The organism is uncultured Brachyspira sp. (assembly GCF_949287625.1).
GTDB lineage: Bacteria > Spirochaetota > Brachyspiria > Brachyspirales > Brachyspiraceae > Brachyspira.
Genome location: NZ_CASEGO010000001.1, coordinates 115,343 through 173,013, shown reverse-complemented (window position 1 = coordinate 173,013; position 57,671 = coordinate 115,343). Strand labels below are relative to the sequence as shown.

Genomic DNA, 57,671 nt, shown 5'->3' with positions numbered 1-57,671 from the left:
TGTATATACCTAAACAAATATGATTTGTCAAAAAATAAATTTTTAAATTTTAGTTATTTGCGGGGACTAGTTCAGTCGTGCCCGCTCTGCGTGCCTTCGGCAACCCCCACTTCTTTTGTGACGCTGTCCGTGCCGTAGGTAGGTGTGCCACATATGAAGTACGCCTGTGGTGGCTATATATCATACTAAATTTAGAAATTTATAATAGGATATAAGGTTCTTTTTGCGGCGGGAAAAAGAACAATAAAAAATTGACAAACTTAAAAATTTTCAGTATATACCTAAATAAATACAGTTTGTCAAAAATTAATTTTTTTAATTTAAAATATTTGCAGGGCTTTGCCCACCACGCTGTGTGCTACGCAACACCTCAGTTCTTTTGTTGGCACAAAGAACCATACGCTGTACGCCTCGCTCTGCGTGCCGTAGGCGGGCGAAAAGACTGCATTTGACGAATTCCGCAGAGCGTGTGCGGCAAAAAAGTTGATAATTCTGTATAAAGTGCATCAGTTGACAAAATGAAATCGTTCCAGTATATATTAGAATAAAATTATTATGTAAAGTTCAAAATGTAAAATAAAAAATTAATTATTAAAAAAGTTTAAAATAAAAATTTTTTAAAACTTTCTCTTTAAAAATATAGCTTTATGAGGACATAGTTCCTGACAGCAGTAGCATGATATGCAGTGTTTATAATAATATTCTGGCGGAGAGTTTTTTCCCTTTTTGTCAAAATTAAGTGCTAATGGTGTTACAGGGCATACTTTAACACATACTCCGCATTTTACGCATTTACTTTTATCTATTACAGGTTTTGGTATAATCGTAGCAAACAGTCTTTTTATTATAGGGAATTTGCTTAATTTCATCAAACTTCTTCCTATGCCTACACCTTTATGAGGTTTTTTAAAATCTGTAACTTTTACGCTTTCTATTCCGTCTCCTAATACTTCTATATCATCTTTATTGCAGAAACCATGTTTAAATCCCATTTTTAAAGTAGGTATGGTATTATAATCGAATGATATTATCTGTGAAGCCGTATAATCTAATGCCACTGCATCATCTGATACTAATATAGCATTTATTTTTCTAGGGCTTCCATTTCTAGGACCGTTTCCTTCCATAGCTAAAATGCCGTCCATTATATAAAGTTTAGGATTTACAAGTTTATTCAAGTCAAGGAGCATAGTTGAAAAATCTTCAAAATCAGGCAGCTTTAAATGATATTCAGCCTTTCTAAAACCTGGGACACATCCAAACTGATTTTTTACAGCTCCAGTCATAGTTGTAAGTGCATGTGATTTTAATTTAGGCAGACTTATTATAACATCAGCTTCCTGAATAGGTTTTGCTATTGTAAAACTTTTCTCCTGTACTCCGTTTTCATATGTAACTCCAACAGGTTCTTCAAAATCAGCATACTGAACATTTAATCTATTAGCAGCTTCATCTATACCAGCTTTCGATGCAACGCTGCTTCCTTTTCCAACACCTGGGGAATCTCCATAAGAAATGTTTTTGGTTTTCTCCTGAAGTATAGATACTACAGCTTCAAACACAATAGGGTGGGTAGTAACGGATCTTTCTGCCGTTTCTGCTGCGAGCAAATTTGGTTTTAATAATACTTTATCATTTTCTTTAACAAATAAATCTATTCCTCCAATTAGGTCTAAAGCTCTTTTGATGGCGTTTTTTACTTCTTCTAAATTATAATTTTCGCATTTTATAACAGCAACTTTGCTCATAATAATTAATCCTAAATTAAAACTATTTTTATATATTATATAGGAATTAAATTAATTGTAAATAATGATAAATAAAAATTGTAAAATCTAACTATCCTTTTTTAATTCATAAAAAATAAAAAAGGAGGCTTTTATACCTCCTTATTATTTTTTTATTATTAAAATTATTAAAAAATTATTTGTTAGCTAATTCATGAGCATATGCCATTCTAAACATATCAGTTTCATTAAACTGTTTAGTTATAAACTGTATACCTATAGGCATATTGTTTTTATCATGACCGCAAGGTACACTCATAGCTGGAAGTCCTACTAAGTTAATATTAGAAGTGTAGCTGTCTGCCAAAAAACCCAAAGCACTGTCTGTTTGGTCTCTAGTACCTAAAAGTCCTGCAGTTACAGGAGAAGATGGTGATATTATAACATCTACATTTTTGAATGCATTATCAAAATCCATCTGCATTAATTTTCTCACTTTTAGAGCATGCTGATAATGGCTATAGAAAAATCTTTTACCAGTCATTAAAGTACCGAATAATATTCTAGCTCTAGTTTCAAAAGCAAGTCCTACACTTCTTGAAGTATAGTAATATTCATCTAAATTAAAATCGCCCTTAGGGTGATATCCGTATCTTATACCATCATATCTTCCCATATTGGAAGCAACTTCTACTGTCATAACAGCAGTATAAACTCTTGAACCATATTTAGCATTAGGCAGGCTTATATCAACAATTTCAGCACCTTGATCTTTTAATTTTCCTATAGCATTCATAATATTTTCTTTTACATCTGAAGCTATTAAATCAGTATCATAATATTCTTTAGCAAGTCCTATTTTCATTCCTTTAATATTTCCGTCTAAAGCAGAAAGATAATCTGGAACAGGAATATTTAGAGTAGTAGATTCTTTAGGGTCGAATCCAGCAATAATTTTAGTCATTAAAGCAGCATCTTTAACATCTTTAGTTAAAGGTCCTACTTGGTCTAAACTGCTTGCCATAGCAATACATCCAAGTCTAGGTACTCTTCCGTATGTAGGTTTAACTCCAACTATACCGCAGAAAGAAGCAGGCTGTCTTATAGATCCTCCAGTATCACTTCCTAAAGCACCGAATGCAAAATCAGCAGCAACAGCAGCAGCAGAACCGCCTGAAGACCCCCCAGGTACATAAGCTCTGTTTCTAGGATTTCTAGTTATGCCGTAATTGGAAGTTTCTGTAGTTCCTCCCATAGCAAATTCGTCCATATTAGTTCTTCCTATAATAATAGCACCATTATCTATTAATCTTTGAACTGTAGGAGCTGTATATGGAGCTTTATATCCTTCAAGCATTTTTGAAGAAGCTGTCATTAAATGATCTTTATAACATAAATTATCTTTAATAGCCAAAGGAACTCCAAGAAGAGGTAAGTCTTCACCATTATTTATTCTCTCTTGAGCTTTCTTTGCTTGTTCTATAGCTTCATCTTTAAAAACTTCAAGATAGGCATGTATTTTATCTTCTCTTTTATCATCTTCTTCTATTTTTTTTATAATAGATTCAACTAATGCAGGGGCATCTATTTCCTTATTTTTTAATTTCTCTCTAATTTGAATTATGCTTAATTGCTGTAACTCCATAATAAAAAACCTCTTAAACAAAAATATAAACAAAAGTTATTTAATTTAGACGATTATATCATATATGAATGTTTTTTGCAAAATAAATAATGAGTTTTAAATTTTAAAAAAGTGATTATAAAAAAATAGAGAGCCTATATATTATAGACTCTCTATTTATTAAACTAATTATTAATTACTGAGCGTTTTCAGTAGCTTGAGTGTTATTATTGTTATCCTCAGCATTTTCATCTTTTGGAGGTTTGATTTCTGGAGGTATTCCTACAGGAACATCAGCAAAATCAAAATAGTTTTCATAATATAAGTTTTGGAATCTGTTTGCTATAGGCTGCATTCTGAAATTATCTACATAAGAAGCAACAAAGTTAATATTTTTACCGCCATAAGTAGCATAATAAACAGCTAAAGAAGTATTAGCAGCTTTATTAGCATAGTTTCCGTATCTCATAGAAGTAAAATCATCAAAAGTAGTGTATCCGCTGTTGTGGAAACCGCCGTATTTCATATGGAAGCCGCCTAAAGTTCTGCTGAATAAACCTCTAGACATTACATAACCTGGGTGAGCATACTCATTGCCTTCATTTCTGTCTTTATACTGCTGTAAAGTATAATCGCCTTCATAAACAGCACTTACAGCAAATAATTTATCTTCATGAAAGAAGAATTTATAAGCCCATTTAGTTTCTTTTCCAGCTAAAGTAGCTTCTTCATTGATAGCATCAGCTCTAACTGTCATACATTTAAATTCATTTGTAACAATGAAATTAAAATATAAGATATTTTCATCTCTTGTGAAAAGTTCTGAAACATCATTAGTAGTAAATTTAACATTTATCCATTTCATAGTATGAGGATTATACCATACTAAATCAGGATCTGGATATCTGCTTACATAGAATGTACCACTTATAGGCTCAGCAGCAGCTGAAGAAAAATTAGAAGCCATTAATATCTCATTAACTTCATCAGGAGTGATTCCATAAGGTACTAAATCATTAAACATGAAAGGAACCGTTTGGTATGCATGAACTGATATTGATATAGCTACCAACAAAAACATAACTAGTAATTTTTTCATTTTGTTCTCCAAGATTTTTATTATTTATATTATACTATATTGAATAATAAAATCAAATGCATTATGTTTACTTATAGTCATTTTTTTCAACTTTTACCCGCTTTCAATTAACATAATAATATAAAATGTATAATATATAATATTTTCTAAAGATAAATATTCTTGACTTTTTGATAAAAATCATTTATCATAGCATAATTAATAATTATATACTTCGCTTCTTTAAAAATTCTTCTAAAGAAGCTTTGTCCAAGGAGTTAATAAATGAGAGAATACGAAATACTATTCGTAACAGAAATCAATGACGCTGTGCATCAAAATGCTAAAGATCATGTAAAAACTATTCTTCAAAACTATCACGCAGAAATTTTTAATGAAGCTGATTACGGTATTCATAATCTAAGCTACCCAATACGCAAAGTTAATCAAGGTAAATTCTATTACTATCATTTCAGATGCGATGGTAATAATTTGGCTCATATTGAAAAAGAACTTCGTTATGAACTTAGCATATTAAGATTTATAATTGTACGCTTAGATGAAATAATACAAAAAAATAAAAAAGAAGTTAATAAAGAAAATAATAATAATGAAGAAGCTTCTAAAGAGGCTTAAATAAAGGTTTATTTTTATGGCAACAGATTTTAATAGTGTAACTTTAATAGGAAGACTCACAGCCGATCCTGTATCAAAATATCTGCCTAGCGGAAGTGCTGTTGCAGAGTTTTCTATAGCAAATAATTATTATGTAAGTACTAAAAATGCTACAGAAGTTAATTACTTTGATGTAGTTGCTTTCGGAAAAATGGCCGAAACTGTAAGCAAGTACCTTACAAAAGGAAAACAGGTTGCTATAATGGGTACTTTAAGGCAGGAAAGATGGCAGGATAAGGATACTAATGCAGCAAGATCCAAAGTAAGAATTATTATGCAGAATATGCAGATGCTTGGCTCTGCAAATGCGGCAGCAGGAAATACTATGGATACTACATACTCTCCTTCATCTTCAGGTGTAGATTTGGGAAGTTTCTCAGATGATGATGATGAAGTGCCATTTTAATAATTAATTTAATTTTTAGGAGATAAAACAATGGATTTAGAAAATACTGAAAATCTTGAAAATAATAATAACGAAGAAGAAGTTAAAGCTAAAGGTGAGAGAAAACCTCATTTCAGCAAAGAGCCTAATGAAAAAGACGGAAGAAAAAAATTCTTTAAGAAAAAAGTTTGCTATTTCTGCAAAAACAATATCGATGTATTAGATTATAAAGACATTAAATTGTTAAAAAGATACGTTAAAGACAGCGGTAAAATTATACCTAAACGCTTAAACGGTACTTGTTCTAAACATCAAAGATTAGTTACTAAAGCTATAAAAAGAGCTAGAAATATAGCACTTTTGCCTTATGAAACTAGATATTAATCTTTACTAAAATATTAAAAATTATGAAAGCTGCTGTTATTTACAGCGGCTTTTTTATTTTAACTCTTTTCTTTTGTAATAAAAATATCAATAATTAATAAATATAATAATTTCACTTCCATACCTATTAAGCATAATTAAATATAACAATTAAATATTTGATATTATAAAAAAAATATTTATAATCCAAAATAATTTAATAACATATAAAGGAGTTCATTTTATGGAACTAAAAATGCCTAAAATAGCATTAGGAGCTTGGTCTTGGGGAGCAGGTTTTGCAGGCGGAGATCAAGTTTTTGGAAATAGTTTATTTGAAGAGGAATTAAAACCTGTATTTGATAGAGCAATGGCATTAGGGCTAAATTTATGGGATACCGCTGCAGTTTATGGAGAAGGTACATCAGAGCGTATATTGGGTAATTTTATTAAAACTTTATCAAATATAGATGATATCATAATCTCAACAAAATTTACTCCTCAAATAGCTGGAAAATCTGATAATCCTATTGAGAAAATGCTTGATGAAAGTAAAAAACGTCTTCATATTGACAAAATAGATATTTATTGGATTCATAACCCTTTAGACTTTAGAAAATGGATAAATTATATAATACCAATAGCTAAAGATAAACAAATTAAAAGTATTGGACTTTCAAATTTCAATATAGAACAAATCAAAGAGGCTGAAGATATACTTGAAAAAGAAGGATTAAAAATATCAGCTATTCAAAATCATTTTAGCCTATTAGATAGATTTTCTGAAAACTCTGGTATATTAAAATATTCTAAAGATAAAGGCATTACGTTTTTCTCTTATATGGTTTTAGAACAAGGAGCATTAACAGGAAAATATAATATTTCAAATCCATTCAAAAAAGATACTGCAAGAGATAAAGCTTACAATTCTCACTTAAAAGAATTAGAAGCATTAATTGAAGGCTTAAAAACTATTGGAAAAAAATATAATGCAAGCCCTGCACAAGTTAGCATTGCTTGGGCTATATCTAAAGGAACATTGCCAATTATCGGGGTTACAAAAGTACATCAAGTTGAAGAAGCAAAAGAGGCTCTAAATATTATCTTAAAAGAAGATGAAATTAAATATTTAGAAAAATTGGCAGATGATACTAATATACAAACGGTAAGAGATTGGGAAGAGAATATGAAATAGTTTTATAATAAATAAAAAATAATGTTTAAATATTAATTTTTATATATTAAAAGAGGTGTTAAAAAATGAAGGTATTAGCTATTAATGGAAGTGCGAGAAAAGATGGGAATACTGCTATTCTTGTAAACATAATATTTGAAGAGCTTAACAGAGAAGGAATTGAAACTGAAATGATACAATTAGCAAGACAAGTAATAGAGCCTTGTAAAGCATGCTGGGGTTGTGCTAAAAAAACTAATTGTGTGCATAAAAATGATAATTTTCAGGAATATTTTGAGAAGATGAAAAATGCTGATGGTATTATACTAGCATCTCCTGTTTACAGTGCAAATATTTCTTCTAATCTTCAGGCATTTTTAGAAAGGGCATCTGTTATTTCTGATATGCATAGAGATAAAAATTTATTTAAATATAAAGCTTGTGCTTCTGTTTGTGCTTCAAGGAGAGGCGGGGCTTTGAATGCTATTGATGCTATGAATCATTTTTTAATTATCCAAGATATGTTTTTAGCAGGATCAAGCTATTGGACTTTTGCTTTTGGTAAAGATATTGAAGATGTAAAAAATGATGAAGAAGGAATAAAAACTATAAAAAATCTTGGTAAAAATATGGCTTATTTAATGAAGGCTTTAGATAGAAGATAAAAAATATCATAGTATTATTCATATATTTTTATTTATTTTAAAATTTTATAATTAAAATAAATTTTTCATACAGGTATGCAGTACATAAAGTATATAAAAGAATCAGATATGCAAATATATAAATCAAAAAATTCATTTCTTCGCAAATTATAATTGTTTTATTATATTAATAATTTAAAAAAAATATATAAAATTCTAAAATATAGATTGACAGATAAAAAAATAAATATAGAATTTATAGCTAATTAATTAAAAAATAGGAGATTATTAAAAATGCCTTTTGCTATATTTATGCTTACTTTTTCGGCATTTGGTATTGGTACAAGTGAATATGTTATAATGGGGCTTCTTTCTGAAGTTGCCAGAGATTTAAATATAAGTATACCCAAAGCAGGAACTTTGGTTTCAATGTATGCTATGGGGGTTGTTGTTGGTGCTCCGCTGCTTGCAATATTAACGATGAAGCTTTCAAGAAAAATTACTTTAATTTTTTTGATGATTATGTTTATAGTTGGAAATATTTTATGTGCTGTAGCTCCAAATTATAATTTTTTAATGGCAGCCAGAGTGCTTGCAGCATTATGTCATGGTACTTTCTTTGGAATAGCCTCTGTTGTTGCTTCTGATATGGCTGGAGAAAATAAAAGATCTCAGGCTATTGCAATAGTATTTATGGGGGTAAGTTTAGCAAATATTTTGGGTGTTCCTATAGGCACTCATATAGGAGAACAGTTTGGCTGGAGGGCTACTTTTTATCTTGTTAGTGCAATAGGTGTACTTGCAATATTAGCATTAATTGTATCAATTCCTTCAAAATTACCTATGCCTAGCGGAGATGTTATCAGTGAGTTTAAGATATTAAGACATAGAAGAGTTTTTATACCTCTATTATTATCAGTATTAACATCAGCTAGTTTATTTACAATATTTACTTATATAGATCCTATACTTCAAAAAGTTACTATGGTTAATAAAGAAACTGTTATAAAAGTATTATTTTATATAGGAGCAGGACTTACTATAGGAACATTTTTAGGAGGAAAACTTGGAGATAAGAGTTTGATGAAATCTTTAATTTCAATAATGATTTTAATGATAATTATTCAAATTATAATGTTATATGTAAATACAAAACTTATACCTATGATAATAGATTTAATAGCTTGGAGTATAGGAGGATTTGCAATATGTCCTATGCTTCAGTCTTTAGTTGTAGAACAGGCTAAAGGGGCACCGAATTTGGCTTCTACATTTAATCAAAGTTCTTTTAATTTGGGAAATGCTATAGGGGCTAAATACGGAGGAATATTAATTTCATTTGGATTGCAGTATAAAGATTTGTCTATGTATGCTGCAATAATAATGATTATAGCGATAACTCTTACTCTATATTTTAGACATTATATTAAACATAAAATAAATAATAATTAGATATTCTGCTATTTTATAATTATAATGTTTTATATATTCTATAAATTATTATTATAGTTTTTAAATAATTTTTATTATGCAATATCATAATTATATTAATGATTTTTGATTTTGTTATACATTTGCTAAAGTTACAAAAAATACAAATAAAAAATTGTATATTGTATCAAATATATAAATGAAAATAATTTTTAAATAACTATAATATTTATTAATTTTTAATGAACTTTATCATAAAGATAGATATTAAAAAGTAATCATTTTTTTAACAAAATGCTAAAATAAATGTTATAATATACAAACAAAATATATGATAAAAAATGGGACAATAATAATGAATATAAATCAATTTAAAGTATTAAAGTACATCATAATTGTAATTTTTATTACTGCATATACTGCTTTGGCTCAGAATAATAATTTAATGAATTTGAATGCATTTGACATCTTGAATAAAAATGCAGAAATATCTTTTACATTAGTTACAAATAATAATAATCAATTAGCAGTAAAGGCAAATATACCAAATAATTATTATGCATATTTGGAATCAAGCATAGCAAATAAAATACTATTTTTTGCAGACAATAAACAAATTAATACGATATACCCTAAAGGTGAAAAATATTATGATGACATTATAATAAAAGGTGAGACTGAGTTTATTTTATGGAACTGAAAATGCCTAAAATACCATTAGGAGCTTGGTCTTGGGGAGCAGATTTTGCGGGGGGATATCAAATTTTTGGAAATAGATTATTTGAAGAGGAATTAAAATCTGTATTTGATAAAGCAATGGTATTAAGGCTAAATTTATGGTATACTGCTGCTGTTTATGGAGAGGGTATATCAGAGTGTATATAGAGTGTATATTAGGTAATTTTATTAAAACTTTATCAAATATAGATGATATCATAATATGAGCAAAATTTAATCATCAAATATATGGAAAATCTGATAACACTATTATGAAAAATGCTGTTATGACTTATGTTAAACTTACTTTTGACTATTCTTTTTATGTTCATGAAGATGTTGCACTTTTACTTGGAGCTTATGTTGGTACAGATTTCGGTATAGATTTACGAGGTGCTGAGTTAGTTATGGTAGACAGCAGAAATCTAGCTTCATTTGATTTTTGAGTTCAGTTGGGATTAAAATTCGGAGACGGATTATTTGATAATTGATAATAATATAATAAATTGATTATAAACTGAAATTAATATTTGCAAAAAAATATTAAATATGTTACAATTCTTAAACTAAAATATTTAAGTGCCTGTAGCTCAATTGGATAGAGCATCAGATTGCGGTTCTGAAGGTTGGAAGTTCAAATCTTCTCAGGCACGCTTAAATTAAATAATCAGGAGAGATGTCCGAGCTGGCTGAAGGAGCACGATTGGAAGTCGTGTGTACGTAACAGTACCGTGGGTTCGAATCCCACTCTCTCCGTATATATGTTTTTATTTATTTTATACATCTCTTATAACGGGGTTCTACGGCAGTTGATGATGAATCCGCCAGGTTCGGAAGGAAGCAACGGTAAGTCAACCCAACTGGGTGCTAGTCCTCCTGTTATAAGGGGCTTTTTTTATACACCAAAATATTTTTAATTTTTTCATTTTTTATCTGTAAATAACTTGACAAAAACAATGTATTTTTATACAATGTATTATTATATTGTTTTTTTAGGAGAATCTTTAAATATGGCTACTAAAAAGAAAGAAACTGCTGAAGTAAAAAAAGACGGTAAAAGCGAGGCTATTGAAGCTATTACCGATCAGATAAATAAAAAATACGGTCCGGGCTCTTTTATGAGACTTGGAAGTAATAAAACTGTCAATGTTGATGTTATATCTACTGGGGCATTAACTCTTGACCATGCTTTAGGTGTAGGAGGAGTTCCTCGAGGAAGAATTATAGAGATTTACGGTCATGAAGCATCAGGTAAAACAACACTCACTTTACACATCATAGCTGAAGCTCAGAAGGCTGGAGGATATGCTGCTTTTATAGATGCTGAACATGCTTTAGACCCTGTATATGCCAGTGCTTTGGGAGTAGATATTGATAATTTATATATATCTCAGCCAAACAGCGGAGAAGAGGCTTTAGAAATATTAGAAAAAGTTGTTTCTTCTACCGCTTTTGATATAGTTGTTGTGGACTCTGTTGCAGCACTTGTTTCTAAGGCAGAGCTTGCTGGTGATATAGGGGATGCACATATTGCTTTGCAGGCTAGACTTATGAGCCATGCTCTAAGAAAATTAACAGCTATAATAAGCAATACAAATACAGCAGTAATATTTATTAACCAATTAAGACAAAATATTGCTACTACAGGATACGGTGCAGGACCTACTGAAACTACTACAGGCGGTAAGGCTTTGAAATTCTATTCATCTGTAAGACTTGATATAAGAAGAACAGAATGGATTAAAAAAGGCGATGATACTATAGGTCATAAAGTAAAAATAAAAGTTGTTAAAAATAAATTATCATCTCCATTTAAAGTTGTTAATTTAGAGATAATATTCGGCAAAGGTATATCATCTGAAGGTCTTTTAATAGATTTAGCTATGGAAGCAAAAATTATCACTAGAAGCGGTGCTTGGTTCTACTATAACGGAGAACAGATTGCTCAGGGTAAAGAGAAGGTAAGAGAACTTTTAGCATCAGACCCTAAAATGCGTATGGAGCTTGAGATACAAATTAGAGAAACATTGAATATGGGCGGAGCTGATAAGGTAAAAGAAAAACTTGCTGAGTATTTAGAAGAACAGAAAAACGGAGGGGCTAAAGAAGTATCAAAAGAAAATAGTGATGATGAAGAAAGCAATGAAAGTTCTTCTTCAAAAAAGAAAAGTAAAAAATCAGAAGAGCAAGAAGAGGCTAATCTTTTGATGAGTGCTGAAGAGGCTTACTCTGATGATGAAACTTATAATGACAATGATTTTGAAGATACTATTGTAACGCCTTTGAAAAATCAATAATTTTTTGATGATATAAATTTATTAAGGGGACTTTTTAATAATGTCTCCTTTTTTTATGCTGTAATAATTATTGGTTATAATGTATGAATATATAAAAACCATATACATATTTTTATAAAATGTTATAATATAATGAATTATTATAATATTGATTATTTTTTTATTTAGATGAAGTTATTAAAATTTTTAATTATTTTTATATTATATGCATTAGTAATACTGAAGCCTCTTAATGCACAAACCAATATGCAGGCTGGTCTTTATATAGGTGCCGATTTAAATGCAAGGTTTAGTCCGTATTTAGACGGCGGCGGAAAGATTATGCTTTTTTATAGGTTTATATCCGATGTATTTCCTGGTTATATTTGGGAAGGTATAAAAACTGATGTTGGAATAAGCGATCATATCAGTGCTGAAATGAACAGACTTACATTATTTGTAAACAGTTCAATATCAGAATATTTTAATATAGATGTTAAAGTATCAATGCTTAATTATTATCTTTCATATGCCAAAAGAGGTTTTGTGAATTTTAATAGTCCAAGCGATGATTTCGGTACTAATTCAATAGCAAATGCCCAAAAAACTTCTAATATATCATTTGAAGCTGAGGCTACTCCTACATTTAAAGTGAGTTTTTTAAGATCCTTATTTGAAGGCAGAGGATTAACTCTTCAGGCAGGACTTACTTTTAAATATGCTTATAATAGATATGGAAAATATTATTTAGATTATGACTTGTTATTAATCAGAGATCAAAATGATATATCATATAAACTAGATGCTATGCTTCTTTTTGATTTAATGCCTCTTACTGTAGGTATTAATTATATGCTTGCTTATATGAATAATACTAAACAGTTATGGCATTCAATAGGAGCTTATGCTCATTTTCAGTATGAGTTCTTAAATAGAATATATACTGAAGTTAATGTGAAAATAGGGCAGTATATAGCACATCCTCAATTTCCAGCTACATTATACTTCGACATGAATGCCATGATTACATATAGGATAATTTAGATAAAAGAGTCGCTTAAAAAAAGCTGCACCCAATATTTGCTTCCATTATATTCATAAACACCAATACCTATTGTAGTATAATAATCAGCTAGAATATTATCTTTATGTCCTTGAGAGTTCATCCAAGCGTTCATAGCTGAAGATGCACTTTCACGCATAGCAACTATATTTTCGCCTCTGATATATGCTTTTGAATTAAATCCGTATTCATCAAGTACAGTATCAAAATCAGTTCCATCTGGTCTTACATGGTCATATTTCTCTACTATTTCTTGAGCTCTTTTGTTGGCAGCTTCACATAATTTTGTATCTAATTTATATGCTTCAAGTCCAGCCTTTGCTCTTTCTTGGTTTACCAAATCAAATACAGCTTGGGCATCTGAACTTACAGTATTGCTGCTAGGTGTGGTAGTATCATTTTTACATGAACTAAATAAGAATGCTGTTATAAGCATAATAAAAACATATTTTTTCATTTTTTATCCTTTGTTTTACTTTTATTAAAAATATAACAATCTTATTATGTTTTTGATAAAAAATATTTTTATGCTGCATAGGGGACAGATATATTGCATTTAAGTGTCCTTAATTTCTGATTAGCTTTCTATAAAGTTAATTCCATATTATAAAAGTCATAAAATTTTTTTGGTCGCAATGATGTGTATTTTAACTATTCCATACTATTAGTACCTTTGGAGTACTAAAGACTAACTAAGCAGAGGCAGGCTATAAACTTTTTAATATGCTTCTTATTACAAAATATATCTAATGTGTGTATCTATCAAATAAATGTTTTCTGTAACTAAATTCTGTACCCGTTATCTATCTGAATGCAATGAATGCGAAATATTCTATCATATGTTTAATAAAATCAATGGTACTTTATAGGGGGTATAATATAAATATTTAAATGATATTCTCGTAACTAAATCAACCGCTGCTATATGATAATAGCGTATTTCATCAAAAAGCATATTTAGAAAGTCCATCTATTTTTAGTTTACCTTATCTTATTTTCTATAGAATCTGCTTCTTAAAATTTCTTCTAATAATAAATTCTGATATTAAATTTTAAATCCTGCAGTATTTTTAGCTCTATTAATAATTAATACTATATTTTTTAGAAATACTTACTTTTTAAACTAAAAATAATATCTATGGCTCTTAAACAAAAAAAATTGTTTTTAAGTATTGCAATATTACTCAAAAATATTATAATATGTATCAAATATCGAAAGGAGAAAGAAGATGAACATGTCGCCTGCTTACAGTATGACCCATGATTCTGTTTTTATCAAACAAATCTCATCTGAAGTTAATTTTTATAATTCTAGTAAATCTATAAAAAATATTATTCTCAATATTCTCCTCTCTATTCTTGTCAATATCCTGTTATAATATAATCTAAAATCTGAAAAACATAATACAATTTTATTTAAGTTAACATTATTTTTACAATAAAGTTTCTATAAATAGAAATGTTAAGAATAAAATTTAAAAAGGCTATAAAATAATTTAAGGAGTTTGTTATGAAGTTGAATGGTTCAGAAATAATAATGGAAGTTTTAATAGAAGAAGGAGTAGACACTGTATTCGGATATCCGGGCGGTGCTGCATTATTTATATACGATGCTATCTATAAATATAGAGATAAAATAAAACATATAATGCCTGTAGATGAAACAGGAGCATGTCATGCTGCTGATGGTTATGCCAGAGCAAGCGGAAAGACTGGAGTTGTAATAGCTACAAGCGGACCAGGGGCAACTAATTTGGTAACGCCTTTAGCTACTGCTTATATGGATAGTGTGCCTTTGATTGCAATAACTGCAAATGTACCAGAAACTTTAATAGGTAAAGATTCATTTCAGGAAGTTTTTATTGCTGGTATAACAATGCCTATTACTAAGCATAATTTTGTTGTAAGAGATATAAATGAACTTGCCAACACTATAAGAAAAGCATTTGTAATAGCCAACAACGGAAGAAAGGGACCTGTTTTGATAGATATACCTAAAAATTTCACATTTGCAGAAACAGAGTTTACTAAAAGAGAAAAATTTTCTCCTAAACCAGTAGAGATAAGTGCAGAAGATGAAAAAACAATAGAAGAGGTTGCAAAATTAATAAATGAATCTAAAAGACCTATTATATACTTCGGAGGCGGGGCAAAAGATTCAAGCGATAAATTAAGAGAGTTTATGATTAATTCTAATATACCATCAGTACATACATTAATGGGGGCTGGTGTATTAGGATATAATGAAAAATTAAATATTGGACTTTTAGGAATGCATGGATCTGCTACTGCGAATAAAGTTATGAATGAAGCTGATTTGATACTTGCTGTAGGTACAAGGTTCAGTGACAGGGTTGCTTTAAATACTTCTAAATTTGGAGGAACTGCTAAAAAGATTCATATAGATATTGACAGAAGCGAGATTAATAAGAATGTTAATGTTGATTATAGTATAATTGGTGATTTGAATGATGTGTTAGACAGATTTAATAAATTAGTAAAAAGAGTAGATGATGATGAATGGGTAAAATATTTATCAGATTTAAGAGCCAAAGAGATGAAAGAGGATTCTGACAGAAATACCAATAAAGACGGAATTTATCCTAGCAAAGTTATGGATATAATAGGATATAAAACTAAAGATGAAGCTATATATGTTACAGATGTAGGTCAGCATCAAATGTGGGCGGTTCAGTATATAAGGCATACCAAGCCTAGAAGTTTTATAACAAGCGGAGGTTTGGGTACTATGGGATTCGGATATGGTGCTGCTTTAGGATGTCAGGTTGCTAAGCCAGATAGAAGAGTAATACATATAACAGGAGACGGATCTTTTTATATGAACTTAAATGAAGTAGCTACTGCTGTTGAATATGATCTTCCTATTATAACTATTATTCTTAATAACAGCACATTAGGTATGGTAAGACAATGGCAGACTATTTTTTATGATAAAAGATATTCAAGTACTGATATAAATAAAAAAATGGATTATGTAAAAGTTGCTGAAGGTTTTTGTGCCAAAGGTTTTCACTGTGAAACTATAAAAGAATTTGAAGAGGCTTTTGAAGAGGCATTAAAATGTAAATGCCCTGTTTGGATAGAATGTGTTATAGATAAAGATTTAAGAGTTTTGCCTATGATACCAGCTGGCGGAACTATAGATGATATCATAGTAGATTAAATAAATAGCAGGAGTAAAAAAATGGATAAGAAAGAAAGAAGAGTTTTAGTTTTATTTGTAGACAATAGTGCTGGGGTATTAAATAGAATAACTTTATTATTCAGTCAAAAGGGTTTTAATATAGAAACTATTACATGTTCTGTAACTTGTGTTCCTAGTATTTCAAGAATGACTATAGTAACAGAAGGTGATGATTCTCATATAAATCAAGTTATAAAACAAACTTCAAAACTAATTGAAGTTCATTCTGTACATTTAATAGATCATTCCAACAGTATAATAAGAGATTTGCTTTTGGTAAAAATAGAAATTAATGACAGCAGCAGACGTAAAGCCTGCGATATAACTAATTCATATAATGGGCTTATACTTGATATTGGAAATAAAAGCATTACAGTAGAAATAACAGCTCCTTCTTCTGTAATAGACGGATATTTAGAAGCATTAAAAGACTTTAATATTTTAGAGCTTTCAAGAACAGGGGTAACATCTATACAGCTTGGCGATGATGTTCCAAATATGAATATAATCAATAATTTTGAATATTAATAAACACAAAAAACAAGAAAAAAAGGAGAAATTAAAATGATAAAAAAATATTATGATGCTGATTGTAATCTAGGAGTACTAGACGGTAAAACTATAGCTATAATGGGATACGGCAGTCAGGGACATGCACATGCTCAGAACTTAAAAGACAGCGGTATGAATGTTATAGTAGGACTTAGAAAAGACAGTGCTAACTGCAAAAAAGCAGAAGAAGCAGGTTTTAAAGTAATGGAAGTAGAAGAAGCTGCTAAGCTTGCAGATATAGTTATGATGCTTGTGCCAGATGAAGTAGCTGCTGATATATATAACAGTCAGGTAGCTCCTCATATGAAAGAAGGAAATGTATTAATGTTTGCTCATGGATTTAATATTCATTTCCATTTTGTAATGCCTGCTGATAATATAGATGTTATTATGGTTGCTCCAAAAGGACCAGGACACACTGTAAGAAGTCAGTATTTAGAAGGAAGAGGTGTTCCTAGCTTGATAGCAGTTTATCAGGATAAAAGCGGAAGAGCAAAAGATTATGCTTTAGCTTATGCTTCGGGAATAGGTGCAGGACGTGCTGGTATATTAGAAACTACATTCAGAGAAGAAACAGAAACTGATTTATTCGGAGAACAAGCTGTATTATGCGGCGGTGTTACAGAATTGATGAAAGCTGGTTTTGATACTTTAGTAGAAGCTGGATATGAACCAGAAATGGCTTATTTTGAATGTATACATGAAATGAAATTAATCGTTGATTTAATATATTCCGGCGGTTTTGCCATGATGAGATATTCTATTTCAAATACTGCTGAATACGGCGATTACAGAACTGGAAGAAGAATGATAACTGAAGAGACTAGAAAAGAAATGAAAAAAGTATTAAGAGAAATACAAGACGGTACTTTTGCCAGCGAGTTTATTCAAGAGTTTAGTGCAGGACGCAAAGCTAAATTTAATGCTACTAAAAGATTAGAAAGAGAGCATAAATTAGAAAAAGTCGGTGCAGAATTAAGAAAAATGATGAGTTGGATTAAAAAATAATAATATATATTATAATAAATATTTTTTATAATCCAAAGCATCTTTAGTTATAAATGATGTTTTTATTATAAGGGTTTTAACAATGAGAAAGATTAAGATTTTTGATACTACTTTAAGAGATGGAGAACAATCTCCTGGTTGTACTATGAATTTAGAAGAAAAATTAGAAATGGCAGCCGAGCTTGATAAATTGGGCGTTGATGTTATAGAAGCTGGTTTTGCTATATGTTCTGATGATGACTTTAATGCCATAAAAGAAGTAAGTAAAGTTGTAGAAAATGCTAAGCTAGCTAGTTTGGCAAGATGCAATAAAAAAGATATAGACAGAGCTTATGAAGCACTTGCTGAGGCTAAACACCCAATGCTTCATACTTTTATAGCTACAAGCGATATACATTTAAAGCATAAATTAGAGATGACCAGAGAGCAGGTATTGGAAACAATAAAAGAATCTGTTTCTTATGCTAAAACAAAATTTGAGTTTATAGAGTTTTCTGCTGAAGATGCTTCAAGAAGTGATAAAGACTTTTTAGTTCAGGCATATTCTGCAGCTATAGAAAACGGAGCTACTACAATCAATGTTCCAGACACTGTAGGATATACTACTCCTTTAGAAATGGCTGAGCTTATTAAGTATGTAAAAGCTAATGTTAAGGGTATAGATAATGTTGATATATCCGTTCATTGTCATGACGATTTGGGACTTGGTACTGCTAATTCTTTATCGGCTGTTTTGGCTGGTGCTACTCAGGTAGAATGTACTATTAATGGTATAGGTGAGCGTGCGGGTAATACTAGTTTGGAAGAAGTTGTAATGGGTATTAAAACGAGAAAAGATTTTTATAATGCTTATACTGATATTAATACTAAAAGAATTTATAAGATTTCAAAATTATTATCTACAATTTCTGGTATGGTAGTTGCTCCTAATAAAGCGATAGTAGGTGCTAATGCTTTCGCTCATGAGGCAGGTATTCACCAACATGGAGTTTTGAAAGAACGTTCTACTTATGAGATTATGAATGTTGAAGATATAGGAATACCTCAAAATAAAATGGTATTGGGTAAGCATTCAGGAAAACATGCTTTTAAAGACAGAATAGAATCTTTAGGTTATGACATTGATGATAAGTCTTTGGAAGATGCATTTGTAAAATTTAAAAATCTAGCTGATAAAAAGAAAATAGTTACTGATTCAGATATAGAAGCATTATTGATAGGTAATAATGATTCAGAAAATCCTACTTATACATTGAATGGTTTTGTTGTTAATGATGGCAATTCAATATCTTCTTTGGCTACTGTATCAATTATGGATAGTCAGAATAATATCGTTGAGGGAATAGGAAAAGGAAATGGTCCTATCGATGCTGCATTCGGTGCTATAGACTCTATCACTTCTAATAAGGCTAAATTAGTTAATTATAGTATTAATGCTATTACAGAAGGCGAAGATGCTTTGGGAGAGGTTATTGTAAGATTGGCTTCTAATGATAAAACTGTTATAGGAAGAGCAGTAAGTACAGATATTATTGAAGCTAGTTTGAGAGCTTATGTTAATGGGTTAAACAAATTATAATTATATATTTTCCGCATAATTATTGTATACTCAATTTTTATGCGGAATTTTAATATTATCATATAAAGGGGGTATTTATGAGTATAGATGGTTTATTCGAAGAAAGTTTAGATGATTTAATAGAAAATACTAAAAAATTTCCTGATAAATCTGAAAGCTGGTCTCAATTAGCTAATTATTATTATTTAGAACTTGATGACTATGAAAAAGCTATAGAAAATTTTAATAAGGCTATAGAACTTGATTCTCATAATAGAGATAATTATATAACCTTAATAAATATTTATAAAATAGTAGAAGATCAAGATAATATTTTGAAAACTATAAAGAAGCTTATAGATATTGACCCTAATAATGAATATAATCATTTAATGCTTTTTGAATATTATGATAGTAGGAATGATTATGATAATGCTATAAAGGCAATTAATAAAGTTATAGAAGTAAGTCCTGAAGAATATAATTATTTAAAATTAGCTGCATATTATGATAAAATAGGAAAAATAGATGAGGCAATAGAAACTATAAATAAAATTATAGAATTGGGTATTGCTGTAAATGACGGAATTAATTACTTTATGCTTGGAAACTATTATAAAAAGAAAGGAGACAATGAAACTGCTAAAATAAATTTCAATAAAGCTATGGAATTAGATCCTAGTTATAAAGATTATTTAGAAAATCATAATCCTGATGAAGAAACCGAAGATGAATATATTGTTTAAAATTCGGTTTCATATTATAATAAAAATTTTAATATTTCAAAGTTCAAATTAGAAGAATTAAAAAAATAATTTAAGGATACGAATATGACTATTACCCAGAAAATTTTAGCAGCACATGCAGGTGTTGATAAGGTTGAAGCAGGCGAGCTTATTATGGTTAAAACTGATTTGGTTTTAGGAAATGATATAACAAGCCCTGTTGCAATTAATGAATTTGAAAAATATGGTTTTGATAAGGTTTTTGATAAAGAAAGAATAGCTTTGGTTATGGATCACTTTGCTCCTAATAAAGATATTAAAGCTGCAGAACAATGCAAACAATGCAGAGATTTTGCAAATAAATATGATATTACCAACTACTATGATGTAGGCGATATGGGAGTTGAGCATGCACTTTTACCAGAAAAAGGATTGGTTGCACCCGGTGAGGTTATAATAGGTGCTGATTCTCATACTTGTACTTATGGAGCTTTCGGGGCTTTTTCTACAGGTGTTGGAAGTACTGATATGGCTGCTGCTATGGCTACAGGTCAGGTTTGGTTTAAGGTGCCTTCTGCTATTAAATTTAATCTCAAAGGTAAATTAAAGCCTAATGTATCTGGTAAGGATGTTATACTTCATATTATAGGTATGATAGGTGTTGACGGGGCTTTATATAAATCTATGGAGTTTAGAGGAGAAGGCGTTTCATCTCTTACTATGGACGATAGAGCTTGTATTGCCAATATGGCTATTGAGGCAGGTGCTAAAAACGGAATATTTGAAGTAGATAATCAAACTATAGAATATTTAAAAGATATAGTAAAAAGAGATTATACTATTTTTAAAGCTGATGATGATGCAGTATATGAAAAAGAATATTATATTGATTTATCTTCAATAGAGCCTACAGTAGCATGTCCTCATTTACCAGAAAACACAAAAGATGCTAAAGAATTAAAAGATATAAAAGTTGATCAAGTGGTTATTGGTTCTTGTACTAATGGAAGATTGTCTGATATGGCTGCTGCTGCAAATATCTTAAAAGGAAAAAAAATAGCTAAAAATGTAAGATGCATAATTATACCAGCTACTCAGAAGGTTTATAAGGAATGCATCAAATTAGGCTATATGGATATATTTATTGATGCAGGCTGTGCAGTATCTACTCCTACATGCGGACCTTGTTTGGGCGGATATATGGGTATACTTGCCCATGATGAGGTTGCTGTTACTACAACTAATAGAAACTTTGTAGGAAGAATGGGAGATAAAACTTCTAAAGTATATTTAGCTAGTCCTGCCACTGCTGCATACAGTGCTTTGACTGGATATATAACAGAGCCTAAATAATGATTATAACAAATGATTATAATAAAATAGGAGAGATTAAGTAAATGAAAGCTAGAGGTTTCGTTCATAAATATGGAAATAATGTTGATACTGATGTTATTATTCCAGCAAGATATTTAAATACTGCAAATCATAAAGAGTTGGCAGCTCATTGTATGGAAGATATTGATAAAGATTTTGTGAGTAAGGTAAAGAAAGGCGATATAATGGTAGGAGGAGAGAATTTCGGATGCGGTTCATCAAGAGAACATGCTCCTATTGCCATTAAAGAATCTGGTATATCCTGCGTTATAGCTTCTTCTTTTGCAAGAATATTTTACAGAAACTCTATTAATATAGGGCTTGCAATACTTGAATGCGAAGAGGCAAGCAAAAAAATAGATAATGGAGATGAAGTTGAGGTTGATTTTGACAGCGGCATTATAACAAATATTACTAAAAATGAAAGCTATAAAGCAGAGCCTTTTCCAGAGTTTATTAAAAATATAATTAACTCTAACGGGCTTTTGAACTCTATAAAGAATAAGGGGTAATTATTATGGAAAAAAATATTGTTGTTATTAAAGGAGACGGAGTAGGTCCAGAGATAGTAGATAAGGCTATTGATGTATTAAATAAAATAGCTGAAAAATATTCGCATAAGTTTAATTTAGAATATATTGATATGGGAGGATGCTCTATTGATAAATACGGAGTTCCTCTTACTGATGAAAATTTAGAAAAATGTATTAAGTCTGATTCTGTTCTTTTAGGTTCTGTAGGAGATCCTAAATGGGATAAAGTAGCTCCAGAAAACAGACCAGAAAGAGGTTTATTAAAACTTCGTAAAGGTATGGGATTATATGCCAATATAAGACCTATAAAAATATTAAAATCTTTAGAATATGCTTCTCCTCTTAAAGAAAGTATATGTAAAGATGTTATTGATTTTGTTATTGTAAGAGAGCTTACAGGAGGCGTATATTTTGGTGAGCATAAATTTGAAGTAGTTAATGGAATAAGACAGGCAACGGATCTTATGGTTTATAAAGAAGATGAGATATTAAGAATAGGTAAAGTGGCTTTTGATTTGGCTAGGAGTCTTAAAAGACCTTTAACTTCTGTTGATAAAGCTAATGTACTTCATACTTCTAAATTATGGCGTGAAGTTATGAATAATTTGGCTAAAGAGTACAGCGATGTTAAATATAATGACATGTATGTTGATAATGCAGCTATGCAGATAGCTTCAAATCCTTCTCAATTCGGAATTATAGTAACAGAGAATATGTTTGGTGATATACTTTCCGATGAGGCTAGTGTTATAAGCGGTTCTATTGGTATGGCTCCTTCTGCTAGTCTTTCTGATGGAACAGTTGGTATGTATGAGCCTATTCATGGTTCTGCTCCTGATATAGCTGGTAAAGACTTAGTTAATCCTATAGGAACAATACTTTCTCTTGCTATGATGTTTAGATATTCTTTTAAAATGGAAAACGAGGCTGAAGATATAGAAAAAGCTGTTTATAAGGCTATAGATGAAGGATATAGAACAGCTGATATTATGCCTAAACATAATATGATGACTTATTTGTATAAGCAGGTAAGATGTTCTGAAATGGGAGATATTATAGTATCTAATATATAATAAGCCTATAAATATAAATTATTGCAGTAATTATGATTTTATTTTTAATTACTGCAATAATTATTATTCAATTATACTTGACAATCGTTTTATAATGTACATAATAGATAATATGATATTAAATAATTGAGGACTTTAGGGAAGTGGAATACAGTGATAAAGACATCATTTTAGAATTACAGGAAGATAATAAACTGCTTTCTTCTAAAATTGATATTTATAAAGAAGAGATAAATGAATTAAAACAAAAACTAGAGTATGCCCAAAAATTTTTTACTTTATATGAAAATATTATGGAACAATCAAGAAATGAAACTAAAGAATTAACTAATAGGGTAAAAGAATTGGAAGCTGAGATAAAAAGGCTTAAAAATGCCTGATATTTTTTATCCTTCAAAAAATGATAATATATATATAGCAGTGCTTGCCAAAGGTGCAAATATTAAAGCTAAAGATGTAACTGTCGAATATAGAAGAAAAAAAGAAGATGAGTTTTTTAAGTATATAAATCTTGATATAAACAAATCCATTTTTATGCATCAGGTTCATCAGGTAAATATAGAAAAGATAGATGAAAACAATATTAATAAGTTTGGCGGAAGAGAAAAACTTGTTGAAAATACTGATGCCTTAATAACAAATCTTAAGAATGTACCTTTAGTTGTACAGACTGCCGACTGTGCTCCTGTTATTATATACTGTAATAAAACAAAATCTATGGCTGCTGTTCATTCCAGCTGGAAAGGAACACGCGATAAGATAGTGCCTAAAACTATTGAATTAATGATAAAAGAATATAATGCTGAACCTAAAGAAATGTATGTTTATATTGCTCCTTATATAGCTTTAAAGAATTATGAAGTTGGAGAAGAAGTTGCTGTACATTTTAATAATAAAACTATGATTAACAGTAGATGGCATTTTGATAATGGTCTTGAAATAAGAGATCAGATGATTAATTTAGGCGTTTTAAAAGACAATATAGAAATTTCTTCGCTCAATACTTATGATAAAGAGTTTTATTCTTATAGGCGTGATGGTGTACAGGTGGGGAGAATGCTTACTGTAGGAGTTATACTTTAGTTTTTTTATAAAAATATTATATATCTAAACAATTATATTTGTCAATTTTTATATTTTATAAACGTATAGTGAATTTTTTTATATGGATTTGTCTAAAATTTATGCCATACCCAACAGTGTAGATATAGTTAATTGAGTAGCGTTTGCCTAAGTACACAAAGTTGTACTCTGTGCACTTAGTATGTAACTATAAATAATAAAATTAATTATGAAATAGGTATATATTAATTTTATCTTAAATACTTATGATATTCATTTACATCTACATTATCAGCATTAGCCTGATATATACATAATGGATTTTCTACTCTTAAGCCTAAATATTTAAAACTTGTCGTTATAGGAGATAGTATAGTGTTAATACCAAACTCCAAAGAATCATAAAAAGATTTTTCTCCGCCTGCTGTAGTAATTATTTGAAAAGTTTTACCTTCTAAACATTTGCTTTCGCTTCCATAAAGTATATCAGTTAAAACAGTATCCTCCCATTCTTTTAATAGGCTCGGAGTACTGAACCAAAATAATGGAAATTGAAATACTATTTTTTCATGTTCTTTTAATAAAGATATTTCTGATTTCACATTGTCTTTACTTATTTTATTATCTTTATATGTTTCATTTAAATTATGAATTGTGATATCTTTAAAATCTTTTATTGATTCTAATAATTTACGATTAACTTTTGAGTTATTCCAATAGGTATGTGAAAAAATTATAAGTGTTTTCATTTTATTTTTCTCCTTTGACATATTAATTTTTTATTTTTTTAATATTATTATTTTTTCTCATTTTTGGTAAATAGTAGCTTATAAATATAAATAAACCCATTATAGATAAATAGTCCATAAAGAAAAGTATTACAGGCTCTTCATAATTAAAAAAAGCAAACTCTACAAGCAAAAACATTTTATTATATAATTCTCTTTTTATAAATGAAATAATACCATATACAGCAATTAATGAAGCTATTATTAATGCTGTTTGTTTTTTTATATTAATAAACTTCTTACTCATATTGATAAACATACCCCAATGCATTCCCAAATGTGCCGACATAAATATAAATCCCCAAGAGCTTGAAATCATATGAATGCGTCTTGTAAACATTCCGCTGTTATGAATATTCAAAAATCCTAACACCCTTTGAGAAAATAGTATTCCGCTTATCATTAATCCTATCATACATAAAAAAAGCATAGTATTAATGAATGTATTTAAAACCCTATTAAAACTATATTTTCCTTTGGGCAAGTTTTTATACCAATTAAAATTAAGTATATGATGAAGTATAAAAAATATAAAAAGAAGAAAACCCAAATATTCATGTATGGCATCTCCAGTGAAATGATATGCCATCAAAATAAAAAATAGTAAAGTCATTATTATGTCTACGATTATTTTTATTATTTTTTTAGTCATTATATATTTTTACTCCTTTTATATTATTCTAATTATATTCATCATAATTTTTAATAATCCAACTTTCTAAGCCAATCTACAACTTTATTTTTTGATGTTTTTACCTCTGGTCTGTATATTCCTATAGGCTCTAATACTTTGCAGTCAGCTGGCAGTAAATTTTTTAAATCTCTTATAGTTCTTGAGAGTCCTCCTGTTCCATGCGTACAAAATGGTATTATAGTTTTTCCAGATAAATCATAACTTTCAACGAATGTAAAAACAGCCATAGGGCAAGTATACCACCAATTAGGAAAGCCCAAAAATATAACATCATAATCATCTATATTACTAATTTTTTCAGTAAGTCTTGGTCTTTCATTATTATCCCTTTCTTTTCTAGCTTGATTAAGACATTCATCATAATTGCTTGAATATTTATTTTGTGTTTTTATGCTGAATAAATTTCCTCCTGTTTCTTCTTGTATCCAGCCTGCAATTAATGCAGCATTGCCGATAGGAAGCACGCTTGCAGAAGTTTCAGCATCTGGGTCTATAGATGAAGGGTTTTCCACTACAGTATTATCTGCCCAAGTAAAATATGCTATTAATATTTTTGAATTGCTTTGAGTATAATTAATATTAACATAATTATTTGTATTTTCTTTATTATTAGAAGTATTATTACTGCAGGATATTATAATTAATAAAAGTAAAAATATTAAATTTTTCATATAACCTCCTATTATTTTTTAATGATCTGCCTATTATTTTTAATCATAATAGGCGTATGCCAAAAAAAATTATTAATGAGCTTAAAATATTATTTATTATCTGATAATTCTCCATACCACCAAGAAGCTGTTACACCTCCGTCCATAAGAAAATCACTTCCAGAAATAAAAGAACCTTTATCACTCATTAAAAGCTCAGCCGCATTTGCTACATCATCTGGTGTTCCTGCTCTTTTTGAAGGGCAGAGTTCAAGCATTTTTCTGTATATTTCACCTCTTGGTCCGTTTAATTCATCATTGGCTAAAGGTGTAATTATTATACCGGGGCTTATTGAATTTAATCTTGCTCCTCTTTTACCCCAATTTCCAGATTCATACATTACTCTTAAGCAATTGCATCTTTTTGATAATTGATATGCCTTTAAAGTATCTGTTGCTTTATCAAGTATAGGCAAAGATAATAACTTTTCAGTAGGAGTAGTTGCGAGTATTTTATTTTCTTCATCTGTCAAAGAACCTAAACGGTAACCAGATTGCGAAGATATTGTTACGCCGCTTCCTCCTTCTTCTATCACTTTTCCAAACTCTTCAAGAAGTACAGCTGTTCCGTATAAATCAACTTTCAAAATATCTTCAATAGATGCTTGAGACGGCGAAACTCCTGCAGCATTAACAAAATATTTTATTTTTCCAAAACTTTTTGCAAAATCAATAAGTTTTAATATAGATTCTCTTGAAGAAATATCTGTTTCATATACAGAAGTTTGAAATCCTGCATTATATAATATTTGAGATTCTCTTTCAGCATTTTTTATATTTAAATCTGCAAGTACTATGTGCTTTCCTATTCCCATTCTTCTGGCTATTGCAATTCCTATAGAACCAGAACCTGTTAAAACAAATACATCTTTTTTATTGTTCATTTTTATTCTCCTTAATTATTTATCTTTAAATTTCTTATCCAAGATTTTATTCTGCTTTCCTCTGATTGTATATTAGAAGAGTTTAATGCCAAGCCATCTAATATATTGGCATTTTTTATCATGTTTCTAATAGTATTATATGATCTTCCAGCACCGTATCCATCATGAGTACAAAATGGGACTATAGTTTTTGATGATAAATTATAATCTCTTATAAATGAACGCACTGCCATTGGTACATCATTAGCCCATACAGGATATCCTATAAAAATAGTATCATATTTGTTTATATCAATATTTAACGGCTTTATTTTTGGAAAATAATTGTTACGCATCTCTTCATGATTTTTATCCACTAAATCATCAAAGTTATCGGTGTATTTATCAACTGTTTCTATTAATCTTGTATCAGCATTTAATTCATTTTTTATTATATTAGCAGCATATTCTGTAGTACCCACTCTGTTATTATTTGCTACAATGCTTGCTGAAGTTGAGGCGTCTATATTATCTTTAAATAAAGTGTTTCCTACTCTTGAAAAATAAACAATCAGAATTTTTGAATTCTGTGTATACCCTATGTATGTAAACACTAGATAAAGCATTATAATCATGTATTTTTTCATGTACACTCCTTTTATAATAAAATTGATTTCTATATTTTATAAATGTATTGTCAAATTTGCTGACAAAGGCATGTCTAGTCCCAACAAATAAATATAAAATATATTTTTACAAACTTAAAAATTTTCAGTATAAACTAAAAGTTATATATGCTATCCTTTCTCCGTTGTTATATAAATTATGAAAAATACTTAAATCTGATGTAACTTTTCCAATTGGTATAACCTCCATAGTAAGATTGGGATTAGATGACTGTGAGTAGAATATGGCAAGTGAATTATTTCTGGCACAGTATGTTATATCACCATTTTGGAAATTTAATTGTCCTTTTGTTATATTTTTTGGTCTATAGTCTATTGAGCCGTAATATTCTCTGCTGCCGTAGCCTACCATAGAAACAGTAATTGGAAATATATTCATTATCTCTTTTGATAGTTCTGTATCATAAATAACTCCTTCCAATACTTGATTGTTTACAGTAATTTTAATTTTTGTATTCTCTTGAGCATTACACAAACTAAAAAATATAAAAAACATAATTATACTAATTTTTTTCATAATATATAAACTCCGTAATTGATTTTATTATTATTTATTTTTTACTTGCTTTCAGTTAAAAAATATTTACTAATTTATTAACTGAAAGCAAGATTACAATTTTTATAGTATGTTTATATTTTGAAGCCATGTTCTTATATTATTTTCTGAGCTATTAACACTTCTTCCAGATATACTTAAATGATTTAATATCTCAGAGTTAGGGCATAAAGTTTTTATATCATTTAAACTTCTTCCCATACCGCCTCCGCCATGTGTGCATAAAGGAGCTATTTTTTTGCCGCTGAAATTATGAGTTTGTAATAATTGTTTTACAGCCTGAGGAATAGTGCCCCACCAATTAGGGTAACATAATATTACAGTGTCATAATCTTCTAAATTATTTATATTAGCACTTAATCTAGGTAAAACATTATTATTTAATTCATCTCTTGCCTGATTTATAGTATCATTATAATCTGTAGGATAGCTTTCTGCAGTTTTTACTTCAAACATATCTGCTCGTGTCATATTCTTTATCATATTGGCAGCTGTTCTCGTGTTTCCTCCCCAAGAAAAATACACTATTAAAGTTTTTGAGCTTTGAGCGTACAAACCTCCTATTAATAATGTGCTTGAAAGAAGTGCGTATACTAATATTGTTTTGATAATTTTTCTCATATTTAAACTCTCCTTTTAATTAATTTTTTTATTAGATTTTATAAAAAATGTATAGTTATTTTGCATTTTTTATTGATGTTATTATCAATGAATATAATTAATATAATTTTTATTTTATTGTATATTGTTAATTACAGTTATAGCGTTCAATGTTCTTGGGTATCCTATATAAGGAAGACATTGAGTTACAGCTTCTATCATCATATCTTTTGTGTTTCCCATTGCCATATTAGCATTTGCATGTGCTATAGCCTGAGGTTCAGCTCCTCCTAAAGATATTATCATTATGAATGTTAAAAGCTCTCTTGTTTTTAAATCCAAACCTGTTCTGGTATAAAAATCTCCGAAACAGTTCGCTGATAAATAGTTTTGAATATGTTTTTGATTAGGAGCCGCATTTGAATGAGCAGTAAGTATTGCATTTCCAAATATGCTTATCTGAGTTTCTAATCCTTTATCAAATCTTGTTTCTTCTGTAACAGTTGATTGAGATTCTATAGGAAGCGGTATATTTTTTGATTTGAAAACTTCATTTGCTTTTTCTAAGGCAGCAAATACTCTTGGAAAACCTACATAAGGCGAACATTGATATAATGCCTCTTTTATCTCCATAGGTGTAGCTCCTACATTCAAAGCTATTTCTACATGATCTTTTATAAAGTCAGTGCCTTGCGAAGCTGTTAAAGAAACTAATGTTACAAGCTCTCTTAATTTGGCATCTAATGAACCATGATTATAAACTTCTCCGTATAAAAAGTTATTGAATATACTTTCTAGTTCTTCATCATCAGGTTTTGCAGAAGCTGCATCTCTTTTAAATAATTCATTATATTTACTTTTTGATTTTTCTGTCATAGTGAGATTTCCTCCATTGTTATTTGTATTATTTGACTGACAAGATAATATTGTCATTAATAAAAATACAGATAAAGTCAATTTTAAAGTATTTTTCATTTTGTATCCTCCTAATGTATTATTTATTTTAGCATTGGAGTTTACTCCAATGTCAATAGCAAAATTATAATTTTTTATTTGATTTTATAAATTAATAATTTTTAATTTGCTTTCTCTATACGAATTTCAAAATCTCCTTTCATATTTGAAAGTTTTGATATATCAGAAATATTTTCAAATCTTCCCAAATAAATTAAATTATTTGAATATCTGAAATCTTTATAAAATATAGCCAAATTACCCCAAGGAGCATAATAAGTTATATCACCTGCTTTTGGGGTTATGCCGTCTGGTTCATTTTGAGTATTTAATTTTTTACTCAAATATGATATTTTCTCTGTATTGTTAAAATCTTCAATTTTCAAGTTCATAGGAAGAAGCGATAAAAAATCATTTCCAGCATTTGAATTTGTTATTAAAGCATAAATCTCATTATCATTAAATGTTAATTTTACTTTTGTATTTTGTGTAAAAGCATTCATTGTAAATATACTCAATATAAGTAATATAAAAGTAATAGTATTTTTCATAAATAAATCTCTATAATATTGTAATTAGTTTATCATTGATTAGTATAGCTGTAATATTCTTCATCAGTAACATGTTCCATCCAAGTAACATTGCTGCCGTTTGAATCACCTGTTATAGCAACATGTTTCATATAAGAATTAGGAGAAGCTCCATGCCAATGTTTAACATTTGAAGGGCAGTATAAAATATCTCCAGCTCTAAACTCCTGAATAGGTTTTCCTTCTTCCTGAGTAAGTCCGACACCTTCAATAACTATTAAATGCTGTCCAGCTGGGTGAGTATGCCATGCACTTCTTGCACCAGCTTGAAATGTAACATAGGCTACTGAGAATTTAGATGTTTCATTAGGAGCCGTTATGCTTTCAACTTCAACATCTCCTGTAAAATAGTCTGCTGAACCTTCAGATTTATGACCTTCTCCATTTTTTATCAATACTGTTTCTGTTGGTGATTTTGCATATTCATAACCGTTTGAAACCTTTTTATTTCCTGCATTACATGATATAGCAGTAAAGATTATTGATAAAGTAAAAGTGATTAGTAAATATTTTTTCATTTTCTCTCCTTGTTTGTAAAAATGTTTTATGATTATAGCATTAGAGTGAACTCCAATGTCAATATATAATTATGAGAAATTGAAAAAAATTTTTCTTAAATTTTTTAGTTATTTGCTTTGTTTAAAAACTATTTGATGATTATCAGTTTTACTATTAGCATTAATTTTATTTATTTTTATTCTTAGAATTATTCCTATTAATGCTATTATGAATGTAATAAATAATGCTTGATATAAATTTAATTTTACATCATATTTTAGAAAACTTATGCTGCTGAACTTTTTTGCTAAATCTATTAATAGTGAAGAACAAAATTCAACTGTTAAAGCAGGATAAACTGATATAGGACTAAATATTATATATGAAACTATAGTTATTATTGATGATGAAAGTATTATAAATGATAAAGGCACTGCAAATATATTAGCTATTATAGAAGTTAGATTTAATATTGAAAAATGATATATGCTCAATGGAAGAACTATTATAAGTGCAAATATATTTATAGATAAAAACGATAGAGATTTTATTATGATATTTTTGGTTATTTCTAGGACTTTATTATTAGTATTTTTAATATTTTTTATTACATAAAAATTAATAATAGGGTAGTAGAGAATTATTCCTAAAGTTGATAAAAATGAAAATTGGAAGCTAATATCTTTTATAGAGTTAGGATTAAGCAGAAGTATTATCAAAGCAGATAAAAATAATGCATTAATAGAGTTTCTATTTCTATCAAAATAATATGATATAGTGAAACATACTGCCATTATACTTGCTCTTATTATAGAAATAGAAAATAAAGTAATTGGAGGATATATTATTACTGTTATGATTGCTGATATTAATATTCTTTTGTAAAAGTTTATAGGGAAAAATGACAATATTAAATATAGTATTGAGAGTATCATTGAAATATGAAGACCTGATATAGAAAGTATATGAGATATTCCAGAATCTATAAAATATTTTCTTATATGATAGGGAATAATATTTTTATCACCTATCATAATGCCTTGTGCTATGGTATAGGGTATTGCATCAATATTTTCTCCTAGGGATTTTTTTATAATGTTTCTTATTTTTAGAGCATATGCATTTATATAATTTATAATAGAAAAGCCTTCTTTTTGTACAACAAAATTATTATATGGATATATGCTTGCTGCTCCATAAAGCATTCTTTCAGAGAGTACTTTTATTATAGTTTTTGAATCGTAAATATCATCATTGGTTAATATGTTTTTATATAGATTTAATTTTGAAGATACAGTTATTTCATCATTAATGTATATTGGCTTTAGTGAACTATTGTAAAGTCTTATATTTCCAGCATAATGATACCAATTCGTACCATCATAAACTTTATCTATATAGGCAATATACCTGTCTCTAAAACCTACAACTCCGTCATATGATAATATTTTTGCATTGTATGCTTTTATTTGTTTATCAAAAGTATTAAGAGGATTTTTAAATATGTTATAATACCTTGTAATAGTGTAGCTGTATCCTATAAATAAAGATGATAATATAATTATTATTAAAGATAGATAATAATATTTTTTTAATGCTAGTATTATTGACATAATAATTAATATAAAAGCTGCTATTAATGAAATATAAAGAAATGTTTGATTTACAAATGCTAAAGAAATACCTGCTGCGAAAAATAAAGTTATGTATATAATATATGTAAGCGGATATATAAAAATATTTTTCATTATATTAATATTTATCTTTTGACAATTCCATAGAATATGATATTTATAATAATATCCAAATCTTTTTCATAATCTCCAGAATTTTTATTTTTTACCCATTCAATTTCAAAGCCTTTTATAATAGCCAAAACTGCCTCTGTAGCAAGTCTTAAATCTATATTAAATAAGCCTTTTTTTACGCCGCTTCTTAATATCATTTTTATAGTATTGTATTCTTCTTTATGATACTGTGCCCTCATATGCTCTATAAGAGTAAAGTCCTCGAATATTTCACTATGTAATGCCTCATAAAGATTTGCTAATTTTATATAACCTTTCTGCCTTGTGAGAATATATGCTCTTAATTTAGCTTCGGCTGTATCTTCTTTTTTTATAGCCTCATATAATTCTTTTTTTAAGTCATTAGCTTCATTTTCGGCTATGGCAAAAAATATTTCCTCTTTGCTTTTGAAATAATGATAAATACTGCTTTTAGATTTATGAACCATCAAAGCTATATCGCTCATAGAGGCTTTTTTAAATCCGTACTTTTTGAATAGTCTTTTCCCAGCATTTACTATTTGTTCACGAGGCGTCATCTATATTTACCTTTTAGCACATATTTAATTATTTATTATATACTCAATTTTTTATTTGTCAAAGATGTAATATATTATTTTGTTTCATTAGTTATAATTAAAGTAGTTCTGTTTTCATTAGTATTTCCTACATAATCAATAGATGCAGCTTCAGTATTAGTTTCGCTTATAGTTTTATTATTATATTTTTCATAATAATTTTTTACATCAGCCATATTGGATACTTCAGGTATTATAGTTTCAACATAAGGCATAGAAGTTACTTCAATTATATTATTTTTTAACTCTTCATTTAATTCCATATCTTTGGTTGATAATTTATTAGAATTGTCAATATTAACTTCTGTAAACTGAGCAACTTTAGTTCCATTAACTTCGCCTTTGCCGTATAAGAATTGAGCTTTTGTGTTTCCGTTAGTATATGATATTGCAGCTGCTCCTGATACTTTAATACTGGCATTAGAAGTTAATACTGTAATAGAATCTGCTTTAGCATTTGATGAAGCAGCAATTAAAAAATCTCCATTATCTAAAGTTAATTTAGTGTTTCCAGTTTTATCATAGGATTCATCTATATTTAGAGAAGAGTTTTCTTTAACTTTGAATATATTATTGCTTTCTAAATATGAAGTTAGAGAAGAATTATTCTCTGTGGAGATATTATCTTTAGTGAATAATAAATCGCCGTTTCTAGCAGGTTTTACTATGGCCTTTTGAGAAGATATTTTAACTTTTCCTTTAACATCGACTACTTTCATATACTGATTTGTTTTATATGCAGACTGAAGTGTTAAAGCTATGGAAAGCATTAATAATATAGAAATAATTTTCTTATTCATAGATAAACTCCGTAAAATACATATTACACTATTAATATTATCGGCATTAAAAAAATTATCAATACAGTTTTTTTTACTGTACGTATATTTTTACAGTTGAACTTTTTACAGTCTCTCCATTATCTGCTCTTGCCTCTATATAAAAAGTGTAATCTCCATGCTTTAAATTCCATTTTATATAACCTTTTTTCAAATCATCAATATTTGCTATCACTTCTTTGTTGCAGTATAACTCGGCAGATACTATATTTTTTGGTATGTATGATGATATGAATATATTTTGATATTCTATAGGCAGAGTAGAGTCTATTTTGTATACAGAGTTATCAGTAGGTTCTTTTATTGAAAGCCTTTCTTTTATATTGTTATATGTTTTTATTTCAGATGATGTATTGTAAGTATTTATATTATTTAAATTCATTTGAACTCTGTCAGCTGAATTTAAACTATTTTCCTGATTTATACTTTCCAAATTACTGTTTTGATTATTATTTTTTATTCTATTATATGCATAAATATTATTAACTTTTGTCCATTCTAAAGTAGGGCGTTCTATTTGCTGCTCTCTTATCCAACCGTTATACTCATTAGGGAGATTAATAAAGACTTTTTCTGTAACAGAACCATCAGAATTGTTTTTTATATATAAGTTATGAACATCGCATTCTTCTTTAGGCACATTTATATGAGAGAACTCTTCAACTCTTGTTTCTTTGCAGAACTCTCCTCTAAGTTTTCCGCTTATAAGACATATTTCTCTTTTTACTATGGTATCTGGTTTATCCCATTTAGTTTCTTTTTGGCTTTTATTAAGCATAGTAAATAAGTCATAAAGTATAGGTACAGCACCATTTCCGCCAGTTATATTAATCATCTCACTTCCTGCAAAATCCCCAAGCCAAATACCCACTATATAATCTTTAGTGTAACCTACAGCCCATGCATCTCTTGAGCCTTTTGATGTTCCTGTTTTTATTGCTATAGAAAATGGATATACTATTCCTTTATAGCTTCTAAAAGATCCCATTCTTGCATTTCTGTCAGAGAGTATGCTTGTTATTAAATATGCACTTTCTTCTGATATAACTTTTCTAGTTGTTTTTTTAGGAAGTGTTATAACTTCTCCGTTTGCTTTTTTTAATGAAGTGATTGAATAATGATTTATAAATGTTCCAGAGTTTGGAAATATACTGTATGCCGAAGCTAAATCTATTAAACGTACTTCAGCACTTCCAAGTACTAAAGAATATCCGTAATAGTCTGGATTTTTATCTATAGAACTTAATCCTGCTTTTAAAAGTATATTCTGAAAATCTTTTATACTATATCTTGCAAGCCATTTAACAGCTGGTATATTAAGAGAATTGGCTAATGCATCTCTTATAGTAACTGGTCCTCTGTATTTATGGTCAAAGTTTTCTGGTATATAATCTCCGCCGGGGGAATTAATATAAGTTTTGATATCGGCTATAACAGAAGCAGGAGATTCTCCTTTATCAAATATATAAGCATACATAAAAGGTTTTAATGTACTTCCAGCCTGTCTTAATGCAGTCGCTCCATTTACTGCTCCATGTGTTTCTGTATCAAAATAGTCCATAGAGCCTATCATTGAAAGCACTTCTCCTGTTTTTGCATTAAGTATAACGCATGAAATATTACGTACATTAAATGTATGAAGAGACTGACTTGAATTGCTTATAACTAAAACTGCTTCCTTCTGCATATTATAGTCTAATGTAGTTCTTAATTCTGTTACGCCTGTATATTTTAATTGTTCAAGCGATTCTTTTGCATACATTGTGAAATGCGGAGCTTTGAAAGTATATTTATCTTTATCATTATAAATATTTAATTTCTCATTAATATATTTATTATAATCTTCTTCTGTGATAAAATTGTTATTTTTCATCTCTCCTAATACATATATTCTTCTTGAAGTTAATCTCTCTTCATATTTATAAGGATTAAACTTTGTACCTGATTTTATTATAGAAGCGAGCATTGCAGATTCATTATTATTTAAATCATTAACTTTTTTATGAAAGTACAAATCACTTGCAGCACCAACTCCGTAGCAGTTGTTTCCGAAAAATACTCTATTTAAATATTCAGTTAGTATTTCCTCTTTTGTGAGATTTTTTTCCAGTCTTACAGCATCAAGTGCTTCATAGAATTTATTAATATATGTTCTTTTACGAGGAATTATACTTTTAGCAAGCTGCTGAGTAATTGTACTTCCGCCAGAAACTACCTTTCCGCTTATTAAATTTGATAAAAATGCCCTTATTATAGCCTTATAGTCTATACCGTTGTGATTAAAGAAGTTCTTATCCTCTGCACTTACTACAGCATTAATCAAATTTGTTGATAAATCTTTGTATTTAACCTCTTCAAAAAATCCGCCATGTTTTGGAAATATAGTTGATATTAGTATTGAGTTTCTATCATATATTTTTAAAGCTCTCTCTTCGTTTATGGATAATTCGTCTTTTGAGAATGGTTTGTTTATGTATTCTTTGCAATGTTTATAAAAATTATATCCTTTTGGTATAAATATAATTGCTAGTATTATTAAAGATAATAATATAGAGTATATTATAGTTAATGCTGTTCTTCTTATAATTTTTTCCATAGGCATTATTTTATATAAAAGAAAAAAATAGTCAAATTATTTGTGATTTTGTTCAAAAGATAATTTTTTATATTTATGCTGTCATTTTGCTATATAAAATAATAGCATTATATTAACATGGTTATTTATGCGATGCAGTTTATGTATTAAAATTTATAATAACAAAGCATATAAAAAATTACAAATAATTTTGCCGGATATTTTAAAACATGTATATAATAACATGTTTATAATAATGTTTTATGAAGAGGAACAATTCAATTTTGTCAAAATAAATATTTTAAATTAAAAAAATAATTCTATTTTAATGTTATTAATTATTCTTATTATGACTAATTAGGTATATATAGTATATTATATATATTTGTATAGCATGTTATATTTTTTTACTTATGTAATTTTATTATTACTAAATGCAATTGACAATCACAATAATTTTTACTATAGTTATTTTGTCATCATCAATAATAGTTTTGGAGTTATTTCATGAAAAAAATTAATAGTTTAGCATTTAAGTTACCATTATCTATCAGTCTTATAAGCGTTATAATAATAATAGTTTTATTAATTGTTTCTCTATTTTTTTCAAGCAAGGGTATAAGAGAAGCTATTAATGTAGGATTTAGAAATACAGTAGAAGGGTATGCTTATTTGCTTGACTCTATGACAGAATCACAAATAATGCTTGCTGATTCCTATGCTAGTGATGCTAATATTAGAAATTTTATGATTTTTAGAGATGATACTTATAGAGCATATAGTGAAAGAGATATTGAAGTATTTATGGAAAAAAATCCGTACGTAGAAAATATTTATCTTACAGATATAAACGGCAATGTTATATTAACAAAATCAGATGTACTAAGAAATAGAAATATGTCCGAAATTAGACCTAGTTTATGGAAAAAACTATCTTCAGGAGAGGCATCTGCTTTGGGAAGCACAAGAGAATCTCCTGTAACTGGTGAAATAACTTTGGCTGTAGGTGTAAAAGTAACAGATTTTACTAATAATACTTTGGGATATTTAGTAAGTACTATTAAAGGCAATGTTATACATGACCGTTATTTCTCTAAAGTTGAACTAGGAAGAACAGGAAGAATAGTAGCAGTAAATGAAGATTTAATAGTTACTATGGATATGGATACTGCCAATATAAATAAAGAAGCACCAGCAGAATACAGAAATATATTTAATAATTCATTAAAAGAAGGTCCTTACAGCTACAGAAGCGGGGATATAATCAGAATTGGATATTACAGAAAAATGGATTTTCAGCCTTGGATGGTAACATATGCTATGAATGAAGATGAGATATTTGAGCAGATAAGAACAACTATAGCAATTACACTATTAGTTGCTGTTATCTCTATAGTTATTTTAATCATTATTATGTTCTTCTTTGCTAAAAGTATTACAAAACCTCTTAGTCTTGTTGTTGAAGAAGCTAGAGAAATAGAAAATGGAAGACTTGTTATGCATAGGAGAAAAGTAAATAGAAAAGATGAAATAGGGGAATTATCTCTTTCTTTTCATAATATGAAATATAAACTTATAGAAATAATAGAGAATTCTTTAGAAGAAGCTGCTAAAATGGCACAGGCTGCTAATAGTTTGGCTACTGGTAATAAGGATTTGGCAGAAAAAGCAGAAAGTACAGCTGGAAATCTTGAGGAGACTGGCTCATTTATGGAAGAAATAGCGGCAGCAATTACTGTATCTATTAATAATTCTGTAAAAGGCAATGAAATGATGAATGATTGTAAAATAGCTATAGAAAATGCAGCATCTGTAGTAGAAGATACAGTAAAAAGTATAAGCGAAGTTAATGAAGACAGTGAAAAGATTAAAGATATTATAAGAGTTATAGAAGGTATAGCTTTTCAAACTAATATATTGGCTCTTAATGCAGCGGTTGAAGCGGCACGTGCTGGAGATCAGGGTAAAGGTTTTGCTGTTGTAGCAAGTGAAGTTAGAAGTTTGGCACAAAACAGTCAGGATTCTGCAAAAGATATTACAGAGTTAATTAATAAAGTATATGAAAAAATAAATAAAGCTAACAATATAGTAGGAAGTCAGGAACAGCTGTTTGTAGGAATAAAAGAACAAATAGAAGAAACAGCTGATACTATAAAAAGTATAACAGAAGCTGCTGTGGAACAAAAAGAAGGTGTATCTCAGGTAAATAGGGCAGTTGAAGAGATGGATAATTTAACACAGGAAAATGCTGCTTTGGTAGAAGAGTCAACCGCTTCTTCTATGTCTTTGTATAATGATGCCATACATTTGCAGGAGCTTATTAGTTTCTTTAAAATAGAAAAATAAAGAATCAATATATATTTATACTATTTCTGGTATTTTATGATTTGGGATTTGCAAAGCATATGGGCTATGCAATTTACTGCTTATTTTTTCTGATTAGCGTGTTCAAGTTACATACTAGGCGATGATATATAAGAAAAATATGTCTTCAGTTAGAATAAAGATTGTATACACTCTGCTGCTTCAGAACTGCATATTTATATGCAAGATAATAAATTATACAACATGTAAAACATTTATCTGTGTAATAATTAATATTATCTAATTTTGTATAAAATGATAAACTTGTAAAAATTATTTATTAATAGGTTTTTTAAACGAGACTATTATAAAATAAATAAGTTTTTATGTTTTTTCAAAATGAATAAATAAAAAAGAGATACTTAAATAAAAAGTACCTCTTTTTTTATAATAAAAAATTTTATTAAATTAATATTTTATAGCATTGGTTTGATTATAATTTATCAAGATATATGAATGAAGTCTTCCGTCACTTCCTTTATAAACATTCATATTAAGCGGATCAACTTCCCATATTCTATCAACTACGAAATTGTAATAATAGTTTCCTGATTCTGGTCTTAATGTTATAACCCATAAATTATTAGAATATGTCATCGGATATCTTAAACTATCAAAACCTAATTTATCTGAAGTAAACATAACTTCTTTGGCTGTATTATTACTGTAGAAGAAAGTAACTGTTCCGTCAGAATTATAAATAGGATTTTTTTCATAAAAACCTATATCATTGGTTAAAACAAAGTAGCTTACAGATTGATTATTATTATCATATTCTGTATATGGATTGACAGGATCATTAATCCATACACCATTAACTCTGTAACGGTATGAATATTTGCCAGCTTTTAAAGGAGTCTGACAAAGATAATAATAAACCCCATATGAACTTTTAATAAGAGGTATACTGTCTTCCCAATTGTTAAAATCTCCTGATACTTCTACAGAATCATAATTTTCAGCAAAAGTAAATAATACGCCGTCATCTACTATACGAGGTGCCATAACATCTTGTATATTATAATATTTTAAAAACTCAAGGCTGTTCATTCTAGCTTCGTATTGATCTATGCTTTCATAATCTTTATCTTTACAAGAAATAAAAACCATAGAAATAATTATAATTGCTGATATTAATGCATATATTTTTTTCATTGTTATTTCAACCTGTTATATTTAATTTACTTTCGCCTTCATCTTTTTTACTGCCTGAAGATTGAGCTTTGTTTTCGGCATTTCCTTTAGCAATCTGTTCTTCAACACCTTCCCAAGCCATTTTGAGTTCTTTAAGATATCTTATTACTTCAAGCAAAGGTGGTTTAGTTTTTGATATATTGCCTTCTGTGAGTTTTTGATTCATATAGGTATATATAGAAGCAAGTCTGTGAGCTATATCTCCTGCTTCATAATTTAGAGAAGACAAAAGTTCATAAATAATTTCCTGAGCTTTTAATATATTATTATGGGCTTCTTCAGTGCCATGTTTTTTATCCATAGCTGCACATGCAGTTTCTAAAAACTTTATAGCACCGTCATAAAGCATAATAATTAATCTGTTTTGAGAAGCTGTGCTTACATCAACCTTTTTATATTTTTCGTAACCGTTATTACTAGCCAATTGAATCCCCCAAATATATTATTATGTTAATTGTTTAATATTATCGGAAAATCATAAAAACCATAAGATATTTTTTAACAATTAACATCTTATAAAAAATTTGCTGTAATAATATCTATTATAGCATATAATTATATCTTATAACAGACTTATTTTTTATTATTGATAATTTAATAAATATTATATACTATTTTTATATTTTCAATAAGTACTATAATTAATAAAACTAATAAATAGGAAATAATTATGATTAATCTAAAGTTAAATAACTCTATAGAAATGCCTATATTGGGACTTGGAGTATATAAAATAACTGATAAAAAAGAATTAGAAAATGCTGTAAGATTTGCAATAGAGGCAGGATACAGAAAATTTGATACTGCACAATTCTATAATAATGAAAAAGAACTCGGAGAAGCAATAAGAAAGACTGGAATAAAAAGAGAGGAAGTATTTATAACTACAAAAATATGGAATACCAAACAAGGATATAATTCTACAAGAAAATCATTTGAAGAGAGTTTGGAAAAACTTAATATGGACTATGTAGATTTGCTTCTTATTCATTGGCCTGGTCAGAATAAAGAGAGATATCTGGATACTTACAGAGCTTTAGAAAATATATGTCAAAGCAAGAAGGCAAAATCAATAGGCTTGAGTAATTTTGAGATAAAGCATTTAAAAGATATATTTGCTCATTGCAATATAGCTCCTACTGTTAATCAAATAGAAAGACACCCTAATTTGCCTAGAAATGAATTGGTTGATTTCTGTAAAAAACATAATATGGCTGTAGAGGCTTGGTCTCCTTTAGGAAGAGGAAAACTTTTTGATAATGAAGTTATTATTGATATAGCTAAAAAATACAATAAAACAGCAGCTCAAATAATATTAAGATGGAATATAGAAAGCGGTATTTCTGTTATACCTAAATCTGTAAATAAAAATAGGATAGAAGAAAATATTGATGTATTTGACTTTAATTTAGATAAAAATGATATGGGAAGGATTAATTCTTTAGAAAATGGGGAGAAAATAGGTGCTGATCCTTTAGTTTTTGATTTTTAATATACACCTAAACAACTACATTTTGTCAAAATTAGTTTTTATATTTTTATTATTTTTGGGGACTAGCTCTGCGAAGCACACAGTAGTGCCACGTTCTGCGTGCCGACGAAGCCCCCTGTGGTGTCGGTAGCGAAAGGCTATATTTCAGGCTAAATTTAGTAATTTATTCTACATATAAAACATAATTAGTACTATTTAGTATTATTGTTACACTTGCACTTTCGCGAAGCGTATCCGAGCTTGTCGAGGATATAAGGTTCTTTGACGCTGTCCGCCTGCGGCCGAAGGAAGTACTGTTAAGTATGGCGTGCGGCGGGAAAAATAACAACAAAAAAATTGACAAACTATATTTGTTTAGGTATAAACTGTATAAAAATATAAAATTTATATTTTAATAATAATTAAAAAATGTTAAAGCAGTTTTTTAATAAACCGAGAATAATTGTAAGTATTATTTTATTATTTAGGATTAAAAACTATGAATATGTTTGCTGATACAACTTATGCTAAAACTATGACAGTAGCTAAAAAGCTTTTAAATGTTTATGGGCTTAGAGCTGAAGTTATAGCGGATAATATAGCAAATGTATCTACTCCGAATTTTAAAAGAAGCGATGTAACTTTTGAATATCAGCTTGCAAGAGCTTTAGACAGTGAGAAATATGATGGTATGGAAGCTAAAAGAACAGATTCCAGACATTTTCCTTTTCATATGCCTATGAATTATCAGGACGTTGCACCTACTCTTACAGTAGATTATGATACTAGCTATAGAAATGATAAAAATAATGTTGATATAGATAAAGAAATGGCTGAAGAAGCTAAAAACACTTTGCGTTATCAAATGTTTACTCAAATAGTTAATGCTCAGTACAGAGAAATCAGAAGAATGATAGGTAATGCTTAATAGTTGGTATTAAGGAGAATAGAATATGGGAATATTTTCAATTATTAATACATCAGGAAGCGGTTTAACAGCTCAAAGAACAAGATTAGATGTTATAGCTGATAATATAGCAAATGTTAATACTACAAGAACTACAGAAGGCGGAGCTTTCAGAAGAAGCAGAGTTATATTTAAGCCTAGAGATGACGGCAACAAATATAGAAGCCCATTTTTGCCAGAGGCTTTGCAGCCTAATGTTGGTACAGGGGTAAGAGTTTTCAGCATAGAAAAAGATATGGAAACTGCTACAAGATTTGTTTATGATCCTTCTCACCCAGACGCTATTAAATACGGTGAAAAGGCAGGTTATGTAGAGATGCCAAATGTTAATCCAGTTACAGAAATGGTTGATATGATGGAGGCTTCAAGAGCTTATGAGGCTAATTCTACTATGATACAGTCGGCTAAAACTATGTTTGGAAGTGCTTTGAATATAATTAGATATTAATTAATTTTTTAAGGATATTTTTATGAATATTAATAGTGTAATGAACTCTTATAGTGCTGCTTCAAAAACAGGAAATGTTGGCGATAATTACGGATTCGTATTAAAAACTACTGACCCTAGACATTACGGACCTGCTCAGCAGTTAAGAAGAAGTTCAAGTAATGATTTGATAAGTAATTTTGGTACTATGCTGAGCGATGCTATTGAAGCTGTCAATCAAAAACAAGTTGACAGAGATAATATTATAGTGCAGGCTGGTATAAGACCAGATCAGGTTGATGTATCTGATGTGATGAATGCTATTGCTGAGGCTGAATTATCGCTTAGTTTTACAAAAGCAGTTGTAGACAGAGCAGTAAGAGCATATCAGGAAGTTACAACTTACAGATAATTATAGTTATATAATAAAGTAAAATATAATAAAGAAATAATGAACAATAATAAGCTGTTCTCCTTCAAAAAAGAGTTATTAAGGGCAAGCGTTTATGGGGTGATAGCCATAGCGTTTGCCGACTTAATTTTTTTCTCTATTTACAATAATAATCAAATATATATAACGATTATTCTTATAATTCTTGAAATAATAACCATTGTATTTTTATATTTGGATGCATCAAGCATAAACAAAAGAAAATTGATATTTATAAAAAATAATTCACAGCTGGAACATATTTTAAATAAAAATGTAACTAAAGATAATATAATAGATAGGCTTAGATATTTCGGATACAGTATGTATTCTATTAATTCATCAAGAGTGTTTATAAATGCTGATGTAATAAAAAATAAAAAATCTATTACAATACATGCATACTATTTCTTTTTAGCAGATATTGATAAAGACGGCGAAGGCATTTTAAATAATATAAAAAATGAAGCAAATGAAATATTTGATTTATATATAGATGATAATCAAAAACTTTTTAGAAAAAATGATAATGATGATAAAGATAAAATATTAAAAGCTAAATTATATAATCATGCAGTTTTTATTTTTTATGGAAATAATGTTCCAAACAGATTAATAGCAATGTCAGAATACGGATATACAAAAGAAAAATTATTAAATGCTAATGCTCAGATATTTACTGTATCATATTTGCCTAGTGAAAACAATTTATATTTTGCAGAAGCTATAGAAAATGTTATAAATATATCAAAATTTCCAAAGAATGATTTTGTTTATATAATCAAAGATATTTTTTCATTGTAAATAATTTTTTATAAATTAACTATTATGCTTTACAAGTATAATATTGTTTTTTATTATTTTTCGATTTATATTTTTATGATAGTTAATATATACTGTTATTATATAAATAATTAGTATGAAGATTTTATAATTTGATTTATATAACTGTAATAATAGAGGAAATATGTCAGAAAATAAAAATGTAAGCAAGGAAAAAATAGCCAAATCATCATTAAAAATGTCGCTTGTAACAACAATAAGCAGAGTATTCGGACTTGTCAGAGATCAAATACAGGCGGCATTACTGGGAACTACATTTATAGCTGATGCTTTTGCTATAGGTTTTATACTTCCAAATCTTTTAAGGCGTTTATTTGCTGAAGGCAATATGGCGGCAAGTTTTATACCAGTATTTACAGAGCTTGAAAAAGAAAAGGGTAAAGATGAGTCAAAAAAGTTTTTTAGGGCTGTTTTTACACTTCTTGGATTAATACTTATAGGTGTTGTTGCTGTTGGTATTATAATTTCTCCTTTGTTAGTTAATATACTTTACAAATCTGGAAAAGATAATATAGAAGCATTAAGTTTAGCATCTGATTTATCAAGAATAATGTTTCCGTATCTTTTATTTATATCATTGGCAGCATTGATGCAGGGAGTTCTTAATATAAGAGGATATTATTCCATTTCGGCAGCAAGTCCTATACTTTTAAATACAGTTATCATATCTATGGCACTGTTTTTTTATTTTTTTATGCCTAATTTTTTCAGCAATATGGCTTATGTATTTGCATTTGCAGTATTATTAGGCGGATTTGTACAGTTTGTGTATCAAATGCCTTTTGTTCATAAGCAGGGATTTAGTTTTAAGCCTTATTTTAATTTTAAAGATCCTTATGTTATGAAAATGATAAAATTATTTGCTCCCGGTATATTTGGAGCTAGCATATATCAGATTAATTTACTTGTATCTACTGCATTTGCAGGTGCTATCGGAGAGGGCAGGGTTTCTGCTGTTACATTTGCTACTAGAATACATGAATTCGTTTTAGGAGTTTTTGCTGTAAGTGTTGCAACAGTTATGCTTCCAACTTTAAGCAAACTTATAACAGACAACAAAAAAGATGAAGCAGTTGAAACTTTAGCATATTCTTTAAGACTTGTAGCATTAGTTACTATTCCAGCTACTTTCGGGTTTATAGTATTGGGCAGAGAAATAGTTAGAATGATATTTGAATACGGGGCATTTTCTTCAAAATCTACATATTTAGTATCAAGTGCTTTAAGGTATTTATCAGTTTCATTATTTTTTGTGGCAAGTTATAGAATACTTGTACAGTCATTTTATGCTATGAAAGATATGAAAACCCCTGTTTATATAGCATTTTTTACATTTATAATCAATGCAGTTAGTAATTATTTATGTGTTTATGTATTTAAATTCGATATTATTGGAATATCTATATCAAGTGTTATTGCAAATATTGTATCTTTTTGTATACTATATGTATTACTTATGAGAAAATTGGCTGTAAAGTCAATAATAAATAAAAAGTTAGAGATAGTCAAAACAGCAGTATCCAGTTTATTTATGGCGGCAGCTGTTTACGGAGTTAAATATTATTTATTATCAAATACAGCTGATTCTAGGATATTTTTCATACTTAAAGTATTTATAGTAATACTGTTGGGAGTTTTATCATATTCTATTATTAATATAGTGATAAGAAATGATGATTTTATATCTTTTATTAATATGTTTATAGGCAGATTATTTAGAAAGTTTGTAAGAAAATAATAAATATCACTCTCAATAATAAATTAGAAATATCCGATAAGTTAAGTAGTAATTTTTTTAATAAAGATAAGGTTTTTTCTATGAGTCTAAAAAATAAGGTACTTTTATTAGTTATTATCGTTGTAATTTTAGCATTATCTCCTACAATTTTTATAAATACAAAGACTAATAAAGAAGCATTATACAATTCGGCTATGAATGTTTCTCAGAATTATTTTTACGATGTTGGTTCGACATTTGAAAGTATATTTTCTTCAACTGGTGTAGGTACAGTATCATTGGCAGATATAGCTACAGTATCTTATGATTTATATTCTACAGGAACTGTTGCAGATGTTGCAACCAATCTTAGAAAAGTTATTTACCGTTTTCATAAATCTCAGACAGCTTTGCATCATATTATAGCAAATGGAATATATTTTGAGCCAAATATTATAGAAAATAATCCTTATATGAGAGGCATTTATTCGTTATATTTGTATGATGTAGGAAATACTGGAAATATGCAGCCTAAAATAGAGAATGCAAGCGAGAACTATACTCAGGATGAATTTTATTCTTTAGCTTTGCCTGATAACTGGAACAGAGAATCAAAAAGACCTAGAAATATTTATTATTCTTCACCTTATCTTAAAAATATTGATAAGCCTCAGAAAGTTATATCTTTTTCTTCACCAATATATTCAAGTGTAAATGATAATCTTATAGGAGTTTCTTTGTCAGACCTTTCTTTGGATATAGCTTATGAAATGCTCACCAATATAGTAAAAACAGGACCTTTTAATACTGTTATTTTTGATTCAAGAAATAAAAAGATAGTTTACCATGATAATCCTAATTATATATTAAGCAGTATAGAAGATATAGAATGGATTAATAATGCTATCAATAACACCACATTTTATACTAATACAAGAATAAGAGAAAATTATCAGGTTGGAAATGAAAATTATACATTATTTTTCAGACAATTTGATAACGGATTTTATAATATATTCATGTATGTACCTACAACATTTTTTTACAATGTACTTACTACAACCAACAATACAATATTCTTAATCTTAATAGTTGCTATACTTATTATTATAATAGTACTAAATATAACAATACCTATATCTTTAAAACCTTTGGATAAGATTTCTCAGGAATTGGAGTCTGGTGTATTTGATAATAATATATTTGTAAATGTAACTAAGATTAATTCTAGGGATTCTTTGGGTGATTTAAGTACTTGGATAAGAATATTTTTTGATATGGTTCAGCATGTATTTTCAAGTGTATCAAAAACACTTAAAGTATCAAAAGAACAGAGTAATGCTTTAAAAGCTAAAATGACAGATATTTCTGAAGCAGCGGGTGCTATGACAGAGAATGTTAGTATGATAATAGATAATATATCATCTCAGCAGACAGAGCTTAAGCATGTAGAAAGCAGTAATTTGGAAATATATAAAATCATCGCATCAAGTTTGGCACAGCTTATATCTATTGATGATATGACTAATAATCTTCAAAGTAAAATAGATGATCAGTCAGTAAGTTTGAATCAGATAAACTCTCTTACTGTAACTATGCAGAAAGATATGCAGGAAGTATCTACTTCTGTGGGAAAAGCTAAAGAAGAATCAGAACATGTTGTTTCTTTGGCACAGGACAGTAAAGATAAAATAGTAAAAACAGAAAATATTACAAAATCTTTAATATCTTCAATAAGAGGTATTACAGACTTTGTAAACTCAACTATAGATATATCTCAGCAAACTAACATGCTTGCGATGAATGCGGCTATTGAAGCTGCACATGCAGGAGAGCAGGGTAAAGGTTTTGCAGTTGTTGCTGAAGAGATAAGAAAATTAGCTACTACTACAAATATGCAGTCTGAGAAGGCTTGGAAGATACTTAGAGACATAGAAAAAGAAATGAATCAGATTATGTCCAGTATGACAGAGAGAATAATAGCAACAGAAGATATGCTTGCTAAAATGCAGAATTTTGTTAATACTATGAATAAAGTAAAAAAGGTAGCTGATGAGAAGTATGTTTCTACAAAGGAAATAAGTGTTTCTATAGAAAGTTTGTATGATGCTGTAAAAGTTATTAAAGAACAATATACTGATTTGCATGGAAGAATATCTGTTGCCAAAGATGATTTGGTTAATTTGTCTGATTTCTCTAAGAAAAACGATGAGGCTATGAAGCTAGTATCTCAGAATACTGATGATATAGTTTCTAAAACACAGGATATGGGCAGTCAGATAGGAAATGTATTCGATCTTATAAAAGAGATAGAGCAGCTTTCTACTGTTGCAAGTGATTCTGTAGATGAGCTTGAAAAAGAGATGGCTAATTATGTTATTAAGGACTTTGAAGAAGTACTTAAAGAAAAAATTAAGATTATTAATGAAGGCGACAGAGCCTACAGCAGAAAAGCTTTTGTTCAAAGTCTTTATAAATTTGTAATTGCTTCTTTTGGTAAAGATAAATTTCAGAAGCTATTGGAAGAGATGCCTGATGAGTGCAGATATATATTTAAAGATATTACTAAAACTAGTTTCAGAAAGAAATATCCTTTATCTTCTTCATTCTTTATCCCTATGACTTCTATAATGGACGAGTTTTATGAAGGGGCTAGAGATGGTATAAGAGAGAAAGCAAGATATGATTTTAAGAAATTTTCTTTCTTTACAAAAATGTTTATTAAAATATCATCTAAAAATGCTTTGGCTGATGTATTTGTTAACTTCAACAAAAAAATGTTTAAAAATATAAATATTGAAGTTGTTAAGGCTGAGAAAAGACGTATAATTTATCATTTACAGTATTTCCCTAATTATGATTCTATGATAGAAACATATTATGATGAAATGATAAAAAATATATTTAGATTTAAATATCCTAATGGTTCTAAAGTTAGAATGACAAAATCTATAAGTAAGGGATATATTTATACTGAATATATTATAACTTGGTAATATATGAAAATATAATATTAATAAAGCCTAAGTCTTAGTAAATTTATAAGATTTAGGCTTTTTTATTGCTAATAGCTTTATATATTTTTCCGAAAAAATAATATATAAATTTATTATTAGGGATAAATTATGAACATAACTGATAAATATAATTTGAGTATGAATAGTGCCAATATTTCAAAATTAGAAAATACAAAAAAACAGTATGGAAATGCAAAGTTTTCTATAGATGAAAGTGTACAAAATGTATCCGATAATAATGCTGTGTCAAAGTATGGAAAAGATTTTGAAAAAAAACGTCTTAGACAGGTATCGGAAGATTTTGAGGCTTTAATGATTAATCAAATGCTTAAAGAAATGAGAAAAACTGTAGATAAAAGCGGTTTGATAGACGGAGGTATGGCTGAGCAAATATTTGAAGATATGCTTTATGATGAATATGCAAAAGAATTTTCGAAAACAAAAACTTTTGGTCTTGCCGATATTATATATAATCAAATGGAAAAATATGTTTGAATATTTATTATATTCAATTTCTTAATATCTGTAACCTATAATTTTTTATAAAGTTATGAAGATATTAAAATTTATATTATTGGCTTTTATAGCTTTATTTATCATTTATGACAGTAAAAATCATCTTAAATATTATAATATAGAAGTAGGAGAACTCTGTTTAATAAAAAGAACTACAGGTTTTCCTTGTCCTGCCTGCGGTATGACTAGGGCACATATAGAAGTTTTTAGATTAAATTTTAAAAAAGCATTTTATTATCACCCTTTATTTATACTTCCTTCTATTATACTTGCTATCATTATATTAAGAAATAAATCAAAAACAGCAGATTATATCTACAATAACAAATATATAATATTTGCAGTTTTATTTATTTTTATTGCAGTCTATATAGTAAGATTTGTATTATTATTTCCGTATAAAGAGCCTTTTACATATAATTATGACAATAATTTATATATAGTATTGAAAATTTTTAAAAATATATTTTAATATTTTTATAAGTTTTATATATAAATTATTTTCCAAAATATTATTTTTTTGGTTTATCTTTTATAGTTGGAATTTTCTTTAATAGAGTACAGGAATATAAAATGAGAAATATATTATTAGTGTTATTATGTATGTTTTTATATTCCCCTCTTTACTCACAAGAGGAAGCTTATGATTATGAAAATACTGATGATATTCAGGTATCGCATAAAGAAAAACAGCTTCTTATAGACAGGGCAATTATAATTAGAAAAAGTCAGATAAAAGCCTCAAAATCCAAAAATATAGCAGAATTAATTAAAGAGTATGCTAATATAGATATAAAAAATAAAACAGTATATTCTCAGTCTACTTTTATATTAAATGGTGAAATATTAAATAATGAAGAGAAAAAGGTTTATCTTTTTTTGTATGATAAAAATAATATAGATTCTATAGATATCAATTATTATGTTTTGAGCGGTTCTATAGTGTATAATATTTTAAGTAAAAAATATGCTGAATCAGAAAAGGTTTTATATGTTAATTTATCGAGAGATGTTCAAATGGATTCTGATAAAACTATTAAATATAAAAAAACACAGACAAATGAAAGCAAAACTACAGGAAAGATGAATTTACTTGAATATAATTTAAAAAATGAAAATAATAATTCATTGAAATTTAATGTTAATACTTCCGGAGAGGAAAGGGGAGGAAGCACTAAGAAAAGTACGGCTGCTGATTTTAGGTCATATGTTAATGGAGATGTAAATTTTAATGTAAATCCAGTAAAACAAATAACACTCACAGGTAAATATTTTGTTAATATGCAGACAGATATTGCCCTTCTTAATAAGGGATATACTAATAATATAAAATCGCAGAATCTTTATCAGGGAGGAAATGTAGGACTTTCATTAAAGCCCCATGATATAGTAACAATAGAGGCTGTATATTTTGTAAGTTCTAAGAAAAATTTATTAACTAATAATAATCAGTATTTAACTACTCAAGGAAGCAAAACAAGTATAACGTTCAGTATACCTGTAAAGGATATTAATTCTACAATAAAAATAAAAGGTAATTATTCGTATTTAGTAGGACAAAATTTGTATAATGTAAGCGTACAAAATGATAGTCTTCCGGGGCTTCCAAGGCATCAGTTTAATACTTCTCTTGAGTATGTATATAGTAAAAACAGCAAATTTGAATCAAGTATTCTTCTTAATGTTCAGTATATAGGTGATAAATACAATAATACAACAAAATCAGAAGCAGATAAATCCTATACTACTTTTGATGTAATAAGTTCATTTGTGTTTCAAAAAGATATATCATTAAAATTGGGTATAAAAAATATATTGGATGTAAAATATGAAACTATTAAAGGATATCCTATATCAAGCAGAGAATATTTTGTAAATGTTTCTGCCAAATTACGATAATAATTAAGTTATAGTTTAATATTTATTAATCTATTAAAATAACAGTATATGGAAATATTATGAAAAAAACTTTTCTTATTATCGATGCCTTCGGTATACTTTACAGATACCACTTTATTTTTCTAAAAAGACCTCTATTAAACTCTAAGGGGCAGAATGTTTCATCTATTAATGGTTTTATGAGAACTTATTTTTCTCTTATAAATACCTATCCTGCAGAATATACGGCTATAGCTTTAGACAGCTCAAGAAAAACATTTAGAAATGAAATATATAAAGAGTATAAAGAAAACAGAGAAAGTATGCCTGATGATTTAAGAAGCCAGATACCTATACTTTATAATTTGATAGATGCTTTGGGAATATCAAGAATAGTTCTTGATAATTATGAGGCTGATGATATTGTAGGAACTATTGCTGAAAAAAATAAAAAAGAGAATATTAAAACTATTATTTACTCTCCAGATAAAGATATACTTCAGCTTGTTTGCGATGATGTTAGGGTTGTGGCTAGCAATAAAGATAATGAGCTTATGGAGTATGATAAAGAAACTGTTAAAGAGAAGAGAGGAGTTTATCCTAATCAGATAATAGATTTGCTTGCTTTAATGGGAGATGCTTCTGATAATATACCAGGAGTTAAGGGTGTAGGGGAGAAAACTGCTTTAAAACTTCTTGAAGAGTATAAGAGTTTGGACGGAATATATGAAAATATTGATTCTATAAAAGGAAAAGTGCAGGAAAAATTAATAGAATCAAAAGACATGGCATATATGAGCTATAAACTTGCTACTATAGAAAAAAATATAAAAGATTTTAATTTGGATTATAATGAGATAGCAAAAAATAAAATAAATATCGAAGAAGTTAATAAGATATTAGATGAACTAGAATTAAAACAAATAAGAGATAAAATTAATTCTTATATATACGGAGTAAGCAGCAAAAAAGAAGAAAAGGTTAAAATATCAAATAATACTGCTGATTCATCTAAAGCTGAAGAAAATAAAGAAGATAAAAAAGATGAAAGTCCAATACTAAGTGCCAAAGATAATAAAGCAAGCTATTATTTAATAGAAAATGAAACAGAATTAAAAAATTTATTAAATGATATTAATAGTAAAAAATTAGTATGCGTAGATTTTGAAACTACAGGTCTTGATGTATTTAAAGATACTATAATAGGAATATCTTTTGCGATAAGGTCTAATGAAGCATTTTATTTAGATGTGGGCGGAAGAACAAACATAGATAAAGATAAATGTTTAAATATGGTATTTGAGACATTGGCTAAAGAAGATATAAAAGTTATAGGGCATAATCTTAAATATGAATACAAGATGATGAGAGCTATTAATAAAAGTTTTGGAAATATGTATTTCGATACTATGGTAGCTGCATATTTGATTAACCCGACAAGAGGAAGATATAATATGGACGATTTGGCTATAGGATATCTTTCATACAATACTATTAAGTACAGCGATATAACAGATAATGCCAAAAAAACTTTATTGGACGTGCCTTTAAAAGATGTTGTTGAATATGCATGCGAAGATGCAGATATAACATTCAGATTTTATGAGTGCTTTGCTCCTCTTTTAAAAACACATAATCTTGAGGAATTATTTTTTAATATAGAAATGCCTCTTGTAAGCGTACTTGCCGATATGGAGTTTGACGGAGTATATATAAGCAGCGAAAAAATGAAAGCATTATCCGATGAATACTCTTCTCTTTTAGAAAAAACAAAGAAAAAAATATATACAGAAGCAGGAGAGGAGTTTAATATTCAGTCTCCTAAACAGCTTGAATATATATTATTTGATAAAATGGGAATACCTCCTACTAAAAAAACTAAGACAGGATTTTCTACCGATGAGGAAGTATTAACAGAACTATCACAGAAATATAAAATAGCTGAGTATATTCTTACGTATAGAAAATATGCAAAATTAAAAAATACTTATCTTGATGTATTTCCTACTTTGGTAAATGAAAAAACTGGAAGAATACATGCTTCATTTAATCAGACAGTAACGGCTACTGGACGTTTATCATCATCAGAGCCTAATTTGCAGAATATTCCAGTAAGAGGTGAAGAGGGCAGAGAGATAAGAAATACATTCATAGCTGAAAAAGGAAATTTACTTATAGCAGCAGACTATTCTCAAATAGAATTAAGACTATTAGCACATTTCAGTAATGATCCTGCATTAGTAGAAGCATTCAAAAATAATGATGATATTCATAGAAAAACAGCAATGAAAATATATTCAGTAAGTAAAGAGCATGTAACTGCCTCAATGAGAAATATAGCTAAAATAATAAACTTCTCTATTATTTACGGTAAAACAGCATTCGGACTTTCAAAAGAGCTTGGCATAAAACGAAAAGAAGCTGAAGATTTTATAAAAGGATATTTTTCAACTTACTCAAGGGTAAAACCTTTCTGCGAGGAAGTTGTTGAGGAAGTGAGAAATAAAGGCTATGTTCGTACTATGTGCGGAAGAATTAGAGATTTATCGAAGACTATAAACTCATCAAATGCTATGGCTAGAAATGAGGCTGAAAGAATGGCTTTAAATACTCTTATTCAGGGAAGTGCAGCTGATATGATAAAGGTCGCTATGGCTGCTATACATAAAGAGTTTAAAAATCATTTTAAAACTGCAAAAATAGTTATGCAGGTGCACGATGAATTAGTAGTGGAAGTTTCAGAAGCAGAAGCTGATAAGGCTATGACTATAATGAAAGAGATAATGGAGCATTCAGTAAAAACTAATGTGCCTATAACAGTTGATATACATAAGGGCAACAGTTGGGGCGAGGTTCATTAAAATTATTATATAAATATTAAATTTGGGTATATACTGGAACACTTTTATTTTGTCAATTGGTACACATTATACAAAATTATCAACTTTTTTGCCGCACAAAAAAGTTGCAAAAACGCAATTACTAGAACTTTATACTTTAAAGATATGTATTAAACGTATGGTAATACCCGAAATTTGGTCTAAAAATGCAGTCTTTTCGCCACAGGCGTACAGCGTATGGTTCTTTGTGCCACACCTGCCTACGGCACGCAGAGCGAGGCGGACAGGCGTCACAAAAGAAGTGGGGTTGCCGAAGGCACGCAGAGTGGGCACGACTGTGTACTTCGTAGGGCTAGTCCCAACAAATACTAAAATTTAAAAATTTATTTTTTGACAAACTGTATTTGTTTAGGTATATACTGAAAATTTTTAAGTTTGTCAATTTTTTTATTCAACTTTTTTGATGCCCACAACATACTTAACCGTACTTCCTTCGGTAGCAGGCTGCTGACAACACCACAGGTAGACTTCATTGGCACACTTCACGAAAGTGCAAGTATGATAAATTGACAAATTATAATTATTTATGTATAAATTTAATAATGTTATTATTTCACTAATTAAATATTATAAAAATTTTTTATTGTTTCAGCTGCTTTATCCAAATCATTTTCATTTATTCTTATATGTTCTTCTCTTCTAAACCAAGTAAGCTGTCTTTTAGCAAAATTTCTAGTACGCTTTTTTATAAGTTCAATAGTTTCTTCCAGAGACATAGAATTATTAACTAAATAATCATAAACTTCTTTATATCCTATAGCCTGCATAGATGTATAACTATTATCAATGCCCATATCTATGAGTTTTTTTACTTCATCAACAAGACCGTTTTGAAACATTATATCAACACGTTTGTTTATATTATCATAAAGAATGTCCCTATCAATATCAATTATATAACTTAAATATTCTAAATCAATTACAGGTTTTCTCTGTTTTTTTAATTCTGAAAATTTTTTTCCAGTGTTATAGTAAACTTCCAAAGCTCTAACGACTCGTCTGCTGTTAAACCTATCTATATTTTCAGCAGCTTCTTTATCTATTTCTAAAAGTTCAGAGTATAGGTTTTCAAGTCCGTATTTATCTATTCTGTCATAAAGCTCTTTTCTAATTTTAATAGAATTTTCTTTGCTGTCATTTTCTTCATCAAATATTCCGTATTTTATAGCGTCTATATAAAATCCTGTACCGCCTACACCAAATATAGGTTTATTATCAATACTTTCAATAACATTTTTAAATATATCAAGGTATTCTTTTATATTGAAGTTAATATTTGGTTCAAGGATATCAACCATTTTATAGTTATATTTATTAATTTCTGATTTGGCGGGTTTAGCTGAGCCTATATCCATATATCTATAAACTTGTATAGAGTCTATAGATATTATGGCGGCATTATTAAAATATTTGTCTATTAATTTATGAGCAAAACTGCTTTTTCCTGATGCTGTAGCACCAGATATAAAAACTATTTTTTTCACTTTATTTATTCATCTTTCTTTTTAGAAGCTCTTTTCTTCTTTTTAGGTTTTTCATCATCTTCCTGATAATCTTCATAATCATCATCAGAATCATCTATATCAGCAGCTGTATATTCTGCTGCTGTTTCTTCTTCTGAAGTATCTTCATCAGATTTGTATTCATTTTCATCGTATACAGTTTCAGTATGTCTGAAAGGTGCTTCTTCATCTATAGTCATATCAACGCCTTCTTCATATTCATACTTAATTTTTCCGTCAAGTATATTTTTCATAACAGTAGGTATGTATTTTCCGCCTCTGTATTTAGTTTCTCCTTTAAGAAGTGAAGAACCATTTTTGGCTAATTCTATCATAGCTCTGCTAAGTTCATAGCGGTTACCTTTATATTCTATAAGTTTCTCTAACGGTATTATACCCATATATTAAACTCCATATAATTGATTTTTATAGTTTAGAATTGATAGCTTCTTCTAATTTTGTATAAGCTTCTTCAATATCATTATTTTCTATAATAACATCGAACTTATCTTTATATTCTAATTCTCTTTTGGCATTCCATATTCTAAGTTTGATACTCTCTTCTGTTTCAGTTCCTCTTTCTTCTAGTCTTTTCTTTAATTCTTCTATAGAAGGAGGGGTTATGAATATATAATTGGCATCTATACCTTTTTCTTTTATATATAATGCTCCCTGAATATCTATATCCAGTATTAATATAACATTTTCATCATCGGCTTTTTCTAATTCTTTGAAAGATGTTCCGTAATAATTATCATGTACAGAAGCCCATTCTATAAAATCGCCTTCATTGATCATTTGTTCAAACTTTTCTTTGTCTATGAAATAATAGTCTTTGCCTTCTACTTCATTAGGACGCTGAGGTCGGGTGGTATAAGAAACGCTGAAAGTTGCGTTGGGGTGATTGGATAGATATTTTTTTATTAAAGTAGTTTTACCTGCAGCTGATGGGGCTGTAATAACAATGATATTACTCATAGTACACCAAATATAGAATTGTGATTAAGTATATCATACTGCTTAAAAAAAAGCAAGTTCTAATATAAAAAAATCAATAAACTTGTTTCAAAACTCAATTTATTAATGTATAGTTTTTTAATTTAATATTTTTTTAATATGGCTGGGCTTTTGCATCACTATGCATGTTTCTAAAAAACAAGTTCTTTTACCTGTGACCTAAGAAATACTGTTAAGTATATGTGGTATCTCTCTCTGTGTGACTTCGTAGGAGAAAGAACTGCATTTATATATCTTATACAACATGTAAGGCATTTATTGAATTTATATTATCTAATTTAACATATAATAACAAACTTGTAAAATTTTTGTCAAGTAGTTTTTAAACAGGTCTAATTAAATATATATAATTCAATTAATACATACTGTAAACAAATATCGTTAATCTTAAATTAAGATATTTATAATTATTATTTTGCTTAAAAATTTATTTTTGCATAAAACATTTATATTAATTGATATT

The 57,671-nt window shown here is 28.6% G+C and carries 54 protein-coding genes, 2 tRNA genes, 1 other RNA gene and 2 pseudogenes; 36 read left to right on the top strand and 23 right to left on the bottom strand.

The features are described 5' to 3' along the window. Nucleotides 1-617: 617 nt before the first annotated feature. The 3 genes from Q1X91_RS00940 to Q1X91_RS00930 all read right to left on the bottom strand — a co-directional run bounded on the left by Q1X91_RS00940 (nt 618) and on the right by Q1X91_RS00930 (nt 4,450). Nucleotides 618-1,748, bottom strand: a complete 1,131-nt coding sequence (locus tag Q1X91_RS00940; RefSeq protein ID WP_300752459.1) for a DUF362 domain-containing protein — start codon at nt 1,746-1,748, stop codon at nt 618-620. A 175-nt stretch (nt 1,749-1,923) separates the two neighbouring features. Continuing rightward, nucleotides 1,924-3,372: an Asp-tRNA(Asn)/Glu-tRNA(Gln) amidotransferase subunit GatA gene (gene gatA / locus Q1X91_RS00935; RefSeq protein ID WP_300752458.1), complete on the bottom strand. Its 1,449-nt coding sequence runs from the start codon at nt 3,370-3,372 to the stop codon at nt 1,924-1,926. A 175-nt stretch (nt 3,373-3,547) separates the two neighbouring features. Further along, nucleotides 3,548-4,450: a hypothetical protein gene (locus Q1X91_RS00930; RefSeq protein ID WP_300752456.1), complete on the bottom strand. Its 903-nt coding sequence runs from the start codon at nt 4,448-4,450 to the stop codon at nt 3,548-3,550. 264 nt (nt 4,451-4,714) lie between these two features. On the opposite strand from Q1X91_RS00930, the gene rpsF reads away from it, so the two are divergent. The 14 genes and pseudogenes from rpsF to Q1X91_RS00860 all read left to right on the top strand — a co-directional run bounded on the left by rpsF (nt 4,715) and on the right by Q1X91_RS00860 (nt 13,138). Beyond that, the gene (gene rpsF, locus Q1X91_RS00925; RefSeq protein WP_300752453.1) at nt 4,715-5,065 is read left to right on the top strand and encodes a 30S ribosomal protein S6; all 351 of its coding nucleotides are present in this window, start codon (nt 4,715-4,717) and stop codon (nt 5,063-5,065) included. 16 nt (nt 5,066-5,081) lie between these two features. Beyond that, on the top strand, nt 5,082-5,510 hold the full coding sequence (ssb, locus tag Q1X91_RS00920; RefSeq protein ID WP_300752451.1) for a single-stranded DNA-binding protein: 429 nt from the start codon (nt 5,082-5,084) through the stop codon (nt 5,508-5,510). A gap of 30 nt (nt 5,511-5,540) precedes the next feature. Further along, nucleotides 5,541-5,873: a 30S ribosomal protein S18 gene (gene rpsR, locus Q1X91_RS00915; protein ID WP_300752449.1), complete on the top strand. Its 333-nt coding sequence runs from the start codon at nt 5,541-5,543 to the stop codon at nt 5,871-5,873. Nucleotides 5,874-6,096: 223 nt separating this feature from the next. Beyond that, the gene (locus Q1X91_RS00910) at nt 6,097-7,047 is read left to right on the top strand and encodes an aldo/keto reductase (RefSeq protein WP_300752448.1); all 951 of its coding nucleotides are present in this window, start codon (nt 6,097-6,099) and stop codon (nt 7,045-7,047) included. A 65-nt stretch (nt 7,048-7,112) separates the two neighbouring features. Beyond that, complete coding sequence (locus Q1X91_RS00905; RefSeq protein WP_300752446.1) at nt 7,113-7,691, top strand: flavodoxin family protein; 579 nt, start codon at nt 7,113-7,115, stop codon at nt 7,689-7,691. A gap of 273 nt (nt 7,692-7,964) precedes the next feature. After that, entirely contained in the window at nt 7,965-9,122 is a 1,158-nt protein-coding gene (locus tag Q1X91_RS00900) for an MFS transporter (protein WP_300752444.1), read from the top strand. Between the two features lie 334 nt (nt 9,123-9,456). Then, nucleotides 9,457-9,792 (top strand): annotated as a pseudogene (locus Q1X91_RS00895) (thiol:disulfide interchange protein); the annotation flags it as partial. After that, complete coding sequence (locus tag Q1X91_RS00890) at nt 9,792-9,986, top strand: hypothetical protein (protein WP_300752442.1); 195 nt, start codon at nt 9,792-9,794, stop codon at nt 9,984-9,986. The pseudogene Q1X91_RS00895 and the gene Q1X91_RS00890, both read left to right, overlap by 1 nt. Nucleotides 9,987-10,081: 95 nt before the next feature. Next, a pseudogene (locus Q1X91_RS00885) lies at nt 10,082-10,264 on the top strand (hypothetical protein); the annotation flags it as partial. 133 nt (nt 10,265-10,397) lie between these two features. After that, nucleotides 10,398-10,471: transfer RNA gene (locus Q1X91_RS00880), tRNA-Arg, on the top strand. A gap of 17 nt (nt 10,472-10,488) precedes the next feature. Next, nucleotides 10,489-10,574: transfer RNA gene (locus tag Q1X91_RS00875), tRNA-Ser, on the top strand. A 34-nt stretch (nt 10,575-10,608) separates the two neighbouring features. Next, nucleotides 10,609-10,703: signal recognition particle sRNA small type (gene ffs, locus Q1X91_RS00870), an RNA gene on the top strand. Nucleotides 10,704-10,828: 125 nt separating this feature from the next. Beyond that, on the top strand, nt 10,829-12,115 hold the full coding sequence (gene recA, locus Q1X91_RS00865; RefSeq protein ID WP_300752440.1) for a recombinase RecA: 1,287 nt from the start codon (nt 10,829-10,831) through the stop codon (nt 12,113-12,115). A gap of 168 nt (nt 12,116-12,283) precedes the next feature. Continuing rightward, nucleotides 12,284-13,138 (top strand): toxin A, encoded by an 855-nt coding sequence (locus Q1X91_RS00860; RefSeq protein WP_300752438.1) that lies wholly within the window; start codon nt 12,284-12,286, stop codon nt 13,136-13,138. On the opposite strand, the gene Q1X91_RS00855 is transcribed toward Q1X91_RS00860, so the two are convergent. Beyond that, on the bottom strand, nt 13,135-13,614 hold the full coding sequence (locus Q1X91_RS00855) for a CAP domain-containing protein (RefSeq protein WP_300752436.1): 480 nt from the start codon (nt 13,612-13,614) through the stop codon (nt 13,135-13,137). The two genes, Q1X91_RS00860 and Q1X91_RS00855, sit on opposite strands and share 4 nt — an antisense overlap. Before the next feature lie 1,053 nt (nt 13,615-14,667). On the opposite strand from Q1X91_RS00855, the gene ilvB reads away from it, so the two are divergent. The 10 genes from ilvB to pgeF all read left to right on the top strand — a co-directional run bounded on the left by ilvB (nt 14,668) and on the right by pgeF (nt 24,268). Continuing rightward, nucleotides 14,668-16,341 (top strand): biosynthetic-type acetolactate synthase large subunit, encoded by a 1,674-nt coding sequence (ilvB, locus tag Q1X91_RS00850; protein WP_300752434.1) that lies wholly within the window; start codon nt 14,668-14,670, stop codon nt 16,339-16,341. Between the two features lie 21 nt (nt 16,342-16,362). Then, complete coding sequence (ilvN, locus tag Q1X91_RS00845; protein WP_300752432.1) at nt 16,363-16,890, top strand: acetolactate synthase small subunit; 528 nt, start codon at nt 16,363-16,365, stop codon at nt 16,888-16,890. Between the two features lie 36 nt (nt 16,891-16,926). Further along, nucleotides 16,927-17,922: a ketol-acid reductoisomerase gene (gene ilvC / locus Q1X91_RS00840; RefSeq protein ID WP_013114663.1), complete on the top strand. Its 996-nt coding sequence runs from the start codon at nt 16,927-16,929 to the stop codon at nt 17,920-17,922. 82 nt (nt 17,923-18,004) lie between these two features. Continuing rightward, a complete protein-coding gene (locus Q1X91_RS00835) occupies nt 18,005-19,501 on the top strand; it encodes a 2-isopropylmalate synthase (protein ID WP_300752426.1) in 1,497 nt (498 codons plus the stop codon). Nucleotides 19,502-19,578: 77 nt separating this feature from the next. Continuing rightward, complete coding sequence (locus Q1X91_RS00830; protein WP_300752423.1) at nt 19,579-20,226, top strand: tetratricopeptide repeat protein; 648 nt, start codon at nt 19,579-19,581, stop codon at nt 20,224-20,226. 84 nt (nt 20,227-20,310) lie between these two features. Next, nucleotides 20,311-21,558, top strand: a complete 1,248-nt coding sequence (gene leuC / locus Q1X91_RS00825; protein WP_300752421.1) for a 3-isopropylmalate dehydratase large subunit — start codon at nt 20,311-20,313, stop codon at nt 21,556-21,558. A gap of 44 nt (nt 21,559-21,602) precedes the next feature. Further along, nucleotides 21,603-22,091 (top strand): 3-isopropylmalate dehydratase small subunit, encoded by a 489-nt coding sequence (gene leuD, locus Q1X91_RS00820; protein ID WP_300752419.1) that lies wholly within the window; start codon nt 21,603-21,605, stop codon nt 22,089-22,091. 5 nt (nt 22,092-22,096) lie between these two features. After that, nucleotides 22,097-23,185 carry a 3-isopropylmalate dehydrogenase gene (gene leuB / locus Q1X91_RS00815; RefSeq protein ID WP_300752418.1) on the top strand — a complete coding sequence of 363 codons (1,089 nt, stop codon included), beginning with the start codon at nt 22,097-22,099 and terminating at the stop codon, nt 23,183-23,185. A 143-nt stretch (nt 23,186-23,328) separates the two neighbouring features. After that, nucleotides 23,329-23,565 carry a hypothetical protein gene (locus Q1X91_RS00810; protein ID WP_013114667.1) on the top strand — a complete coding sequence of 79 codons (237 nt, stop codon included), beginning with the start codon at nt 23,329-23,331 and terminating at the stop codon, nt 23,563-23,565. Further along, nucleotides 23,558-24,268 (top strand): peptidoglycan editing factor PgeF, encoded by a 711-nt coding sequence (gene pgeF / locus Q1X91_RS00805; RefSeq protein WP_300752414.1) that lies wholly within the window; start codon nt 23,558-23,560, stop codon nt 24,266-24,268. The genes Q1X91_RS00810 and pgeF overlap by 8 nt, the downstream gene beginning before the upstream one ends. A 230-nt stretch (nt 24,269-24,498) precedes the next feature. Here the strand turns inward: pgeF and Q1X91_RS00800 are convergent, their stop codons facing one another. From Q1X91_RS00800 to pbpC, 14 genes are all read right to left on the bottom strand, one after another. Next, entirely contained in the window at nt 24,499-24,996 is a 498-nt protein-coding gene (locus tag Q1X91_RS00800; protein WP_300752413.1) for an NAD(P)H-dependent oxidoreductase, read from the bottom strand. 22 nt (nt 24,997-25,018) lie between these two features. Beyond that, a complete protein-coding gene (locus Q1X91_RS00795) occupies nt 25,019-25,687 on the bottom strand; it encodes a DUF4405 domain-containing protein (protein ID WP_300752411.1) in 669 nt (222 codons plus the stop codon). Between the two features lie 50 nt (nt 25,688-25,737). After that, nucleotides 25,738-26,400 (bottom strand): flavodoxin, encoded by a 663-nt coding sequence (locus Q1X91_RS00790; protein ID WP_300752409.1) that lies wholly within the window; start codon nt 26,398-26,400, stop codon nt 25,738-25,740. Nucleotides 26,401-26,489: 89 nt separating this feature from the next. Then, the gene (locus Q1X91_RS00785) at nt 26,490-27,323 is read right to left on the bottom strand and encodes an SDR family oxidoreductase (RefSeq protein WP_300752406.1); all 834 of its coding nucleotides are present in this window, start codon (nt 27,321-27,323) and stop codon (nt 26,490-26,492) included. 11 nt (nt 27,324-27,334) lie between these two features. Continuing rightward, entirely contained in the window at nt 27,335-27,949 is a 615-nt protein-coding gene (locus Q1X91_RS00780; RefSeq protein ID WP_300752403.1) for a flavodoxin, read from the bottom strand. 124 nt (nt 27,950-28,073) lie between these two features. Beyond that, nucleotides 28,074-28,505 carry a cyclophilin-like fold protein gene (locus Q1X91_RS00775; RefSeq protein ID WP_300752401.1) on the bottom strand — a complete coding sequence of 144 codons (432 nt, stop codon included), beginning with the start codon at nt 28,503-28,505 and terminating at the stop codon, nt 28,074-28,076. Between the two features lie 102 nt (nt 28,506-28,607). Continuing rightward, the gene (locus Q1X91_RS00770) at nt 28,608-29,165 is read right to left on the bottom strand and encodes a flavodoxin (RefSeq protein ID WP_300752399.1); all 558 of its coding nucleotides are present in this window, start codon (nt 29,163-29,165) and stop codon (nt 28,608-28,610) included. 114 nt (nt 29,166-29,279) lie between these two features. Further along, nucleotides 29,280-30,119 (bottom strand): carboxymuconolactone decarboxylase family protein, encoded by an 840-nt coding sequence (locus Q1X91_RS00765; protein WP_300752398.1) that lies wholly within the window; start codon nt 30,117-30,119, stop codon nt 29,280-29,282. 101 nt (nt 30,120-30,220) lie between these two features. Continuing rightward, complete coding sequence (locus tag Q1X91_RS00760; RefSeq protein WP_300752396.1) at nt 30,221-30,649, bottom strand: cyclophilin-like fold protein; 429 nt, start codon at nt 30,647-30,649, stop codon at nt 30,221-30,223. A 32-nt stretch (nt 30,650-30,681) separates the two neighbouring features. Next, nucleotides 30,682-31,206 (bottom strand): cupin domain-containing protein, encoded by a 525-nt coding sequence (locus Q1X91_RS00755; protein ID WP_300752394.1) that lies wholly within the window; start codon nt 31,204-31,206, stop codon nt 30,682-30,684. Nucleotides 31,207-31,314: 108 nt separating this feature from the next. After that, nucleotides 31,315-32,934 (bottom strand): ComEC/Rec2 family competence protein, encoded by a 1,620-nt coding sequence (locus tag Q1X91_RS00750; protein ID WP_300752392.1) that lies wholly within the window; start codon nt 32,932-32,934, stop codon nt 31,315-31,317. A gap of 11 nt (nt 32,935-32,945) precedes the next feature. Beyond that, nucleotides 32,946-33,512, bottom strand: a complete 567-nt coding sequence (locus Q1X91_RS00745; protein WP_096736853.1) for a TetR/AcrR family transcriptional regulator — start codon at nt 33,510-33,512, stop codon at nt 32,946-32,948. 74 nt (nt 33,513-33,586) lie between these two features. Beyond that, the gene (locus tag Q1X91_RS00740) at nt 33,587-34,351 is read right to left on the bottom strand and encodes a FecR domain-containing protein (RefSeq protein WP_300752387.1); all 765 of its coding nucleotides are present in this window, start codon (nt 34,349-34,351) and stop codon (nt 33,587-33,589) included. A gap of 73 nt (nt 34,352-34,424) precedes the next feature. Further along, on the bottom strand, nt 34,425-36,986 hold the full coding sequence (pbpC, locus tag Q1X91_RS00735; RefSeq protein ID WP_300752386.1) for a penicillin-binding protein 1C: 2,562 nt from the start codon (nt 36,984-36,986) through the stop codon (nt 34,425-34,427). Nucleotides 36,987-37,472: 486 nt separating this feature from the next. Here pbpC and Q1X91_RS00730 point away from each other — a divergent pair, with 486 nt between their 5' ends. After that, nucleotides 37,473-39,311, top strand: a complete 1,839-nt coding sequence (locus tag Q1X91_RS00730) for a methyl-accepting chemotaxis protein (RefSeq protein WP_300752384.1) — start codon at nt 37,473-37,475, stop codon at nt 39,309-39,311. 426 nt (nt 39,312-39,737) lie between these two features. Here the strand turns inward: Q1X91_RS00730 and Q1X91_RS00725 are convergent, their stop codons facing one another. Continuing rightward, nucleotides 39,738-40,484, bottom strand: coding sequence for a protein kinase (locus Q1X91_RS00725; RefSeq protein WP_300752382.1), 747 nt, complete (start codon nt 40,482-40,484; stop codon nt 39,738-39,740). 7 nt (nt 40,485-40,491) lie between these two features. After that, entirely contained in the window at nt 40,492-40,947 is a 456-nt protein-coding gene (fliS, locus tag Q1X91_RS00720; protein WP_300752379.1) for a flagellar export chaperone FliS, read from the bottom strand. Between the two features lie 246 nt (nt 40,948-41,193). Between fliS and Q1X91_RS00715 the strand changes: the two genes are divergently transcribed. From Q1X91_RS00715 to polA, 11 genes are all read left to right on the top strand, one after another. Next, nucleotides 41,194-42,015 (top strand): aldo/keto reductase, encoded by an 822-nt coding sequence (locus tag Q1X91_RS00715; protein ID WP_300752377.1) that lies wholly within the window; start codon nt 41,194-41,196, stop codon nt 42,013-42,015. 478 nt (nt 42,016-42,493) lie between these two features. Further along, on the top strand, nt 42,494-42,922 hold the full coding sequence (gene flgB, locus Q1X91_RS00710; RefSeq protein ID WP_013114932.1) for a flagellar basal body rod protein FlgB: 429 nt from the start codon (nt 42,494-42,496) through the stop codon (nt 42,920-42,922). 25 nt (nt 42,923-42,947) lie between these two features. Next, the gene (flgC, locus tag Q1X91_RS00705) at nt 42,948-43,409 is read left to right on the top strand and encodes a flagellar basal body rod protein FlgC (protein ID WP_008724603.1); all 462 of its coding nucleotides are present in this window, start codon (nt 42,948-42,950) and stop codon (nt 43,407-43,409) included. Between the two features lie 22 nt (nt 43,410-43,431). Then, nucleotides 43,432-43,800, top strand: coding sequence for a flagellar hook-basal body complex protein FliE (fliE, locus tag Q1X91_RS00700; protein WP_300752370.1), 369 nt, complete (start codon nt 43,432-43,434; stop codon nt 43,798-43,800). A gap of 39 nt (nt 43,801-43,839) precedes the next feature. After that, nucleotides 43,840-44,622, top strand: a complete 783-nt coding sequence (locus tag Q1X91_RS00695; protein WP_300752367.1) for a hypothetical protein — start codon at nt 43,840-43,842, stop codon at nt 44,620-44,622. A 163-nt stretch (nt 44,623-44,785) separates the two neighbouring features. Beyond that, a complete protein-coding gene (murJ, locus tag Q1X91_RS00690) occupies nt 44,786-46,399 on the top strand; it encodes a murein biosynthesis integral membrane protein MurJ (RefSeq protein ID WP_300752366.1) in 1,614 nt (537 codons plus the stop codon). An 80-nt stretch (nt 46,400-46,479) separates the two neighbouring features. Continuing rightward, nucleotides 46,480-49,374: a methyl-accepting chemotaxis protein gene (locus Q1X91_RS00685; protein WP_300752363.1), complete on the top strand. Its 2,895-nt coding sequence runs from the start codon at nt 46,480-46,482 to the stop codon at nt 49,372-49,374. A gap of 129 nt (nt 49,375-49,503) precedes the next feature. Next, a complete protein-coding gene (locus Q1X91_RS00680) occupies nt 49,504-49,890 on the top strand; it encodes a rod-binding protein (protein ID WP_300752361.1) in 387 nt (128 codons plus the stop codon). A 55-nt stretch (nt 49,891-49,945) separates the two neighbouring features. Next, nucleotides 49,946-50,383, top strand: a complete 438-nt coding sequence (locus tag Q1X91_RS00675; protein WP_300752360.1) for a DUF2752 domain-containing protein — start codon at nt 49,946-49,948, stop codon at nt 50,381-50,383. Nucleotides 50,384-50,484: 101 nt separating this feature from the next. Beyond that, nucleotides 50,485-51,810 (top strand): TonB-dependent receptor, encoded by a 1,326-nt coding sequence (locus Q1X91_RS00670; protein ID WP_300752358.1) that lies wholly within the window; start codon nt 50,485-50,487, stop codon nt 51,808-51,810. A gap of 59 nt (nt 51,811-51,869) precedes the next feature. Continuing rightward, nucleotides 51,870-54,650, top strand: a complete 2,781-nt coding sequence (gene polA / locus Q1X91_RS00665; protein WP_300752356.1) for a DNA polymerase I — start codon at nt 51,870-51,872, stop codon at nt 54,648-54,650. Nucleotides 54,651-55,249: 599 nt separating this feature from the next. Here polA and miaA read toward each other — a convergent pair. From miaA to gmk, 3 genes are read right to left on the bottom strand one after another with little or no spacing between them, the layout of a single operon-like run. Continuing rightward, complete coding sequence (miaA, locus tag Q1X91_RS00660; protein WP_300752355.1) at nt 55,250-56,173, bottom strand: tRNA (adenosine(37)-N6)-dimethylallyltransferase MiaA; 924 nt, start codon at nt 56,171-56,173, stop codon at nt 55,250-55,252. A 5-nt stretch (nt 56,174-56,178) separates the two neighbouring features. Next, a complete protein-coding gene (locus tag Q1X91_RS00655; RefSeq protein ID WP_300752354.1) occupies nt 56,179-56,592 on the bottom strand; it encodes a hypothetical protein in 414 nt (137 codons plus the stop codon). A 25-nt stretch (nt 56,593-56,617) separates the two neighbouring features. Beyond that, the gene (gene gmk / locus Q1X91_RS00650; RefSeq protein WP_300752353.1) at nt 56,618-57,169 is read right to left on the bottom strand and encodes a guanylate kinase; all 552 of its coding nucleotides are present in this window, start codon (nt 57,167-57,169) and stop codon (nt 56,618-56,620) included. Nucleotides 57,170-57,671 lie beyond the last annotated feature (502 nt).

Coding starts and splice junctions, on each gene's coding strand:
- Q1X91_RS00940 (WP_300752459.1), bottom strand. CDS start 1,748: ATGAGCAAAGTTGCTGTTATAAAATGCGAAAATTATAATTTAGAAGAA.
- gatA (WP_300752458.1), bottom strand. CDS start 3,372: ATGGAGTTACAGCAATTAAGCATAATTCAAATTAGAGAGAAATTAAAA.
- Q1X91_RS00930 (WP_300752456.1), bottom strand. CDS start 4,450: ATGAAAAAATTACTAGTTATGTTTTTGTTGGTAGCTATATCAATATCA.
- rpsF (WP_300752453.1), top strand. CDS start 4,715: ATGAGAGAATACGAAATACTATTCGTAACAGAAATCAATGACGCTGTG.
- ssb (WP_300752451.1), top strand. CDS start 5,082: ATGGCAACAGATTTTAATAGTGTAACTTTAATAGGAAGACTCACAGCC.
- rpsR (WP_300752449.1), top strand. CDS start 5,541: ATGGATTTAGAAAATACTGAAAATCTTGAAAATAATAATAACGAAGAA.
- Q1X91_RS00910 (WP_300752448.1), top strand. CDS start 6,097: ATGGAACTAAAAATGCCTAAAATAGCATTAGGAGCTTGGTCTTGGGGA.
- Q1X91_RS00905 (WP_300752446.1), top strand. CDS start 7,113: ATGAAGGTATTAGCTATTAATGGAAGTGCGAGAAAAGATGGGAATACT.
- Q1X91_RS00900 (WP_300752444.1), top strand. CDS start 7,965: ATGCCTTTTGCTATATTTATGCTTACTTTTTCGGCATTTGGTATTGGT.
- Q1X91_RS00890 (WP_300752442.1), top strand. CDS start 9,792: ATGGAACTGAAAATGCCTAAAATACCATTAGGAGCTTGGTCTTGGGGA.
- recA (WP_300752440.1), top strand. CDS start 10,829: ATGGCTACTAAAAAGAAAGAAACTGCTGAAGTAAAAAAAGACGGTAAA.
- Q1X91_RS00860 (WP_300752438.1), top strand. CDS start 12,284: ATGAAGTTATTAAAATTTTTAATTATTTTTATATTATATGCATTAGTA.
- Q1X91_RS00855 (WP_300752436.1), bottom strand. CDS start 13,614: ATGAAAAAATATGTTTTTATTATGCTTATAACAGCATTCTTATTTAGT.
- ilvB (WP_300752434.1), top strand. CDS start 14,668: ATGAAGTTGAATGGTTCAGAAATAATAATGGAAGTTTTAATAGAAGAA.
- ilvN (WP_300752432.1), top strand. CDS start 16,363: ATGGATAAGAAAGAAAGAAGAGTTTTAGTTTTATTTGTAGACAATAGT.
- ilvC (WP_013114663.1), top strand. CDS start 16,927: ATGATAAAAAAATATTATGATGCTGATTGTAATCTAGGAGTACTAGAC.
- Q1X91_RS00835 (WP_300752426.1), top strand. CDS start 18,005: ATGAGAAAGATTAAGATTTTTGATACTACTTTAAGAGATGGAGAACAA.
- Q1X91_RS00830 (WP_300752423.1), top strand. CDS start 19,579: ATGAGTATAGATGGTTTATTCGAAGAAAGTTTAGATGATTTAATAGAA.
- leuC (WP_300752421.1), top strand. CDS start 20,311: ATGACTATTACCCAGAAAATTTTAGCAGCACATGCAGGTGTTGATAAG.
- leuD (WP_300752419.1), top strand. CDS start 21,603: ATGAAAGCTAGAGGTTTCGTTCATAAATATGGAAATAATGTTGATACT.
- leuB (WP_300752418.1), top strand. CDS start 22,097: ATGGAAAAAAATATTGTTGTTATTAAAGGAGACGGAGTAGGTCCAGAG.
- pgeF (WP_300752414.1), top strand. CDS start 23,558: ATGCCTGATATTTTTTATCCTTCAAAAAATGATAATATATATATAGCA.
- Q1X91_RS00800 (WP_300752413.1), bottom strand. CDS start 24,996: ATGAAAACACTTATAATTTTTTCACATACCTATTGGAATAACTCAAAA.
- Q1X91_RS00795 (WP_300752411.1), bottom strand. CDS start 25,687: ATGACTAAAAAAATAATAAAAATAATCGTAGACATAATAATGACTTTA.
- Q1X91_RS00790 (WP_300752409.1), bottom strand. CDS start 26,400: ATGAAAAATTTAATATTTTTACTTTTATTAATTATAATATCCTGCAGT.
- Q1X91_RS00785 (WP_300752406.1), bottom strand. CDS start 27,323: ATGAACAATAAAAAAGATGTATTTGTTTTAACAGGTTCTGGTTCTATA.
- Q1X91_RS00780 (WP_300752403.1), bottom strand. CDS start 27,949: ATGAAAAAATACATGATTATAATGCTTTATCTAGTGTTTACATACATA.
- Q1X91_RS00775 (WP_300752401.1), bottom strand. CDS start 28,505: ATGAAAAAAATTAGTATAATTATGTTTTTTATATTTTTTAGTTTGTGT.
- Q1X91_RS00770 (WP_300752399.1), bottom strand. CDS start 29,165: ATGAGAAAAATTATCAAAACAATATTAGTATACGCACTTCTTTCAAGC.
- Q1X91_RS00765 (WP_300752398.1), bottom strand. CDS start 30,119: ATGAAAAATACTTTAAAATTGACTTTATCTGTATTTTTATTAATGACA.
- Q1X91_RS00760 (WP_300752396.1), bottom strand. CDS start 30,649: ATGAAAAATACTATTACTTTTATATTACTTATATTGAGTATATTTACA.
- Q1X91_RS00755 (WP_300752394.1), bottom strand. CDS start 31,206: ATGAAAAAATATTTACTAATCACTTTTACTTTATCAATAATCTTTACT.
- Q1X91_RS00750 (WP_300752392.1), bottom strand. CDS start 32,934: ATGAAAAATATTTTTATATATCCGCTTACATATATTATATACATAACT.
- Q1X91_RS00745 (WP_096736853.1), bottom strand. CDS start 33,512: ATGACGCCTCGTGAACAAATAGTAAATGCTGGGAAAAGACTATTCAAA.
- Q1X91_RS00740 (WP_300752387.1), bottom strand. CDS start 34,351: ATGAATAAGAAAATTATTTCTATATTATTAATGCTTTCCATAGCTTTA.
- pbpC (WP_300752386.1), bottom strand. CDS start 36,986: ATGGAAAAAATTATAAGAAGAACAGCATTAACTATAATATACTCTATA.
- Q1X91_RS00730 (WP_300752384.1), top strand. CDS start 37,473: ATGAAAAAAATTAATAGTTTAGCATTTAAGTTACCATTATCTATCAGT.
- Q1X91_RS00725 (WP_300752382.1), bottom strand. CDS start 40,484: ATGAAAAAAATATATGCATTAATATCAGCAATTATAATTATTTCTATG.
- Q1X91_RS00715 (WP_300752377.1), top strand. CDS start 41,194: ATGATTAATCTAAAGTTAAATAACTCTATAGAAATGCCTATATTGGGA.
- flgB (WP_013114932.1), top strand. CDS start 42,494: ATGAATATGTTTGCTGATACAACTTATGCTAAAACTATGACAGTAGCT.
- flgC (WP_008724603.1), top strand. CDS start 42,948: ATGGGAATATTTTCAATTATTAATACATCAGGAAGCGGTTTAACAGCT.
- fliE (WP_300752370.1), top strand. CDS start 43,432: ATGAATATTAATAGTGTAATGAACTCTTATAGTGCTGCTTCAAAAACA.
- Q1X91_RS00695 (WP_300752367.1), top strand. CDS start 43,840: ATGAACAATAATAAGCTGTTCTCCTTCAAAAAAGAGTTATTAAGGGCA.
- murJ (WP_300752366.1), top strand. CDS start 44,786: ATGTCAGAAAATAAAAATGTAAGCAAGGAAAAAATAGCCAAATCATCA.
- Q1X91_RS00685 (WP_300752363.1), top strand. CDS start 46,480: ATGAGTCTAAAAAATAAGGTACTTTTATTAGTTATTATCGTTGTAATT.
- Q1X91_RS00680 (WP_300752361.1), top strand. CDS start 49,504: ATGAACATAACTGATAAATATAATTTGAGTATGAATAGTGCCAATATT.
- Q1X91_RS00675 (WP_300752360.1), top strand. CDS start 49,946: ATGAAGATATTAAAATTTATATTATTGGCTTTTATAGCTTTATTTATC.
- Q1X91_RS00670 (WP_300752358.1), top strand. CDS start 50,485: ATGAGAAATATATTATTAGTGTTATTATGTATGTTTTTATATTCCCCT.
- polA (WP_300752356.1), top strand. CDS start 51,870: ATGAAAAAAACTTTTCTTATTATCGATGCCTTCGGTATACTTTACAGA.
- Q1X91_RS00655 (WP_300752354.1), bottom strand. CDS start 56,592: ATGGGTATAATACCGTTAGAGAAACTTATAGAATATAAAGGTAACCGC.
- gmk (WP_300752353.1), bottom strand. CDS start 57,169: ATGAGTAATATCATTGTTATTACAGCCCCATCAGCTGCAGGTAAAACT.